The organism is Neisseria sp. P0017.S009 (assembly GCF_051957375.1).
Lineage (GTDB): Bacteria > Pseudomonadota > Gammaproteobacteria > Burkholderiales > Neisseriaceae > Neisseria > Neisseria perflava.
Genome location: NZ_JBQCWL010000002.1, coordinates 287,169 through 344,227, shown reverse-complemented (window position 1 = coordinate 344,227; position 57,059 = coordinate 287,169). Strand labels below are relative to the sequence as shown.

At 50.0% G+C, this 57,059-nt stretch carries 56 protein-coding genes (1 of these 56 only partly in view); 24 read left to right on the top strand and 32 right to left on the bottom strand.

Going from position 1 to position 57,059, the window contains the following annotated elements; genetic code table 11:
* Window positions 1–73: 73 nt before the first annotated feature.
* The 12 genes from rfaD to lpxK form a co-directional block, all read right to left on the bottom strand.
* Complete coding sequence (gene rfaD, locus ACTHTG_RS03875; RefSeq protein WP_039862484.1) at window positions 74–1,078, bottom strand: ADP-glyceromanno-heptose 6-epimerase; 1,005 nt, start codon at window positions 1,076–1,078, stop codon at window positions 74–76.
* A gap of 139 nt (window positions 1,079–1,217) precedes the next feature.
* Window positions 1,218–2,180: a D-glycero-beta-D-manno-heptose-7-phosphate kinase gene (rfaE1, locus tag ACTHTG_RS03870; protein WP_004520810.1), complete on the bottom strand. Its 963-nt coding sequence runs from the start codon at window positions 2,178–2,180 to the stop codon at window positions 1,218–1,220.
* A 41-nt stretch (window positions 2,181–2,221) separates the two neighbouring features.
* Window positions 2,222–2,686, bottom strand: a complete 465-nt coding sequence (locus tag ACTHTG_RS03865) for a hypothetical protein (RefSeq protein ID WP_004520811.1) — start codon at window positions 2,684–2,686, stop codon at window positions 2,222–2,224.
* Complete coding sequence (locus tag ACTHTG_RS03860; protein ID WP_004520812.1) at window positions 2,671–2,889, bottom strand: NADH dehydrogenase; 219 nt, start codon at window positions 2,887–2,889, stop codon at window positions 2,671–2,673. The genes ACTHTG_RS03865 and ACTHTG_RS03860 overlap by 16 nt, the downstream gene beginning before the upstream one ends.
* A gap of 13 nt (window positions 2,890–2,902) precedes the next feature.
* Window positions 2,903–3,634: an orotidine-5'-phosphate decarboxylase gene (pyrF, locus tag ACTHTG_RS03855; protein ID WP_049335590.1), complete on the bottom strand. Its 732-nt coding sequence runs from the start codon at window positions 3,632–3,634 to the stop codon at window positions 2,903–2,905.
* A gap of 108 nt (window positions 3,635–3,742) precedes the next feature.
* The gene (gene adk / locus ACTHTG_RS03850) at window positions 3,743–4,390 is read right to left on the bottom strand and encodes an adenylate kinase (RefSeq protein ID WP_003746105.1); all 648 of its coding nucleotides are present in this window, start codon (window positions 4,388–4,390) and stop codon (window positions 3,743–3,745) included.
* A gap of 72 nt (window positions 4,391–4,462) precedes the next feature.
* A complete protein-coding gene (locus ACTHTG_RS03845) occupies window positions 4,463–4,981 on the bottom strand; it encodes a hypothetical protein (protein ID WP_004520816.1) in 519 nt (172 codons plus the stop codon).
* An 11-nt stretch (window positions 4,982–4,992) separates the two neighbouring features.
* Window positions 4,993–5,754: a 3-deoxy-manno-octulosonate cytidylyltransferase gene (gene kdsB, locus ACTHTG_RS03840; RefSeq protein WP_004520817.1), complete on the bottom strand. Its 762-nt coding sequence runs from the start codon at window positions 5,752–5,754 to the stop codon at window positions 4,993–4,995.
* Window positions 5,751–5,933 (bottom strand): Trm112 family protein, encoded by a 183-nt coding sequence (locus tag ACTHTG_RS03835; RefSeq protein WP_003679524.1) that lies wholly within the window; start codon window positions 5,931–5,933, stop codon window positions 5,751–5,753. Before ACTHTG_RS03835 ends, kdsB begins: the two co-directional genes overlap by 4 nt.
* Before the next feature lie 94 nt (window positions 5,934–6,027).
* Window positions 6,028–6,603, bottom strand: coding sequence for a DUF2059 domain-containing protein (locus ACTHTG_RS03830; protein WP_049335588.1), 576 nt, complete (start codon window positions 6,601–6,603; stop codon window positions 6,028–6,030).
* A 49-nt stretch (window positions 6,604–6,652) separates the two neighbouring features.
* Entirely contained in the window at window positions 6,653–7,318 is a 666-nt protein-coding gene (locus tag ACTHTG_RS03825) for a hypothetical protein (protein ID WP_049344150.1), read from the bottom strand.
* A 64-nt stretch (window positions 7,319–7,382) separates the two neighbouring features.
* Window positions 7,383–8,393 (bottom strand): tetraacyldisaccharide 4'-kinase, encoded by a 1,011-nt coding sequence (lpxK, locus tag ACTHTG_RS03820; RefSeq protein ID WP_049335618.1) that lies wholly within the window; start codon window positions 8,391–8,393, stop codon window positions 7,383–7,385.
* 181 nt (window positions 8,394–8,574) lie between these two features.
* Here lpxK and xseA point away from each other — a divergent pair, with 181 nt between their 5' ends.
* The 3 genes from xseA to ACTHTG_RS03805 all read left to right on the top strand — a co-directional run bounded on the left by xseA (window position 8,575) and on the right by ACTHTG_RS03805 (window position 11,638).
* Window positions 8,575–9,924: an exodeoxyribonuclease VII large subunit gene (gene xseA / locus ACTHTG_RS03815; protein ID WP_049344148.1), complete on the top strand. Its 1,350-nt coding sequence runs from the start codon at window positions 8,575–8,577 to the stop codon at window positions 9,922–9,924.
* 123 nt (window positions 9,925–10,047) lie between these two features.
* Window positions 10,048–10,827 carry a CDP-diacylglycerol--serine O-phosphatidyltransferase gene (gene pssA / locus ACTHTG_RS03810; protein ID WP_004520826.1) on the top strand — a complete coding sequence of 260 codons (780 nt, stop codon included), beginning with the start codon at window positions 10,048–10,050 and terminating at the stop codon, window positions 10,825–10,827.
* 1 nt (window position 10,828) lies between these two features.
* Window positions 10,829–11,638 carry a sulfite exporter TauE/SafE family protein gene (locus ACTHTG_RS03805; protein ID WP_004520827.1) on the top strand — a complete coding sequence of 270 codons (810 nt, stop codon included), beginning with the start codon at window positions 10,829–10,831 and terminating at the stop codon, window positions 11,636–11,638.
* An 86-nt stretch (window positions 11,639–11,724) separates the two neighbouring features.
* On the opposite strand, the gene ACTHTG_RS03800 is transcribed toward ACTHTG_RS03805, so the two are convergent.
* The 6 genes from ACTHTG_RS03800 to ACTHTG_RS03775 all read right to left on the bottom strand — a co-directional run bounded on the left by ACTHTG_RS03800 (window position 11,725) and on the right by ACTHTG_RS03775 (window position 17,074).
* Entirely contained in the window at window positions 11,725–12,405 is a 681-nt protein-coding gene (locus tag ACTHTG_RS03800; protein WP_003680951.1) for a sulfite exporter TauE/SafE family protein, read from the bottom strand.
* A gap of 110 nt (window positions 12,406–12,515) precedes the next feature.
* Window positions 12,516–13,556 (bottom strand): ABC transporter permease, encoded by a 1,041-nt coding sequence (locus tag ACTHTG_RS03795; RefSeq protein WP_004520828.1) that lies wholly within the window; start codon window positions 13,554–13,556, stop codon window positions 12,516–12,518.
* A 36-nt stretch (window positions 13,557–13,592) separates the two neighbouring features.
* On the bottom strand, window positions 13,593–14,648 hold the full coding sequence (locus ACTHTG_RS03790; protein WP_039862485.1) for an ABC transporter permease subunit: 1,056 nt from the start codon (window positions 14,646–14,648) through the stop codon (window positions 13,593–13,595).
* Window positions 14,649–14,745: 97 nt separating this feature from the next.
* Entirely contained in the window at window positions 14,746–15,675 is a 930-nt protein-coding gene (locus tag ACTHTG_RS03785; protein ID WP_003682934.1) for a CobW family GTP-binding protein, read from the bottom strand.
* Window positions 15,663–16,136, bottom strand: coding sequence for a Fur family transcriptional regulator (locus tag ACTHTG_RS03780; protein ID WP_004520830.1), 474 nt, complete (start codon window positions 16,134–16,136; stop codon window positions 15,663–15,665). The genes ACTHTG_RS03785 and ACTHTG_RS03780 overlap by 13 nt, the downstream gene beginning before the upstream one ends.
* A 113-nt stretch (window positions 16,137–16,249) precedes the next feature.
* Window positions 16,250–17,074 (bottom strand): SDR family oxidoreductase, encoded by an 825-nt coding sequence (locus tag ACTHTG_RS03775; protein WP_049335582.1) that lies wholly within the window; start codon window positions 17,072–17,074, stop codon window positions 16,250–16,252.
* A gap of 132 nt (window positions 17,075–17,206) precedes the next feature.
* On the opposite strand from ACTHTG_RS03775, the gene ACTHTG_RS03770 reads away from it, so the two are divergent.
* Together ACTHTG_RS03770 and ACTHTG_RS03765 are read left to right on the top strand one after the other, a co-directional pair.
* Window positions 17,207–17,668, top strand: a complete 462-nt coding sequence (locus ACTHTG_RS03770; protein WP_004520832.1) for a c-type cytochrome — start codon at window positions 17,207–17,209, stop codon at window positions 17,666–17,668.
* 385 nt (window positions 17,669–18,053) lie between these two features.
* On the top strand, window positions 18,054–20,816 hold the full coding sequence (locus ACTHTG_RS03765; RefSeq protein WP_004520833.1) for a TonB-dependent receptor domain-containing protein: 2,763 nt from the start codon (window positions 18,054–18,056) through the stop codon (window positions 20,814–20,816).
* A 152-nt stretch (window positions 20,817–20,968) separates the two neighbouring features.
* On the opposite strand, the gene ACTHTG_RS03760 is transcribed toward ACTHTG_RS03765, so the two are convergent.
* Window positions 20,969–22,165, bottom strand: coding sequence for an acetate kinase (locus tag ACTHTG_RS03760; protein ID WP_049344146.1), 1,197 nt, complete (start codon window positions 22,163–22,165; stop codon window positions 20,969–20,971).
* A gap of 235 nt (window positions 22,166–22,400) precedes the next feature.
* Between ACTHTG_RS03760 and ACTHTG_RS03755 the strand changes: the two genes are divergently transcribed.
* The 10 genes from ACTHTG_RS03755 (at window position 22,401) to trxA (ending at window position 30,633) form a co-directional block, all read left to right on the top strand.
* Window positions 22,401–22,706, top strand: a complete 306-nt coding sequence (locus ACTHTG_RS03755; RefSeq protein WP_049344144.1) for an HLGFF motif protein — start codon at window positions 22,401–22,403, stop codon at window positions 22,704–22,706.
* On the top strand, window positions 22,706–22,894 hold the full coding sequence (gene ccoS / locus ACTHTG_RS03750) for a cbb3-type cytochrome oxidase assembly protein CcoS (protein ID WP_003681462.1): 189 nt from the start codon (window positions 22,706–22,708) through the stop codon (window positions 22,892–22,894). Before ACTHTG_RS03755 ends, ccoS begins: the two co-directional genes overlap by 1 nt.
* Entirely contained in the window at window positions 22,891–24,207 is a 1,317-nt protein-coding gene (locus tag ACTHTG_RS03745; protein ID WP_070695371.1) for an MFS transporter, read from the top strand. Before ccoS ends, ACTHTG_RS03745 begins: the two co-directional genes overlap by 4 nt.
* A 322-nt stretch (window positions 24,208–24,529) precedes the next feature.
* On the top strand, window positions 24,530–25,510 hold the full coding sequence (locus ACTHTG_RS03740) for a DNA polymerase III subunit delta' (RefSeq protein ID WP_070588368.1): 981 nt from the start codon (window positions 24,530–24,532) through the stop codon (window positions 25,508–25,510).
* Window positions 25,511–25,520: 10 nt separating this feature from the next.
* On the top strand, window positions 25,521–25,874 hold the full coding sequence (locus ACTHTG_RS03735; protein ID WP_003682949.1) for a PilZ domain-containing protein: 354 nt from the start codon (window positions 25,521–25,523) through the stop codon (window positions 25,872–25,874).
* A 4-nt stretch (window positions 25,875–25,878) separates the two neighbouring features.
* Window positions 25,879–26,664 carry a TatD family hydrolase gene (locus tag ACTHTG_RS03730; RefSeq protein WP_070588367.1) on the top strand — a complete coding sequence of 262 codons (786 nt, stop codon included), beginning with the start codon at window positions 25,879–25,881 and terminating at the stop codon, window positions 26,662–26,664.
* A 52-nt stretch (window positions 26,665–26,716) separates the two neighbouring features.
* On the top strand, window positions 26,717–26,815 hold the full coding sequence (locus ACTHTG_RS03725) for a hypothetical protein (RefSeq protein WP_083300566.1): 99 nt from the start codon (window positions 26,717–26,719) through the stop codon (window positions 26,813–26,815).
* 154 nt (window positions 26,816–26,969) lie between these two features.
* Entirely contained in the window at window positions 26,970–28,523 is a 1,554-nt protein-coding gene (locus ACTHTG_RS03720; RefSeq protein ID WP_070588366.1) for a fatty acid--CoA ligase, read from the top strand.
* Between the two features lie 85 nt (window positions 28,524–28,608).
* Window positions 28,609–30,174 carry an ABC transporter ATP-binding protein gene (locus ACTHTG_RS03715; RefSeq protein WP_049335567.1) on the top strand — a complete coding sequence of 522 codons (1,566 nt, stop codon included), beginning with the start codon at window positions 28,609–28,611 and terminating at the stop codon, window positions 30,172–30,174.
* Window positions 30,175–30,300: 126 nt separating this feature from the next.
* Window positions 30,301–30,633: a thioredoxin TrxA gene (trxA, locus tag ACTHTG_RS03710; RefSeq protein WP_003681479.1), complete on the top strand. Its 333-nt coding sequence runs from the start codon at window positions 30,301–30,303 to the stop codon at window positions 30,631–30,633.
* 61 nt (window positions 30,634–30,694) lie between these two features.
* On the opposite strand, the gene ACTHTG_RS03705 is transcribed toward trxA, so the two are convergent.
* The 6 genes from ACTHTG_RS03705 to ACTHTG_RS03680 form a co-directional block, all read right to left on the bottom strand.
* Window positions 30,695–31,012: a DUF2322 family protein gene (locus ACTHTG_RS03705; RefSeq protein WP_049335566.1), complete on the bottom strand. Its 318-nt coding sequence runs from the start codon at window positions 31,010–31,012 to the stop codon at window positions 30,695–30,697.
* 97 nt (window positions 31,013–31,109) lie between these two features.
* Window positions 31,110–31,736, bottom strand: coding sequence for a uracil phosphoribosyltransferase (gene upp / locus ACTHTG_RS03700; protein ID WP_004519527.1), 627 nt, complete (start codon window positions 31,734–31,736; stop codon window positions 31,110–31,112).
* Between the two features lie 146 nt (window positions 31,737–31,882).
* The gene (gene grxD / locus ACTHTG_RS03695; protein ID WP_003681608.1) at window positions 31,883–32,194 is read right to left on the bottom strand and encodes a Grx4 family monothiol glutaredoxin; all 312 of its coding nucleotides are present in this window, start codon (window positions 32,192–32,194) and stop codon (window positions 31,883–31,885) included.
* 88 nt (window positions 32,195–32,282) lie between these two features.
* Window positions 32,283–33,533: a glutamate-5-semialdehyde dehydrogenase gene (locus ACTHTG_RS03690; RefSeq protein ID WP_049335564.1), complete on the bottom strand. Its 1,251-nt coding sequence runs from the start codon at window positions 33,531–33,533 to the stop codon at window positions 32,283–32,285.
* Window positions 33,534–33,542: 9 nt separating this feature from the next.
* Window positions 33,543–34,346, bottom strand: coding sequence for a glutamate 5-kinase (gene proB, locus ACTHTG_RS03685; protein ID WP_049335562.1), 804 nt, complete (start codon window positions 34,344–34,346; stop codon window positions 33,543–33,545).
* Between the two features lie 263 nt (window positions 34,347–34,609).
* Window positions 34,610–35,395, bottom strand: a complete 786-nt coding sequence (locus ACTHTG_RS03680) for an inositol monophosphatase family protein (protein WP_004519521.1) — start codon at window positions 35,393–35,395, stop codon at window positions 34,610–34,612.
* A gap of 174 nt (window positions 35,396–35,569) precedes the next feature.
* On the opposite strand from ACTHTG_RS03680, the gene ACTHTG_RS03675 reads away from it, so the two are divergent.
* The 6 genes from ACTHTG_RS03675 to ACTHTG_RS03650 all read left to right on the top strand — a co-directional run bounded on the left by ACTHTG_RS03675 (window position 35,570) and on the right by ACTHTG_RS03650 (window position 43,700).
* Window positions 35,570–36,385: an RNA methyltransferase gene (locus ACTHTG_RS03675; RefSeq protein WP_049335615.1), complete on the top strand. Its 816-nt coding sequence runs from the start codon at window positions 35,570–35,572 to the stop codon at window positions 36,383–36,385.
* 41 nt (window positions 36,386–36,426) lie between these two features.
* The gene (locus ACTHTG_RS03670) at window positions 36,427–37,296 is read left to right on the top strand and encodes a DUF1853 family protein (RefSeq protein ID WP_049335560.1); all 870 of its coding nucleotides are present in this window, start codon (window positions 36,427–36,429) and stop codon (window positions 37,294–37,296) included.
* 35 nt (window positions 37,297–37,331) lie between these two features.
* Window positions 37,332–38,591 carry an RsmB/NOP family class I SAM-dependent RNA methyltransferase gene (locus ACTHTG_RS03665; protein ID WP_049335559.1) on the top strand — a complete coding sequence of 420 codons (1,260 nt, stop codon included), beginning with the start codon at window positions 37,332–37,334 and terminating at the stop codon, window positions 38,589–38,591.
* 264 nt (window positions 38,592–38,855) lie between these two features.
* Window positions 38,856–40,124 carry a TolC family protein gene (locus ACTHTG_RS03660; RefSeq protein ID WP_371440887.1) on the top strand — a complete coding sequence of 423 codons (1,269 nt, stop codon included), beginning with the start codon at window positions 38,856–38,858 and terminating at the stop codon, window positions 40,122–40,124.
* A 43-nt stretch (window positions 40,125–40,167) separates the two neighbouring features.
* Window positions 40,168–42,381, top strand: coding sequence for a type I secretion system permease/ATPase (locus ACTHTG_RS03655; protein ID WP_004519516.1), 2,214 nt, complete (start codon window positions 40,168–40,170; stop codon window positions 42,379–42,381).
* Window positions 42,382–42,470: 89 nt separating this feature from the next.
* Window positions 42,471–43,700, top strand: coding sequence for an HlyD family type I secretion periplasmic adaptor subunit (locus ACTHTG_RS03650; protein ID WP_004519515.1), 1,230 nt, complete (start codon window positions 42,471–42,473; stop codon window positions 43,698–43,700).
* Between the two features lie 86 nt (window positions 43,701–43,786).
* Here ACTHTG_RS03650 and prfH read toward each other — a convergent pair whose 3' ends face one another.
* From prfH to pheA, 3 genes are all read right to left on the bottom strand, one after another.
* Window positions 43,787–44,425: a peptide chain release factor H gene (gene prfH / locus ACTHTG_RS03645; RefSeq protein ID WP_070588363.1), complete on the bottom strand. Its 639-nt coding sequence runs from the start codon at window positions 44,423–44,425 to the stop codon at window positions 43,787–43,789.
* 2 nt (window positions 44,426–44,427) lie between these two features.
* The gene (locus tag ACTHTG_RS03640; protein ID WP_070588362.1) at window positions 44,428–45,561 is read right to left on the bottom strand and encodes an RNA ligase RtcB family protein; all 1,134 of its coding nucleotides are present in this window, start codon (window positions 45,559–45,561) and stop codon (window positions 44,428–44,430) included.
* A gap of 397 nt (window positions 45,562–45,958) precedes the next feature.
* Window positions 45,959–47,047 (bottom strand): prephenate dehydratase, encoded by a 1,089-nt coding sequence (gene pheA, locus ACTHTG_RS03635; protein ID WP_004519511.1) that lies wholly within the window; start codon window positions 47,045–47,047, stop codon window positions 45,959–45,961.
* Between the two features lie 171 nt (window positions 47,048–47,218).
* Here pheA and tsaE point away from each other — a divergent pair, with 171 nt between their 5' ends.
* Both tsaE and ACTHTG_RS03625 read left to right on the top strand, forming a co-directional pair.
* Window positions 47,219–47,689: a tRNA (adenosine(37)-N6)-threonylcarbamoyltransferase complex ATPase subunit type 1 TsaE gene (gene tsaE / locus ACTHTG_RS03630; RefSeq protein WP_004519510.1), complete on the top strand. Its 471-nt coding sequence runs from the start codon at window positions 47,219–47,221 to the stop codon at window positions 47,687–47,689.
* Entirely contained in the window at window positions 47,677–48,924 is a 1,248-nt protein-coding gene (locus ACTHTG_RS03625; protein WP_049335552.1) for an N-acetylmuramoyl-L-alanine amidase, read from the top strand. Before tsaE ends, ACTHTG_RS03625 begins: the two co-directional genes overlap by 13 nt.
* Before the next feature lie 65 nt (window positions 48,925–48,989).
* Here the strand turns inward: ACTHTG_RS03625 and ACTHTG_RS03620 are convergent, their stop codons facing one another.
* Window positions 48,990–49,601: a DUF4230 domain-containing protein gene (locus ACTHTG_RS03620; RefSeq protein WP_079453678.1), complete on the bottom strand. Its 612-nt coding sequence runs from the start codon at window positions 49,599–49,601 to the stop codon at window positions 48,990–48,992.
* 188 nt (window positions 49,602–49,789) lie between these two features.
* On the opposite strand from ACTHTG_RS03620, the gene ribBA reads away from it, so the two are divergent.
* Window positions 49,790–51,130, top strand: coding sequence for a bifunctional 3,4-dihydroxy-2-butanone-4-phosphate synthase/GTP cyclohydrolase II (gene ribBA, locus ACTHTG_RS03615; RefSeq protein WP_049335550.1), 1,341 nt, complete (start codon window positions 49,790–49,792; stop codon window positions 51,128–51,130).
* A 154-nt stretch (window positions 51,131–51,284) separates the two neighbouring features.
* Here the strand turns inward: ribBA and ACTHTG_RS03610 are convergent, their stop codons facing one another.
* From ACTHTG_RS03610 to glgB, 3 genes are all read right to left on the bottom strand, one after another.
* Window positions 51,285–53,765, bottom strand: coding sequence for a glycogen/starch/alpha-glucan phosphorylase (locus tag ACTHTG_RS03610; RefSeq protein WP_049335548.1), 2,481 nt, complete (start codon window positions 53,763–53,765; stop codon window positions 51,285–51,287).
* A gap of 314 nt (window positions 53,766–54,079) precedes the next feature.
* Window positions 54,080–56,065 (bottom strand): glycogen debranching protein GlgX, encoded by a 1,986-nt coding sequence (glgX, locus tag ACTHTG_RS03605; protein WP_440360527.1) that lies wholly within the window; start codon window positions 56,063–56,065, stop codon window positions 54,080–54,082.
* 145 nt (window positions 56,066–56,210) lie between these two features.
* Window positions 56,211–57,059: the 3' portion of a 1,4-alpha-glucan branching protein GlgB gene (glgB, locus tag ACTHTG_RS03600; protein ID WP_049335546.1), read on the bottom strand. 3,438 nt of this gene lie beyond the right edge of the window; only the last 849 of its 4,287 coding nucleotides appear in the window; its start codon lies beyond the right edge, outside the window — the gene reads right to left on this strand; the stop codon is at window positions 56,211–56,213.

Genomic DNA, 57,059 nt, shown 5'->3' with positions numbered 1-57,059 from the left:
TAAAATTTCCCAAAATGATAAGGCCATCTGAAAATCCTTTTTCAGACGACCTTATCATTCAAATCAGAAGGACTTAAACCAATTTCTCCAGCATCCATTTAACGTAACGGCTGACGCCTTGTTTTACATCCAAGAATTCTTCTTTATACCCAGCTTCGCGCAGCTTGGTAATATCCGCTTGAGTAAAGCTCTGATATTTGCCTTTGAGTGCATCTGGGAATGGAATATAACGGATAAGTTCTTCTTCAACCAACTCTTTCAAACTCATTTCAGGCTTGCCTTCGGCCGCACGACAAGCGTTGACGGTTGCGGCGGCAAGTTCGTTAAACTGTTGGCTACGACCTGTACCGAGGTTAAAGATACCTGAAAGCTCAGGATGATCGAAGAAGTAAAGGTTAACTTTGGCAACATCTTCTACGCTGACAAAATCGCGTGTTTGCTCACCATTACCGTAGCCGTCATTGGCGCCAAACAGATTAACATAACCATGCTCGCGGTATTGGTGGAAATGATGGAAGGCGACGGATGCCATACGGCCTTTGTGTTGCTCCTGCTGTCCATATACGTTGAAGTAGCGGAAGCCAACGACTTGGGCGGTCAGGCCTTCTTTCATGCGGCGGCGCAATACTTGGTCAAACAAGAATTTAGAGTAGCCATATACATTGAGCGGTTTTTCCAGTTCGCGCTCTTCGCGGAAGATTTCGCCCTTGCCGTACACTGCGGCGCTGGAAGCATAAAGGAACGGAATGCGTTCATCCTGACACCAGTCCAAGAGATCAAGTGTGTACTGGTAGTTGTTGTCCATCATGTAAAGGCCGTCATGATTCATGGTATCAGAACATGCGCCTTGGTGGAAAACGGCTTCGATATCGTCGTAAGGCAGAAGATGGCCGCGCACTTGACGGATAAATTCGTGTTTATCGAGATAATGGGCAATTTCACACTCGGCAAGGTTTTTAAATTTTTCGCCTTTGCTCAAATTGTCGACGGCAACAATGTCGGTAATACCGCGCTGGTTAAGTGCTTTGACGATGTTGCTGCCAATAAAGCCGGCCGCGCCTGTTACGATAATGGTCATAATGAATTTCCTTTATTTTGATTTTTCAGACGGCCTTGAAGAAATCATGCTGTCTAAAAATAAAAACTTGTCTGTCTGGATTATTTTCCAACTCTATTTTCAGACGGCCTTTAGATTTTAAGGCCGTCTGAAACCGCAATTATTGCTCTTCCAATGCCTTAGTCAATTCGGCAAACGAGCAAACCGCTGTACCAAGTTTTGCCACGACAACACCTGCCGCAGTATTGGCAAGGTGCATCGCTTCGGGCATGGTATAACCAGCGGCCAAACCCAAGCCCACTCCGGCAATAACGGTATCGCCTGCACCCGATACATCATAGACTTCTTGGGCCCGTGTAGGCTGATAAATCGGCTCGCCCTCATTGAACAGGGTCATACCCTCTTCACTTCGGGTCAGCAAAATCGCGGTCAAATCAAGATGACGGCGCAGGTTTTGGGCTTTTTCAGTCAAATCATTTTCGTTTTTCCAGCTACCCACCACTTCTTTCAACTCTGCACGGTTAGGCGTAATCAGCGTAGCGCCGGCATATTTTTCGTAATCATCGCCTTTGGGGTCGATTAAAACAGGTTTACCGGCCTGTTTCGCCCAATCGATCATATCGGAAATATGCGACAGGCCGCCCTTGCCGTAATCTGAAAAAATAATGGCATCGTATTCAGGCAACACTTCGCAATATTGATGCTTGATTTGTTCCAACACTTCACGATGAGGCGATTCTTCAAAATCAAGTCGGATAAGCTGCTGATTACGGGCAACAACGCGCAATTTGACAGTAGTCGCAATTTGCTTGTCGCGCATCAGATAGGAAGCAACGCCGTCTTGCATCATCAATGCGTCCAACGCATCTGCAGCTTCATCATCGCCAGTCACGGACAACAGCCCTACTTTGCCGCCCAATGAAGCGATATTGCGCGCAACGTTTGCCGCCCCGCCCGCCCGCTGGTCGATACGGGCGATTTTCGCCACCGGCACAGGGGCTTCAGGAGAAATGCGGGACACATCGCCAAACCAATAACGGTCGAGCATCACATCGCCGACAACAAGGACTTTGGCTTGTGCAAAACGGGATTTGAGGGTTTCTTGTTGGAACTTGGTTACCATACTGGCTCCATTAAAATCTCTGTGTAAGGCTTGTTATCGGTTTATTGATCTAACAGCCTAAAAATATCTTGAGGCTCATATACCTGCATATGGTTTTTCGAGTACGACGCCTGTTCATGAGATGACAACAACGCTGCTTTCAGCATGGCTTGCGCCAATTTTTCGACAGCAAGTGGACGTTGGTTTTTCAGCATGCCGATGCGGTTGAGTACGCGAAAAATCCGTTCTGCTATTTTTTCGCCCAAGCGGTCGCTGTTCGGACGAATCAGCAATGGCGGGCGGAAAATAATAAGGTGAGGAAAATTCAAAGCGATAATTGCTTGCTCCAATTCGCCCTTCATCCGTTGATAAAACAGGCGCGAAGCAGAATTTGCACCGGAAGCGGAAATCAAAACCAAAGTATTGACGCCGTTTTCTCGTGCGGCTTTGGCAAATTCAAGATTTGCCTCATAATCAATTGCCCATTGCGCTTCTTTACTTCCTGCTGCTTTCAGGGTTGTTCCCAAGCAGGCAAACAATCATCCTGTACTTCATCGCGCCAATCATCAGGCTGAGAAAAATCAATCTGATGGCTATTTAGCTTTTGGTGGGTAAAATCAGGATGTCTGCGACCGAAGCAGTCGATAGACTCAACCTCTGAACTGGTTGCAAGTAAAGGCAACAAGGATTTTCCTGTTGCGCCTGTCGCACCAATCACAATCGTCTTCATACTTCAGACGGCCTTAAGCGTTGGCTACTCGATTGACTTCACGCAATACGGCTACCGGATCGGCAGCTTTGGTTACCGGACGGCCCATTACCAAATAGGTTGAACCGGCAGCCAATGCTTCGGCCGGTGTCATAATACGGCGTTGGTCGTCATTATTGCCTGCAACGTCCAAGCGGATACCTGGTGTGACCAAGACAAAATCCTGTCCCAATTCACGACGCAATGGTGCGGCTTCTTGAGCGGAACATACCACGCCGTCCAAGCCTGAACTTTGCGCCAGTTTCGCCAAGCGGATGACTTGTTCTTCAGGGGCGATGTTCAAACCGATTTCGGACAAGTCGCTTTGTTCCATGCTAGTCAACACGGTTACGCCGATTAGGAGCGGCTTGGTTTGATATCCGGCAACGGCTTCTGCTGCAGCTTCCATCATGCGGCGGCCACCGGAGGCGTGCATATCGACCATCCAAACGCCCATATCGGCAGCAACTTTACAGGCCTGAGCAACTGTGTGGGGAATATCGTGGTATTTCAAATCGAGGAAAAGTTTGAAACCTTGATTGATTAAGCTTTCTGCCAAATTACGGCCGGTTGCGGTAAACAGCTCTTTGCCGATTTTGATTTGACACAATGCCGGGTCAAGATTGCGGACAAATCCGAGCGTATCTTTTTCGTTGGCAAAATCAAGGGCGACGATAACGGGAGTACGTTGTTGCTGAGTTTGGAAGTCGGAGATCAAGGGATTCATAAGATGCCTGCGGAAACGGTTATAGCTTCGATTTTAACAGCTTTTGTACACAAAAGGCCGTCTGAAAATATTTTTTCAGACGGCCTCATGATTTTACTTCAGCAAAACTTATTTGCCCAAACCTTTCAATACTTCGGCTTTCACGGCTTCTACTGCTTGGGTGCCGTCGACTTTGATGTATTTAGGCGCGTGTTCGCCTTCCAGTTTGCTGTAGAAATCAACCAGAACTTCGGTTTGCTCGTGGTAAACGGCAAGGCGTTTTTTCACGGTTTCTTCTTTGTCGTCGTCGCGTTGAATCAAATCTTCGCCGGTTACGTCGTCTTTGCCTTCAACTTTAGGCGGATTGTAGGTAACGTGGTAAGTACGGCCGGAAGCCAAATGCACGCGGCGGCCGCTCATGCGGTCGACAATCACGCTGTCGGGTACGTCGATTTCAACAACCGCGTCCAAATCCACACCAGCTTCAACCATCGCTTCGGCTTGTGCCAATGTGCGTGGGAAACCGTCAAACAGGAAACCGTTTTTGCAGTCGTCTTGGGCAATACGCTCTTTGACCATGCCGATAATGATGTCGTCGCGTACCAAACCGCCTTCATCAATGATTTTTTTTGCTTCCAAACCCAGCGGAGTGCCTGCTTTGATGGCAGCACGGAGCATATCGCCGGTAGAGATTTGAGGAATGCCGAATGCAGCAGTGATGAATTGAGCCTGTGTGCCTTTGCCGGCGCCTGGTGCGCCCAACAATAATACTTTCATGATGAGTCCTTCTTGGTTTATGGATTTGATGTTTGTTTAATTCTACACGCCTTGCGTTTATCGTTCAAAACTTCAGACGGCCTGCTCTGAGCCAAAGTGCTGCCACGCATCATCGCGCATTTCGATAAACCAGCTGTCTTCGGGGAAGCGTTCCAATGCGTCTTTCAACGTGGAAAGTAGGTTTTGGGACAAGGCTTTTGCCAAATATTCTTCCTCGTTGGCTTCTGCCGCTTTATCCGGCTGTTGCGCTAAACCGAGGGCGCGTGTCCGATGGCCGTGTGCCAGATAGTTGAGCGCAATCACTTTTTGTGCCCAAAGCTGGGGAATATCGGGGCTTTCCTGCAACAACACCGATAAAATCGATACGGCGACCGCCAACCGTCCGCCGGTCATGCGCAAATCTAAGGATTGGTTGGGCGGCAGGGTGCTGAGCATTTCTGCCATGCGAAACCAAAATTCGCCGCTGGCCTCGTCGGGCGCGGCCACTTTCAACATTTCGTAGTTGAACTCTTGATCGTCGTCTTTGACCAGCAAAGCGACATCGGCAAGCAGTTTTTGTTCGTCACGGCTCAAATGGCGTAAATCATTCATGTTTTTTCCTTTCAGACGGCCTCGAACACAGCCCTTACCCTGTCCAAATCTTCCTGTGTATCCACGCCGGCGGCTGGCGCTTCTTGGGCAATTTCAACAGCAATCGGATAACCGTGCCACAGGACGCGCAATTGTTCCAGAGATTCAATGGTTTCCAAAGGAGAAACTTCCATTTCGGAATAGCGTTGCAGGAAACCTGCACGATAGGCATAAATGCCGATGTGGCGCAAGACAGCTGTTTCTGAAGGCAATTCACGTTTTTCAGAGCGCATCACATCGCGTGGATAAGGAATCGGGGCGCGGCTGAAATAGATGGCGTTGCGGTTTTTGTCGAGGACGGCTTTGACAACGTTAGGATTCATAAACTCGTCAAAATCGTGCAATTCGTGGGCGGCGGTCGCCATTTGCACATTGTTTTCAACCAAAACTTCAGCCGTACGGTTGATGAGTTCGGGATCGATTAAAGGCTCGTCGCCTTGTACGTTCACAACAATCAGATGCTGCGGCAGTTTCAGCGTATTGGCCGCTTCGGCAAGACGCGTTGTACCGCTTTCGTGTTGATTAGAAGTCATGACCACTTCGACACCGTGCGCCTGACAGGCCGTCTGAATATCAGGATGGTCGGTGGCAACGACAACATGCGCGGCCTTGCTTTTCGCTGCTTGTTCGGCAACACGTACAACCATCGGTTTACCGTGAATATCGGCCAAAGCCTTGCCCGGCAGACGTGAAGAATCCAACCGCGCCGGAATCAATACGACAAATTCGGTCATGCTTTCAGTTCCTCTTCGCTCAACGCTCGTGCTTCGTTTTCCAGCATATAAGGGATGCCGTCACGAATCGGATAAGCCAGCTTTGCCTGACGGCTCCACAATTCCTGTTTGTCTTGATGGTATTCGAGTTTGCCTTTGGTAACAGGACAAACAAGGATGTCTAAGAATTTTTTTTCCATGGGGTTACTTTCTGGTTTGGTGGTTTTAGCGAAAATCACTTTGCTCGTTTTGGCGAAACTTGCTGCACTCGTTTTCAGACGGCCTCAAGCGGCATTATTTTTTCCGTGCCGTTTTCTTCGTTTGCTGTGTACAAGCTTGGTCAGGATTTTTGCCATTGCACATGATCTGACGGATTTCACGGGCTAAGTTTGCGTTTTGACTGGATTTTTCGTATTTTTCGGTGATGATACTCAATATTGGGGTCATTGTTGCTTCAAGATAGCGTGGAGTTTTAGCGAGTATTGATTGACCCACTGCAGTGCCGTAAAAGTCAATCAATGCGTTGACTTCTTCCTGAGTATAAACCGTCTTTATGCCTTCCAAAGCCGCTTTATGCAACTGGGCACGCACTTGCGGTGTATTGATTTCAGCAATCAATTGAGTTGTATATTTTTTCAAGACTGCTTCCAACTGAGGACGTTTGTCTTCCGGCGCATCTTTCCAAAGATTCTGTACATTCGGATCAGAAAGCACAATACCTCCAACGCTTTGGAGAGACTGGTCTAACAGAGCATCCATCTTCTGCACCTCAAACAAACGCTCCAGCGACGCATCACTGGGCGGCGCGGCAAACGCATTGGCACACAATGCCAGCGCAGCGAAGGGTAATAATAAGGTTTTCAGCTTCATCTTTTTCTACCTTTCAACAAAAAATAAATATTTTCAGATAGTCGGAAAATTATTTGGCACACTTCGGCAAATGTTTGTTGCCTTCGCATAAAATACCATGTGTTTGCTCCTCAAAAGCAGGCGTATATTTATCGCTTGCATTGAGGTAGTTTTGACTCATGGTTTTGTGGATAATCTCATCACTCAGCTTATCGAAATGCTTAATTTTCTCGAGCGCAGACTTACCGGCACCATGCCCAAATGCTTCAGTCATCTTTTCTATATCCGATTGGCTCAACATATCCTCAAGATTTCCACCATGCTGTTGGAAACTTCTTATCTTTTTCAAAATATTTTTTCCCTGAGCCGAAGAGAAAAAACGGTTGGTTACATCCACTTCTTCTTGTGTGAATACTTTCTGTACGGCACGCTTTTCTTCATCCAACCATTGTTTTTTCAACTCAGGGCGGCTCAAATCGTCTTGCATGTTTTTCATATAACGGCTGATGACCGCCTTCATCTGCGCTTTTTGAGCTTTGGGCGTCATCGTTAACAAGCGTTCATTGTCCTCTTTATTCACCATCTCTAAAGAACGTTGTACTTTCTCGCTATAATTACTGCTTATCCCTTGAATTTCCAACCATTTCATTGCAGATTCATCACTTGGTTTAGCAGCTAAGCTTTGAGTGGATACAAATAAAGCTGCGCAAGCGACCAACAAATATTTTAACTTCATGATTTACTCCTATTGCGTAGTTTGAAGATCATCTTTAAAACATCTGTGAAACATCTATAAGCATTTAGATTGAAACATTCGCGGATACAAACGCCGCCAAGTCCGGCTCAATTATCGCATAAACAGGCAAGACCCACACATGATTCAAACCGTGGCCGTCTGAAAATTTGACTGCATCCTTTTCCGTGATAATCACCACATCTGCGTCCGGTAAATCCGCGGCCGTAATATCTGCATGATCAGGCAAGGCAACGGTTTGTTTCAAAGCGATATTCATGCTTTGCAACGTATTGAAAAAACGTTCCGGCTTGGCGATACCGGCGACGGCAGCGACGGTTTGATTTCCCAAGCCTTCCAAATCCAATTTCTCAAACGGCCTGTTCAACCGGTAAATCCGCCCTGTTTCAATATGGCTGACAAACATATTTTCAGACGGCTTAAATGCCGCATCTGCCTTTCCGCCACTGACGACGACCGCATCAACGGAAGCCAATCGCGACAAAGGTTCGCGCAAGCTGCCGTTGGGCAGTAAATCCAAATCCGTCCGCCCCGTATCCGCCGCCGGGAATACGGCAATTTCCATATCGCGCTGCAAGGCATAATGTTGCAAGCCGTCGTCGGTCACAATCAATTCAAGCTCCGGATGCGCTGCAAGCAATGCCCTGCCTGCTTCTGCACGGCTGCTGCCTACCGCCGTCGGCGCACCGGTTTGGCGAAACAGCAATAAAGGCTCGTCGCCTGCATCTGCCGCACTGCTGGCTGTATTCAATACATGAACCGCCTTACTCTTGCGCCCATAACCTCGGCTGATGATACCGACCTTAACGCCCTTTTCCTGCAAACCCGACACCAGCGCAGCGACTATCGGCGTTTTCCCTGTTCCGCCTGCATGGATATTGCCGACTACCACCACAGGCACAGGCAATTTTTCGCTTTTCAGACGGCCTGAAACAAAATCATCGCGCCGTTTCGCCGCAATTTTGGCAAACAGCTTGGACAATGGTTTTAACAGCAAAGACAAAAACGGATTGGGGGATTGCCAATGGCGTTCGATAATTTGGTGGAGTTTGGGCATACGCACGGCTTTTGAAGCGAAAATCAAACGATAATATAACACAAGCCCGCCCAGGCAAGGCCGTCTGAACATGCGCCTTTGATAATATTAAAACAAAGGGCGCAAGTTTCATAAAAACGAATACAACGAATCGCTCTAAAACCCTTATAATTCAACTTTCCCAAATTTTTCCTGTTTCGCAATGTCCGAACTCTTCGCGCCCTCCTCCATTTCCGTATCCGAACTCAACGCCCTCGCCAAAGCCTTGTTGGAAGACCATCTCGCAGGCTTGTGGATTGCCGGCGAAGTATCCAACCTGACCCGTGCTGCCAGCGGACATTATTATTTCTCGCTCAAAGACAGCCGCGCTCAGGTGCGTTGCGCGATGTTTAAGGGTGCGGCCATGCGCTTGGCGAAGCCTTTGAAAGAAGGCGACCATATCGAGGTATCAGGAAGAATCAGTATTTATGAAGCGCGGGGTGAATTTCAGATTACGGTGAACGAGGTGCGGCTCAAAGGCTTGGGGCAGCTTTACGAAGCCTATGAGCGATTGAAGGCGCAGTTGCAGGCGGAAGGCGCGTTTTCAGCGGAACGCAAGAAACCTCTGCCCGCCCGTCCGCAATGTATCGGCATCGTCACCAGCCTGGCGGCGGCAGCTTTGCGCGATGTCGTGACCACCTTAAACCGCCGCGCACCCGAAATCCCCGTTATCGTTTATCCGACGCCCGTACAAGGCACAGGCAGCGAGTTGCAAATTGCTCAAGCGATTAAAACCGCTTCGCAACGCGCCGAATGTGACGTGCTGATTGTCTGTCGCGGCGGCGGCAGCATTGAAGACTTGTGGGCGTTTAATGAAGAACCGGTTGTGCGCGCCATCGAAGCCTGCGCAATTCCCGTTGTCAGCGGCGTAGGCCACGAAACCGATTTCACACTCGCCGATTTCGTCGCCGACGTACGCGCACCCACGCCGACCGGCGCGGCAGAACTGGTCAGCCCCAACCGCCAAGAATCGTTACATCGTCTAGCCCAAGCGCAAGGCCGTCTGAAAACCGTTTTGGAGCAACGTTATTTCGATGCCAGCCAAAAACTCGACTGGTTGGCGCGGCAAATCCGTCACCCGCGCCAAAAACTTGACGATCAGCGCGCTTCAATCAGCAAGCTGGCGCAAACGCTGTCTTACTCGATGACGCAAAACCTCCGTGCCCATACCGCCCGTTTTGAACGCCAAACCCAAACCCTGAAACATTGCCGTCCTGATGTTTCCATTTACAAACACAACATCGACCGCTTTCAGACGGCCTTGTCGCATTCCTTCCGCCAGCTGCTTGTCCAACGCTGTCAAAGCCTGATCGCCCAAGCCGCATTGCTCGAAGCCGTATCGCCGCAGCATATTCTGGAGCGAGGTTTCTCCGTCGTCAAAAACACACGCGGACAAGTCATCCGCAATGCCGATACATTGAAACAAGGGCAGAAACTGCACATCACTTTTGCCGACGGCGAAACCGACGTACGCGTGACCAAAGAGCAGGCTCAGGGCGAGTTGTTTGACTGACAAAATAAAGGCCGTCTGAAACTTTATGCGATTGAAGTGAAACTATGTCTGCCTTTTAAAAATCCTTAACCTGCCAATGCGGTATAATGCCTCATCTGCACCCGCAGCATATACGGAAACATTATGGACAACTCACAAAATACAGAAAATCCGATTCCACCACGCAATTCCATCCGCAAAAACAGCATTTACCTGCTGCCCAATTCCTTTACCATCGCCGCACTGTTTTGCGCCTTCTTCGCCATTACACAGTCCATGCACGGACGTTATGAAACGGCGGCGATTGCAGTTTTCCTTTCCATGCTGCTCGACGGCATGGACGGACGCGTTGCACGTTTGACCAACAGCCAGAGCGCATTCGGTGAACAGCTCGACAGCCTCGCCGATATGGTCAGTTTCGGCGTCGCGCCTGCCCTGATTGCCTACAAATGGCAACTTTGGCAGTTTGGCAAAATCGGCTATTCCGTCGCCTTTATCTACTGCGCCTGCGCCGCTCTGCGTTTGGCACTGTTCAACACGCTTATCGGCAAAGTCGACAAACGCTGGTTTATCGGCGTTCCAAGCCCGACCGCCGCTGCGTTGATTGTCGGCCTGATTTGGGTCAACCACAGCATCGAACGCTTCCCCGGCGTGCATTGGTGGGCATTGGGCATTACCCTGTTTGCCGGCATTTCCATGATTGTGCAGATTCCGTTTTGGAGCTTCAAAGAAATCAACATCCGCCGCCAAGTACCGTTTATGGGCATGGTGTTGGCCGTGTTGGTATTGCTGCTCATCAACTGGGAGCCTTCTCTCGTCCTCTTCCTATTTTTCCTCGGTTACAGCCTGTCCGGTTATGTGATGGCAGTCATCCGTTGGTTTAAAAAACGCCATAAAGCACACAAACACGACAAGGCCGTCTGAAATGTGGTCTTGGGACATCATCCTTGCCCTGCTCGCCGTCGGCAGCGCAGCGGGCTTTATTGCCGGACTATTCGGCGTAGGCGGTGGCACGTTGATTGTTCCCGTTGTCTTATGGGCGTTGCAGCTGCAAGGCATAGGCAGCCACCCCTATGCCCAGCATCTTGCCATCGGCACTTCCTTTGCCGTCATGGTGTTTACTACCTTCTCCAGTATGTACGCCCAACATAAAAAGCACGCCATTGATTGGGCGACCGTCCGCCGAATGACGCCGGGCATGATACTTGGCGTACTCCTCGGCGCGGTAACGGCAAAATATATGCCGACGCTGGCTTTGCAAGTTTTCTTTATTGCATTTCTTGCCTTTATCGCAGTCAAAACCCTACGCGATTCCAAACCCAAACCTTCACGCACCCTGCCTGCCCTCCACGGCCTGACAGCCGTGGGTACGCTTTTTGGGGCGGCTTCAAGTTGGGTCGGTATCGGCGGCGGTTCGCTATCCGTTCCATTTCTACTATATTGCAACTTTCCGGCACACCGCGCCATCGGCACATCTTCAGGTCTGGCATGGCCGATTGCGATTGCCGGCACCATCGGCTATTTTGCCAACGGTTTACATGTTGCCCACCTGCCTGAAGGCGCGGCAGGCTTTATCTATCTTCCGGCCGTAGCCATTTTGAGCGTTGCCACCATCCTCTTCGCTCCACTCGGCGTAAAAACGGCGCACAAGCTGCCCGCCCGAAAACTCAAAATCGCCTTCGGCATCATGTTGCTGCTGATTGCCGCCAAGATGGCTTGGAATTTGATACATTAAATCTTTCTTGTGAAAAAGGCCGTCTGAAATTCTTTCAGACGGCCTTTTTAATTGCAAAACAACAGACTAAATAAAACCTTTTTACCTTACCCGATTTGCCCCATCGCAAATACAGCCAAGCGCCATATCGCCCATCCTGCCACCAACAATCCGGCGCACAAACGAACCATGCGTTTTTGCAGAAAGGTTTTCAACTGCGCTGCAAATATGCCCATCGCGAGCAGGTTCGGCAAGGTCCCCAATGCAAACGCCAGCATATACAGCCCGCCGTGCAAGGCATTGCCGCTGCCCAAAGCATACAAAGACGCGCTGTACACCAAACCGCAAGGCAGCCAGCCCCAAAGCACGCCGACGCCGAAACAGGCAGGCACTGATTTAATCGGCAGCAATTTGTTCAGCAAAGGATTCAGGCGTTTCCATATCGGTTTACCGATGCCTTCGATTTTGGTTGCGGCAGTCGAAATACCGGCAAGATACAGACCGAGCAAAAGCAGCAAAACATTGGCGGCAATATACAAACCGTTTTGAACCGCGCGCGTATCGTCCAAGGAAATGCCGACCTGCCCGACCAAACCGACCAACAGGCCGATGACGACATAGCTGCTGATACGCCCCAAGTTCAACAATACAATCAGCCCGATTCGGTTTAAATGTGGCGGCAGCTGTAAAGCAAATGCGCTGCTCAATCCGCCGCACATGCCTACACAATGCGTTCCGCCAAAAAAGCCGAGCAGAAAAAGAGTAAGAAATGTGATTTCTTGATTCATGGTTTTTAATGATTCAAACGAATGGATGAGGCCGTCTGAAACTTTTCAGACGGCCCTAAGAGTGCAGGATAAGCTTTTCCGCCCACCCTCTTCACGCTTTAGAAAAGCAATTAACTGCGTGCGCGTACGTCAAATGCCTGACGCAAACCTTCGCCGATCATGACCAGCAAAAGCAGCATTACCGTCAGCGTAGCAACGGCAGACAGACCGATCCACCACGCGTCCAAGTTGTCTTTGCCTTGCGCCAGCAACTCGCCCAAGCTTGCCTGTGAGGCAGGTACGCCCAAGCCCAAGAAGTCCAAACTGGTCAGGGCAAGTACGGCACCGGAAATACGGAAAGGCAGGAAAGCCAATACCGGCGTCAAGCTGTTGGGCAGGATATGGCGCCACATGATTTCACGGTTGCCCACACCCATCGCGCGCGCCGCCAAAACATAATCGGTCTGACGGTTTTTCAAAAACTCGGCACGGACATAGTCGGACAAGCCCATCCAGCCGAAAAGCGACAGCAACACCAGCAAAATCAACAGCCCCGGATTAAAAAACGAAGACAGGATAATCAAGAGGTACAGCTCCGGCATACCGCCCCAAACCTCGATAAAACGCTGCATCAGAAGGTCGGTTTTACCGCCGAAATAACCCTGTACCGCGCCTGCAACCACGCCGATTACGGTAGTCACCACAGTCAACACCAAGGCAAACAACAGCGAATCGCGGAAACCGTAAACCAAGCGCGCCAACAGGTCACGGCCGCGGTCGTCCGTTCCCAAGATATGCCGTTCGGACGGTTTGGCCGGATCGGGTGCCGTATCAAAATCGTTTAAAGTATCGGCATCGTAAGGATTGGGCAGATAAAGGGCAAAATTGCCGTCTGAAGTAATGTTGTGGCGGATAAGCGGATCCAGATAATCCGCAGGCGTATCGAAATCGCCGCCAAATGTGGTTTCGTTGTATTCGTTTACCAAGGGGAAGAAATACTCGCCCTGATAGCGTATCCACAAAGGTTTATCGTTGCTCCACAAAGGAGCAAGCAAAGTGACGACAAACAAAACGGCCAAAATCCGCAAAGCCAACCAACCGCGCTTATGCTGCTTAAAGGCTTGCCAAGTAGGGTTTGAAGTAGATTTTTTCTTTTTCATGGTTCGAAACATTCTTTAATAATGGATTGAAGATATTTTCAGACGGCCTTATTTCTGTCCGCCAAAGTGAATACGCGGATCGACCCATGAATAAGAAATATCCGACACCAGTTTAGCCAACAACCCCATCAGCGTGAATACATACAGCGTACCCATTACGACAGGATAATCACGTTTCATCACTGCCTCGTAAGACAGCAAACCCAAACCATCCAGCGAGAACAGCGTTTCAATCAACAGGCTTCCGGTAAAGAATGCGCCGATAAATGCAGCCGGGAAACCGGTAATCAGAGGAATCATGGCGTTGCGGAAAATATGCTTCCACAAAATCTGTTTCTCAGGCAAGCCCTTGGCTCGCGCGGTATAAACATATTGACGGCGGATTTCTTCAAGGAACACGTTTTTCGTCAATACGGTCATCACCGCCAAGTTGCCTGCCACCGAAGCGGTAATCGGCAAGGCCATATGCCATAAATAATCTTTGACTTTACCTGCCCAAGAGAGCGTATCAAAATCATCACCAACCAAGCCACCCTGCGGGAACCAGGCAAAAAAGCTGCCGCCGCCAAATAACACCAGCAACACCAAGCCCAAGACAAACGGCGGTACGGTATAGCCGACCAAAATGATCATCCCCGTAATCGTATCGAATCGGCTGCCATCCCTGACCGCCTTGGCAATACCCAACGGAATACATATCAAATAAGTCAGGAAGAACGTCCACAAACCCAAACTCATCGATACCGGCATTTTCTCTTTTACCAACTCAAATACGGTTTGGTGGTGGAAAAAGCTCTCGCCCAAATCGAAACGGGCAAATTTCCATACCATATCCACAAAACGCGTCACAGGTGGCTTGTCGAAACCGTACAAAGCATTCAGCGCGGCCAAATCTTCCGCACTGATGCGGTTGCCGTTTTTGGCCAAAGTTCCAGGCATACTGTGTCCCGCCGTCTCGCCGCCAACCGCGCCCTGCGTCAGCTGCTGAACCATCTGCTCCACCGGACCGCCGGGAACAAACTGAATCACAGCGAAGGTAATCGCCAAAATCCCCAACAACGTGGGAATCAAAAGGAGCAAACGATGAAAGATATAACGCCACATGGTTAAGTGTTCCTCTATTTTTTGATTTGAAGGCCGTCTGAAACCGCTGACTTCAGACGGCATATAGTAACGGATTAATAAGCGTTTGGCCGATGATTTACTTCTCCAACGCCTCCTGCAATTTCTTCTCAATCAAATCCGCGTCAAACGATTTGGCAATCAGCTCAAAGCGGGAATCACGGCGCCATGAAACTTGGTTTGCGCCCCATTGACCGTCCACCCAGTTCAGCCATACCCATGTACCGAGCACTTGGAACACGCCTTTGGCACGCACGAGACCGTCTGTAAATTTAGGCAGGTCGTTGAAGAAATCAGTCAGTTTTTCGCCATCGAAATCACGTCCGGCAGGGAAAGTAAAGCCTTGCGACTGGAAGCCCATGGTGTTGTCCGGCAGGGCTTTGAGGCGGTAGCGCGATTTTTCGACAACGGGAATATCAAGCCATTGGATGTCAAGTTGCGCATTTTGTACTTCAACCACTTTGGCTTTAGGCGGGAACAGCTTGGCCGCTTTATCATGAAATTCGGCCAGTTGCTCCGGCGTACACAAGTCGGTTTTGCTGGCGACCAATACGTCGCAAATGCCGATTTGGTCTTTATACAAGGCTTGTTGCGCGTAATCGGGATTAATGAATTGGCGCGGATCGACAACAGTAAAGACGGCGCCGATTTCTAGCATACTGTCGAGCGGTTTGGCTTTCAATTCGTCGATAACGCTGGCAGCGTGTGCCAAACCGCTGGCTTCAATCATCAAGCGGTCAGGTTGGGCATCGCGCAGCATTTTTTGTACGGTCGTACCCATTTGCGCGCCGGCAGTACAGCACAAACAGCCGCCGGCGATTTCTGCCACGGGAATGCCGTTGTCGCTCAAGACGGCGCCGTCAATGCCGATTTCGCCAAATTCGTTGACAATGATGACCCATTTTTCATTCGGGTCTTTTTGTGCCATCAGACTTTTAAGGGCGGTGGTTTTGCCTGTTCCGAGGAAGCCTGAAATCAGGTGGACTTTAGTCTTTTTTACTTCTGACATTTTTTACAAATTCCTGTTAAAACAACATGTTCTTCTTTTAATGAGAAACCAGTTTCCGCCACGCCTGCACGCAATGCCGCCCATTCTTGGCTCAAGGTCTGCTCATCTGCCGTACCGCATTCGGTACAAACCAAAATAAACGCGCTGTGGTGCGCTTCGGCTTCTTCGTGGTCATGGCAATGGTCATTGCACTCGTGCTGCGCGTGGCTGCACAGAATATAGCCGTTGACCGCCGCCACTTTGTGCAAAACGCCCTGCTCCGCCCAAAAATCAAGGGCGCGGTAGGCCGTCGGCGGCGCAACCACGCCCTCGCTTTGCTGCTGCATCTGCGACAGAACGTTGTAGGCTTTAATCACGCCGCTTTGTTTCAAAACAATATCAAGCACTTGCTCGCGCAAAGCGGTTACCTGCACACCATCGCGCTGCGCTTGTTCTAAGATTTTTTGTTTGATTACGTTCATAACTGAAACAGCCTTTCAGACGGCCTTGTTAATAAAAAATTACATTATAACGTGTTTGTTCAATTTCAGATAACAAAGAGGCCGTCTGAAACGTTCAGACGGCCTGATGCCGATTACTTAAACCAAGATTTAATTTTTCCAAACAAAGACATACTTTGTTTTTCAAACGTTTCTTCCTTCACCGGAGCAGGCTCATCGCGGTAAACTTTCATGCCTGCAAAGGTCTGGGCAACCGGCATGATTTCGATGGAATTGACGTTCATCCGCGCCGGACGCTGATAGAGCCATAAAGCGGTATCAGCAATATCTTGCGGCTGGATAAACTCGACATTCTCATAAACCTCGGCCGCACGCTGATCGTCGCCTTTGAAACGGACATTGGAAAACTCGGTATCGCCGCACAAACCCGGTTCGATATTGGTAATGCGGATATTTTTATCTGCCAATTCGGCGCGCAGATTCATACTGAATTGGCGCACAAAAGCCTTAGTTGCACCATAGACATTACTGCCGGAATAAGCATAACTGCCGGCAATCGAACCTAAATTGATGATGTAGCCCTGTTTGCGCGCTACCATTTGCGGCAAAATCTGGCGGGTTAGAAAAATCAGGCCGATGATATTGGTTTGAATCATGGTTTCCCAATCGCCAAAATCGGCTTTATCAGCGGAATCCAGACCTAAAGCCAAACCGGCGTTGTTGATCAGGCAATCGATTTCAGCTAAATGCTCAGGCAGGCTGTTTAAAGCGTTTTGAATTGACTCCGTACGAGAAACATCCATTTCCAAAGGGTAAAACTGCTCGCCCAATTCCTCTGCCAACTGCTGCAATTTGTCTTCGCGCCGTGCCGCGCCAATGACATGATAGCCTGCCGCAACAAAAGTACGGCACATTGCCGCGCCGAATCCTGCCGATGCCCCGGTAATCAAAATTGCCATATCGTTTCCTTTCTGTACTCGTTTCAGACTTGGGTTTAAGGTATGATAACGCCTTATCAGACGGCCTGAGAGTTTGGCCGGCTGATTTTAAATTTAACGATAATCATATCATTACAATAGGACACACTCCATATGAAAACCCGTTTTCTCCCTGTTGCTTTGGCAGCAGTGGCGCTTACCCTTTCCGCCTGCGGCGGCAGCAGCGCGCCTTCCCAGCCTAAAGGCCCTATTTCCGAAGACCGTACGGCCGCGTTCAAATCCATGATGCCTGAGTTTACCCGCATGGGCAAAATGGTCAAAGACGAAGAGCCTTACGACGTAGAAAAATTCAAACAAGCCGCCGCAACCTTCGCCGAAAACAGCAAAAAACCGTTCACCCTGTTTGAATCCGACCCTCAAGGCAACGGCCGCGCCCTGCCTGCCATCTGGACAGACACGGCAACCTTCAAAGCCGAAGAAGAAAAATTTGCCGCTGCAGTTGAGAAACTCAACGCCGCCGCACAAACCGGCAAATTGGAAGAAATCAAAGCCGCTTACGGCGAAACCGGTGCAACCTGCAAATCCTGCCACGACACATTCCGCGGTCCGGAATAAGGCTTAAAACAATAAAGGCCGTCTGAAATATCATTTTCAGACGGCCTTTTCTTCAACTGACTTCAAATCTTTCTATATTAACTTTATATTTTGCATTTCATGTTTTTTACCGGTTTCATTTGAAACTAACGGCCCAGTTCACATATCGCAATCAAATTTTCTTCTTCCGGCTGTTTAAATTCAATTAAATCTCCCTTCTTCTCAACCAATCAAATTCAAATTCAGACCTGCTTTATCTTTTCAGCCAGATTAATCATATGCGCTTGGATTATCTCCTGAAACAAGAATCTGCTTTATTTTTTAATAAATAAAAACCATTATCTAAATATTTGTAAAGTTTAATAATATGTTATAAAGTATCTACTTCGTTTCTGAGGTAACTATCATGAATCCGAATTTCAAATTAAATCTACTAACATTATCTTTACTGGCTATAACCAGTATCGCACACGCAGAAGACGAGGTTTCAACTCAAGAGCTTGATGAAATTCAAGTCAAAGGTAAACACATTGCCAAAGAGAAAAAAGTTTTTACCGAAGGCCAAGCCAAAAGTTCGCGTGAACGCGTTTATCAATCCAGCGAAAACATCGATACCATCGTGCGGAGCATGCCCGGCGTTTTCACCCAACAAGACAAAGGATCAGGCGTATTGGCGGTCAATATCCGTGGCGATAGCGGTTTGGGACGTGTCAATACGATGGTTGACGGCGTAACCCAAACCTTCTATTCCACTTCTGCCGATGCCGGACGCAGCGGCAGCTCCTCACAATTCGGTACGGCACTGGATCCCAATTTTATTGCCGGCGTGGATGTAACCAAAGGCAGTTTCTCGGGTGCCAACGGCATCAATACCTTATCCGGTACAGCCAATTTCCGTACTTTACGGGTAGACGATGTAGTACACGGAAACAATACCTTCGGCCTCTTGACCAAAGGATTGACCGGCACAAACAGCACCAAAAGCAACTTTATGGCAACCGGAGCGGTACAAAAATGGTTTGACAGCGGAGCGCGCCTTGGTGCGTTATATGGTTACAGCCACCGTAATGTCGAGCAAAACTATAAAGTAGGCGGTGGCGGTCAGCGTATCGGCAATTTTGGCGAGGAATATCTGGATCGTAAAAAACAAGAATATTTTGAGAGCAATTTATTGAAATTCGACCACGAACAAAATCTCTGGGTCCGTGACTTTTCCAAGCGCAATGCGGTCGGTAAAAGCTATTGGGACTACCCTTTCTCCAAAAAATATAACGATCCTGAGGTTTTGCAAAGAGATTATGTCGATGACTTGGAAAGAAGCTGGAAAGAGAATTTGGCACCGCAATGGGATCTGACCCCAATCGATCCTACCAGCCTGCAACAACGCTCAAACAGCCATTTGGTCAAAGTGGAATACGAAAACGACAACAACAAGCTGGACCTTCAGCTTCGTACCATGAACAACCGTATCGGCAGCCGCAAAGTAGAAAACCGCAACTACCAAGCCAATTACAACTTAAACATTGGCGATTATGTCGATTTAAACGTGTTGGCCGCCCATAATTTGGGAAAACAAAAATATCCGAAAAACTCACGTTTTTCAGGATGGGGGCTGCTTGATTATTTGGAAACCAAAAACACAGCCAATCTTTTGGATATCAACAACAGCTTTTCTTTCAAACTTCCCCAAAAAACAGATTTAAAAGCTACCGTCGGTTTCAATTTCTTTAAAAACCAATACAGTAAAAACCGCTTTCCGGAAGAGCTGAGCCTGTTTTACGACGGCCCGGATCAAGATGCCGGCCTGTACAGCTTTTTAGGCCGTTTCAAAGGAGACAAAGGAATATTTCCTCAAAAATCAACCATATTGCAACCTTCAGGCCAGCAAAAATTCAATACGTTCTATTTTGATACTTCCTTGAAAAAAGGCATTTATCAATTGAATTACAGCGCCAATATGGTCAACTACCGCTACAAGGGCGAATATACCGACTACTTCAATACCCAAGAAGACTTTAAAAAAGCATTTGGAGAAGATTCTGAAATTTATAAACAGCATTGCACGCCAAGCTGCGACCTTTACGAACCGGTTTATACCAAATCCGGTAAAAAGCATGCGGTAAACCATTCGGTGGCATTAAACATCAATGTCAACGACTACTTTATGCCGTTTATCAGCTATTCGCGTACGCATAGAATGCCGAATATTCAAGAAATGTATTTTTCACAAATCGGCGACTCAGGCGTCAATACCGCCCTCAAGCCGGAACAGGCCAATACTTACCAAATAGGCTTCAATACCTTCAAAAAAGGGATTTTCAAGCCGGACGATGTATTGGGTTTCAAACTGGTCGCCTATCGCAGCAGGATAAACAACTATATCCACAATGTTTATGGCAAATGGTGGGATTTGGATAAAGCACCCAGCTGGGTAACCAGTACCGGCCTGCAATACTCTATCCAGCATCGAAACTACGCCAAACCTGTCCATAAAAATGGTTTGGAAGTGGAAATGAACTATGATTTCGGCCGCTTTTTTACAACCCTGTCTTACGCATATCAAAAAACCAACCAGCCGACCAATTATAGCGATGCCAGCGAATCGCCCCGCAACTCTTCTAAAGAAGACCAAATCAAACAAGGCTACGGCTTAAGCAAAATTTCCCGCTTACCCCGAGATTACGGTCGGTTTGAATTAGGGTCCCGATGGTTGGGCAATAAATTGACTATCGGCGGCATTATGCGCTATTACGGCAAAAGTACACGGGCGACGACTGAGGAGGAATTTGTTGACGGGACAACCGGTGCCAATACCTACTCTTCACACCAAATGGGCAGAAGGGTGATCAAAAAAACAGAAAGCATCAACAGACAGCCGCTGATTTTTGATTTCTATGCCAATTATGAACCGAAGAAAAACCTTATCCTTCGTTTCGACATTCAAAATGCGTTCAATAAGCGCTATATCGATCCTCTGGATTCCGCAAACGATGCCGCAACCCAGCGCTATTTCAGCGTATTTGAAAGAAAAGGTGGTTTAGATGATGAGGAAGTCGAATGCGATGCCAACGGTTTATGCAATGGCAAATATGGCGGCACGACACGCTCCGTCTTGAATAACTATGCGCGCGGCAGGACTTTGCTGTTTACCATCAGTTATAAGTTCTAAACCTATCCATCAGCATTCTTCATATTGCACTGATTAAAAAGCCGGTAAACGCAATGTTTTCCGGCTTTTTTCGATATATCCTCAAAATTTTCTTCATCTATACACAACAAAAAAACCTGCCCTTGCGGGCAGGTTTTCAATAATGACGGAGATTACAGGCCGCTCAGACGGGCAGTATCGTGTGCAATCATCAATTCTTCGTTGGTAGGAATCACAACGGCAACAGCTTTGCTGTCGGCAGTGGTAATCACACCAGCATTACCGAAACGGGCTTTTAGGTTGGCTTCTTGGTCGATGTACAGACCGAGGAAGCCCAAGTAGCCCAATACGCGTTCGCGGATGATGTCGGAGTTTTCACCGATACCGCCGGTGAAGACCAATGCGTCCAAACCGCCTGCCGCGACTGTCATGCTGCCGATGTATTTAGCCAAGCGGTAGATGAACATTTCCAAAGCCAGTTTGGCGCCTGGATGACCTTTTGCAGCTTCTTCTTCGATGGTACGGCAGTCATTGGACAAACCTGAAATACCGAGCAGACCTGATTTTTTGTTCAGCATGTCGGTGATTTGGGCGATGGTCATGTTGGCATTTTCAGCCAAGAAGCTGAAAACTGAAGGGTCGATATCGCCGCTGCGGGTACCCATGACCAAACCTTCTAGCGGAGTCAGACCCATGCTGGTATCGCGTGATTCGCCGTTGGCGACGGCGGTAATAGATGCGCCGTTACCCAAGTGGGCAATCACCATGCGCAGGTCTTTTTTGTCTTTACCGAGGAAACGGGCGGTTTCATCAGAAACGTAGCGGTAGCTGGTACCGTGCGCGCCGTAGCGACGCAAGCCGTATTTTTCATACAATTCATGTGGAACAGCGTAGGTGTAGGCATGTTCCGGCATGGTTTGGTGGAAGGCGGTGTCGAATACGACAACGTTAGGCAAACCTTTGAAAATGCTTTGTGCGGCACGCAGACCCAAAAGGTGGGCCGGGTTGTGCAGGGGAGCGAGCGGGATACATTTTTCGATGCCAGCGATAACTTCGTCGTCAACGAGGATGGATTCGCTGTACAGTTCGCCGCCGCTGACGACGCGGTGACCGATGGCGCCGATGCGGCTGTCGAGGCCGTGGGCTTTGAGTTCTTCCATCAGGGCTTCAACTGCGCCGGTGTGGTCGGGCTTGGCAGACAGGTCAACTTTGTGTTTTTCACCGTTGAATTTAAAGGTAATGTAGGCATCAGGCAGATTGAGCTTTTCTGCCAGGCAGCTCAGCAATACTTCGCCGCTGTCGTTATCCAATACGGCACCTTTGAGGGAAGAGCTACCGCAGTTCAAAACCAAGATTAATTTTTGTGACATTTTTATGCTCCTTGAGGTTTCAGACGGCATTTTTGTCGGGACCTTACTGCGGCTCCGGCTATGTTGCACCCCTTGTGGGACGTAGTGGGTAGCGGTCTGAACAGATTAACAAAGTAAACGTCGTATTCTAACAAAAAATGTAATCGGCTGCTTGACTTAATATTTGATGTAAAATGGACGGAATTTTATTTTAGGCCGTCTGAAAAAATGACGACGGTTTTGAAAATTTACCGATATGCATTATTTCAGTATCCACACTCAAGACGGCGAACACGCCGGATTTTTCATTATGCTGGCAGACGATGAATCGCAAAATCCGCCGCAAAGCGGACGCTTTGTAATCAAGCTGCAAAGTGAAGACGCAGCCGAAGCGGCGGTATTGTCGCCTTTTGAGCAAACCGATATCCCGCAATACTGGCGCGTGGTTAAAGACCGTATCGAACTGTTTTTTGACGATAAAAATATCGGTTCGTTGCGCAACGAATACCTGACCATTAGCGGTAAAACCTTTATCCTGACCGATTTGACCGGAGCGATGTAATGGAAAGTATGTTTATCCTTGTCCCCATCAGCATTATTTTGGCCTTCATCATCGGCTGGTTTTTCTGGTGGTCGGGTAAAAACGGACAGTTTGACGACCTTGAAGGACCTGCGCACCGCATTTTGATGGATGACGACTCCACTGAAAAACTGATCGAAAAAGACGAAGACAAAGAATCCAAACAATGAGCCTTAAAAAAGACAATCTGAATTTCCACACGACCCGCCGTTTTGCGCCGCTCTTTGGGACGCAGTTTTTGGGCGCGTTGAACGATAATATGTTCAAAACCGCATTATTCGTGATGATCAGTTTTTACGGTTTGGGTAAAAACGACTTTCTGCCGCCCAGCCAAATGCTGAATTTGGGCGCAATGCTGTTTATTCTGCCCTACTTCCTGTTTTCCGCACTGTCAGGACAGCTGAGCAACAAATTCGATAAAGCCGTTTTAGCGCGCTGGATCAAGCTGTTGGAAATCATCATTATGGCAGTGGCAGCATATGGCTTCTATATTCAATCCGCGCCTTTGCTTTTAATCTGCCTGTTTTGCATGGGTACGCAATCGACTTTGTTCGGCCCTCTGAAATATGCCATTTTGCCCGATTACCTCAACGACAAAGAGCTGATTATGGGCAACAGCCTGATTGAATCGGGTACGTTTATCTCCATTTTGCTCGGCCAAATTTTGGGCACCGCAGTCGCAGGTGTTCCGCCGTATATTGTTGGTGGTTTGGTGTTATTGGTCGCTATCGGCGGCTCGATGACCAGCCTGTTTATGCCGTCTGTACCCGCTAAAATGTCGGACACAAAAATCGAATGGAACATCATTAAAGGCACGAATTCACTGATTCGTGAAGCGGCGGCCAATCGTCCCGTATTCACTTCCATCATTGGTATTTCATGGTTTTGGTTTATCGGCTCGGTTTATACCACCCAACTGCCAACGTTCACGCAAATCCATTTGGGCGGCAACGATAATGTGTTCAACCTGATGTTGGCGCTGTTCTCCATCGGTATCGCCATCGGCTCGGTGTTATGCGCCAAACTCAGCCACGAACGCCTGATTTTGGGCTTGGTTACCATCGGCACTCTGGGACTGACGGTCTGTGGATTATTGCTGGTGTGGCTGACCCAAGGCCAACGTTTTACCGAATTAAACGGCATTATTTGGTTTTTATCGCAAGCCCAAACGTATCCGATTATGCTCGTGATGTCGGCCATCGGCTTTTTCGGCGGCTTCTTCTCCGTACCGCTCTACACTTGGCTGCAAACTGCCAGCAGCGAAACCTTCCGCGCCCATGCTGTTGCCGCCAACAACATCATCAACGGCGTGTTTATGGTGTCGGCTGCCATTTTGAGCGCGGTTTTGCTGATGTTGTTCAACAGCATCACGCTGCTGTATTTGATTGTTGCCGTAGGTAATATTCCGTTGATTGTTTACCTCATCAAACGGGAATCGAAATTTATCGGGGATTTGACCGCTTTGTTGAAAAGCAGCAAATAAGGCCGTCTGAAATGTCTCCCCACCATGCACATTTTCACTATTCAATCGCGTGGACAGCTTGTGCATAAATCAGATTACTGTCTGATTTAACATTAAAAAACAGGACTGACTAAATTTTAAGTACAACTTTACTACCAAACAAAATGCACATTTTCCCCAAACAAGCGTGTGCAAAGGCTGTGAATAAGTAAGCTTAATAATTGATATTTCAAAGCAAAAAGATACTTGATTAATTTTTAAGCAGTTTATTAAAGGCCGTCTGAAACCTTTTTCAGACGGCCTGAGAGTATAATAACCACCTACCTTATAGTTCCCAAACGATATGATTTACCCATGGCATGAAACCCAATGGCAACAGCTCGCCGCCCATTGGCAAAACCGACCCAACGCTTGGCTGTTTACCGGCAAAGAAAATACCGGCAAAACCGAGTTTGCCCGCTTTGTCGCGCAGGCATTGCTGTGCGAATCGCCCAAGTCCGGCCATGAACCCTGCGGCGAGTGTGCTTCGTGCCATTTGTTCAGCCAAAACACCCATCCCGACTTTTACGAACTCACGCCGGAAATGCCCGAAGGCGAGGCAACAGGACGCAAACTCCTGCAAATCAAAATCGATGCCGTGCGCGATATTGTGGAAAACATTTACCTGACCGCTGTCCGCGGCGGACTGCGCGTGGTATTGGTGCATCCGGCTGAAAGCATGAACACACAGGCGGCAAACGGTTTGTTGAAAGCTCTGGAAGAGCCGCCGCAACACGTCGTTTTCCTGCTCGTTACCCATGCGCGCGACAAACTCCTGCCTACCATCAAAAGCCGTTGCCGCCAGATGGTGCTGCCCTCGCCTACCCATGAGCAGGCTGCGGCATACCTGCGCCAACAGGGTGTGGGAAATGCTGAAGCCTTGTTGGCATTTCACAGCGGCGCACCTTTATTCACGCCGACTCCCGAATTGGACGCATTACGCGAAGAGTTGCTGACTCTGCTGGCCGCACCGCGCCTGTTAGCCATACTCGACTACGCCGCCGCGTTCGACAAACAAAAACAACCGCTGGCCGTTTTCATCGACTGGTTGCAAAAGTGGCTGATGGATGTCGGCTTGGCACAACAAAGCATGGCGCCGCTTTATTATCCGCACCATGCCCAAGCCCTGCTTCAGACGGCCTCTAAAACCGATTCACGCAAACTGTTTGCCCTATTGGGCCGTCTGAACGCGCTCAACCCTTACGGATACCATACCTTGAGTGTTAAAATGCAGCTTGAGTATCTGCTTATCGAATATTTAGATTTTTGGCAAAACAAACCCTAACAGGTAATCAATGATGAATAAAAAAGACATTCCGGCGAAGATGTTGGCCTTGCAACTCAAAGACCCCAATCTGTTGTACAACTGCTATATGCCGTTTTTAGAACACGGCGGCCTGTTCGTACCGACCGATGACGTATTCTCACTAGGCGAAGACATCCTCTTGGCCGTCGAAATCGCCGACTATCCCAAACGCTTCCTGCCAACTAAAGTCGTTTGGATCAATCCGGCGCGCACCTCGGCCCATCGCCCCAAAGGCGTAGGCCTTGCATTCTCCGAACACGAAAGCTGCCTGCAGGCAAAAAACCTGATCGAAGCCGAGCTTGGCCCGCGCCTGCGCAGCGACCGCACTACTTTTACCCTGTAATACCATGTATTTAATCGATTCACATTGCCATCTCAACTTTGACGGCTTAAAAGACCGCCTGCCCGAAGTCTTTGCCAATATGGAAGCGCAAAGCGTCAAACAGGCGCTTGCCATCAGCGTCAGCAAACAAAGTTTTGCCGAAGTCTTCGACATTGCTCAGGCAAATGACCACATCTACTGCACCATCGGCATACATCCCGACAGCCAAGAAGCAGAAGAATTTACCATTGCCGAAATGGTAGAGGCCGCCAAACATCCGAAAATCGTCGGTATCGGCGAAACCGGTTTGGACTATTACTGGTGCAAAGGCGATTTGTCATGGCAACATCAACGCTTTGCCGACCATATCCAAGCAGCCAACGAAAGCGGCCTGCCCGTTATCGTCCACACGCGCGATGCAGCCGAAGACACGTTGCGGATTTTGAAAGAATGCCACACTAATTCCGGCGTGATTCATTGCTTCTCTGAAGACGTCGCCTTTGCCAAAGCCACTTTGGATTTAGGGTTATACATCTCCTTCTCCGGCATTGTGACGTTTAAAAACGCACCGCTGATTCAGGAAGCCGCCAAATACGTCCCAGCCGATAGAATCTTGGTAGAAACCGATGCACCCTTCCTCGCGCCGGTTCCCAAACGCGGCAAACAAAACGAGCCGTCCTACGTCCGCTATACAGCCGAATTCGTAGCCAATCTGCGCGGCGAGAGCTTGGAAACATTGGCACAAAACACCAGCGACAATTTCTACCGCCTGTTTAAGAAAGTACCTGACAGCCGTCTGAACAACGGCTAGTTCTAAGGCTTTCTACCACCGGTTCTGCCTCAAACGCAGCGGCAAACTCAAAATGGCTCAAGACAGAAACGACAACAAAATCGGCTTGCGCTATCTTCCGAACGGCCGGACCTTTAAAGAATGGGAATATTTCCATCAACACAATAAATGAATTTAAATTCAAAATATTGCTTTCCTAAGCCCAGCAAAGCTCAAGGCCGTCTGAAAGTATTTTCAGACGGCCTCTTGCTTATTTTACCGATAGGATGTAAAACCTATCCTTCGAAATAAACGGTTCATCGAAACCGTACACCCATCGACACAATATGGACACGAACTCCGAAATGCACACCCACTCTAATTTTTACGCCATGTTGACAGCCGCCTGCCAAAAAAACGGTAAAGGCACGGTCATTTTCAACGACAAAGAAAAAATCAGCTATTCCTCCCTCAAACACGAAGTAGAAACCGTCGCCGCCTATCTGCAACACGAAGGCGTACAATATGGCGACAAGGTCGCCCTTGTCGTTTCCAACTCTCCCGAATTTATTGCCGCCTATTTCGCCATTACTTCCATCGGCGCAGTAGCCGTCCCACTCAACGTCTTTTTGAAAAGCGAAGAATTTTCCTACATCCTCAATGACTGCGACGCACACTTTATGTTCGCCTCCGCGCCGTTGGCCAAAGAACTCAAAAACATCAAAGCCAAAACCAAAGTCCGTAAAATCATCTGGATTGGCGAAACCCAAGCCGCCAGTGGCGAAGACAGCTATTTCGATGCCGCACGCACATTCCCCGGCAAGCCGAATCTGAGCCGTCAGCCGTCTGTCAACGATTTGGCGCACATTATCTACACCTCCGGTACAACCGGCCATCCCAAAGGCGCATTAATCAGTTACAGCAACCTGTTTTCCAACCTTTCGGGCATCGAACAAATTTTCCAAATTTCAAGCAAAGACCGCTTCGTCGTCTTCTTGCCGATGTTCCACAGCTTTACGCTGACTGCCATGGTTTTGCTGCCGATATATCAAGCCTGCTCGATTATTTTGGTCAAATCCGTCTTCCCGTTCTCCAACGTGTTGAAACAGGTTTTGCTCAAACGCGCTACCATTTTCCTCGGCGTACCGGCTATTTACACCGCCATGAGCAAGGCCAAAATTCCTTGGTATTTCAGATGGTTCAACCGCGTCCGCCTGTTTATCAGCGGCGGCGCGCCTTTGGCCGGACAAACCATTGACGACTTCAAAGCCAAATTCCCGCGTGCCAAATTGCTGGAAGGCTACGGCTTGAGCGAATGCTCGCCCGTCGTGGCCGTCAATACGCCCGAACGCCAAAAAACCGCCAGCGTCGGCGTCGCCCTGCCCGGCCTGACCGTGAAAGCCGTCGATGACGAATTGGTCGAAGTGCCGCGCGGCGAAGTGGGCGAACTGATCATCAAAGGCGGCTCGGTCATGCAAGGCTACCTCAATATGCCTGACGCCACAGATGAAACCATCGTCAACGGTTGGCTGAAAACCGGCGACTTTGTCACCATAGACGAAGACGGCTTCATCTTCATCGTCGACCGCAAAAAAGACCTAATTATCTCCAAAGGCCAAAACGTCTATCCGCGCGAAATCGAAGAAGCCATCTACAAACTCGAAGCCGTGGAAGCCGCCGCCGTCATTGGCGTGAAAGACCAATACGCCGATGAAGAAATCATTGCCTTTATCCAACTCAAAGAAGGCATGAAGCTGGAAGAAGCCGAAGTCCGCAGCCACCTGCGCGGCCTGTTGGCAAACTTTAAAATCCCCAAACAAATCATCTTCCAAGACGAGCTGCCGCGCAATGCCACCGGCAAAGTGTTAAAACGCAAACTCAAAGAACAGTTTCAAGACTAAACCGCTGTTTCAGACGGCCTCTTGATTCATGCAGGCCGTCTGAAAACAACCTGTATTCCACAAACCTTTTCAGACGGCCACAACCATGACGACACCTATACTCGAAATCGAAAACCTAAACGGCTCCTTTCCGAGCAAGCAAGTCCTGCACAATATCAACCTGACCTTGCAACCCGGCCGCAAGCTGGCATTGGTTGGTGAGAGCGGCAGCGGCAAAACCGTATTGTCGCAAGGCATTATGCGCCTCAACCCGATGGTTAGCTTTGAAGGCCGTCTGAAATATTGCGGAACCGACCTGCTGACCCAGTCCGAACGCGCCCTGCAAAAGCTGCGCGGCTGCGAAATCGGCATGGTGTTTCAAGAACCCATGACCGCCCTCAACCCCGTGATGCGCGTCGGCGAACAAATCGCCGAAGTCCTGACCCTGCATTTGGGTTTGGATAAAAAACAGGCATGGGCGCGCGCCATCGAACTCCTAGACGAAACCGGCATCCACCAGCCCGAGCAAAAAGCCCAGGCTTATCCGTTCCAACTTTCCGGCGGCCAACGCCAGCGCGCCATGATTGCCATGGCCGTATCCGCCCAACCCAAGCTCCTGATTGCCGACGAACCGACCACTGCTTTGGACGTTGCCGTTCAAGCCCAAATCCTCGACCTGCTCTCACGCCTGCAGGAAGAACACGGCATGACCATGCTCTACATTACGCACGACTTAAACCTCGTGCGCCGTTTTGCCGACGATGTCGCCGTTATGCGTAACGGCCGCATCCTTGAAACCGGCAAAGCAGCCGAAGTCTTCGCCAATCCGCAGCACGAATACACCAAAATGCTGCTCAACGCCGGCACAACGCGCCGAGTGGCCCCCTTGCCTGAAAACCCGGCCACCGTACTTAAGGCCGAGCACGTCGCCTTTTCCGTCAAAGAATCGGACGGTTGGTTTAAAAAACGCGACAAAACCATTCTCAACCCCATTTCTTTCGACCTCAAATCCGGCGAAACCTTAGGCATCATCGGCGAAAGCGGCAGCGGCAAAACCACACTGGCCAAAGCCGTTATGCACCTTATCGATTCCGAAGGCAGCCTGATTGTCAACGGCGAACCATGGAAACACGAATTGAGACGCGAAATCCAAATGGTGTTCCAAGACCCGTTCGGCGCATTCAATCCGCGCATGAACGTCTTCGATACCGTTTCCGAAGCCTTACGCGTGCACGAACCTGAAATGCCGCGCGAAGAAATGCGCCGCCGCGTCGAAGAAGTCCTCAAACAAGTCGGCCTGCCCGAAGACGCACTCGAACGCTATCCGCACGCATTTTCCGGCGGCCAACGCCAACGCCTCGCCATCGCCCGCGCCATCATTGTCCGCCCGAAAATCCTCGTATTGGACGAACCAACCAGTGCGCTCGATGTCCAATGGCAACAACAAATCCTTGAATTACTCAGCGGCCTGCAAAAAGAATACGGCCTCGCCTTCATCATCATCAGCCACGACCTCGCCGTCATCCGCGCCATTTCCCACCGCGTGATGGTGTTGAAAGACGGTCAAGTCGTTGAAGAAGGCGAATGCGAAAGCGTATTTGCCAATCCGGCCAGCGACTACACACGTCATTTGATTGCCCACTCCGGCCACATGGTCCAAGAGGCCGTCTGAATCTTTAAGGATTACGATAGACGCATTTCAAAAAAACTATTACCGAGTGGCGGCACTTGAAATTTTCCCAGTCTGCCACTATCCTGAACAACATATTTATCGATCCCCATTCAAAAGGAAACAAACATGAGCAGCGAATTGATTATCCACGCCAGCGATGCCAGCTTCGAACAAGACGTTTTGAAATCCGACGTACCTGTATTGCTGGACTTCTGGGCACCATGGTGCGGCCCTTGCAAAATGATCGCCCCAATCTTGGACGACATTGCCTCCGAATTCCAAGGCCGTCTGAAAGTCGTTAAAATCAACATCGACGACAATGAAGCCACTCCTGCCAAATTCGGCGTTCGCGGCATCCCTACCCTGATGGTGTTCAAAAACGGCGAAAACGTTGCCACTAAAGTTGGCGCATTGGCTAAAGGTCAACTGACTGCATTCGTTGAAGCCTCTATCGCTTGAGGCTTTAAGCATATAAAAAGGCCGTCTGAAAATTGTTTTCAGACGGCCTTTTTTGTATTCATTAAGCAGCCAATGGTTTCAAAGTCAGGCTGGCATTTTCAGCTTTCACTTTAAACAGCAAATCAATATTCGGATGTTTGCCCGGATTGGCTTCGGCATCGGCAACATGTTCGGCAAACCATGCCAGGCCGCGTTCTGCCGCCGCTGCGTCAAGTTTACCGCCAAACTCTTGCGCCAAAGCATGGTAAAGCTTGAGCGAGCCTTGTTTGCCGGGTGCATTGGGAATGTGATGAACCACATTGCCCTCTTTGTCGAGAATATCTAAGCCGCTCAAATGATCGATGGCAGGCATGGCGGCAAGATTATCTTGGAAGCTCATGATTGTCCTTTCTGATGTGGGTTTTAAAGCAAACCATATAACAAGGCCGTCTGAAAGTTTAGGTTTGACACTTTTCAGACGGCCTTAAACATTTCAATTAACGTGTACCGAAAATCTTATCGCCGGCATCGCCCAAACCGGGAATGATGTAGCCGTGTTCGTTCAAGTGGCTGTCGAGCGCGGCAGTGTAGATGGTTACATCAGGATGCGCGTCATTGACGGCTTTTACGCCTTCCGGAGCGGCAACCAATACCAATGCTTTGATGTTACGGCAACCTTTGGCTTTTAAAAGGTCGATGGTGGCAACCATAGAGCCGCCGGTCGCCAACATTGGGTCAATAATCAGTGCGGGACGTTCGTCCATGCTGTCGACAAATTTTTCAAAATAAGAAACCGGTTTCAAAGTTTCTTCATCGCGCTGCAAGCCGACAACGCTGATTTTGGCAGTCGGAATCAGGTCGAGTACGCCGTCAAGCATACCCAAACCGGCACGCAAAATCGGGACAACGGTCAGCGTTTTGCCTTTGATGCGGTCGCCTTCAATAGAGCCGCACCAGCCGTCAATAATATATTTTTCAATTTCAAAATCACGGCTGGCCTCATATGCCATCAGACGTGCCAACTCGGTGGTAAGCGTGCGGAATTTGTAAGTGCTGCAATCCGCTTCACGCATCAGCGTGAGTTTGTGGCGGACTAAAGGGTGGTTGATAACGGTAACGTTCATGTTGATTTTCCGAATTGCGTTGATGGAGGGGGATTATACTTTTTTTCGCATGGCGCGCAAAGTGCGTATTCATGCGAAAGGCCGTCTGAATCAGGGTTTCAGACGGCCTTTGTCAACAATTTTACATTACGGAATATTGTGGATAATTAAGCTTTCAGCAATTCTTGCAGTTCGCCTGCTTCATACATTTCCATCAAAATGTCGGAGCCGCCGACAAATTCGCCGTTAACGTACAGTTGAGGAATGGTCGGCCAGTCGCTGTATTCTTTAATGCCTTGGCGTACGGCATCGTTTTCCAATACGTTGACAGTCACATAGTCGGTGCAACCTGCCGCATTGAGGATTTGTACGGCACGGGAAGAGAAGCCGCATTGCGGAAATTGCTTCGTGCCTTTCATGAACAATACGACGCGGTGTGTGGTAACGACTTCTTTGATTTGATCGTGGATAGAGGACATGGTGTGTTCCTTTTTACTAAATCGGTTGTTCGGGAAAAATCAAATTTCCCGCCATTATACGCAAATTGATGAAGTTGAGGGGCGTTTATCAACGTCGGATCTGACCGTTGCCGTTGATGTAGAACTTGGTCGAAGTCAGCGCTTCCAAACCCATCGGGCCGCGGGCGTGCATTTTTTGGGTGGAAATACCAATTTCCGCGCCCAATCCGAAAACAAAGCCGTCGGTGAACCGAGTGGACGCATTGACATAAACCGCCGCCGCATCAATGCTTTCTTGGAAAAACTCGGCATGGGCAATGCTTTGGGTCACAATCGCTTCCGAGTGATGCGTCGTATGGCCGTTAATCCAATCGACGGCTTCTTCCACTGATTTTACCGTTTTGACCGACATAATATAGTCAAGAAACTCGGTACTGTAATCTTCCTCGGTTGCCAAAACAGCATTTTTAAAAATACGCAGCGCTTCCTGATCGGCTCTAAATTCGATCGGATGCACTTTGGCAACGGCTTCTTCCAGTTTTGGCAAAAACGCTTCCGCTATCTTTTCATGAACAACCAAAGACTCCGCGGCATTGCACACGCTCGGACGCTGCGTTTTCGCGTTCACGACGATATTGACCGCCATCTCCAAATCGGCACTGTCATCCACATAAATATGGCAATTACCGACTCCGGTTTCAATGACGGGAACTTTCGATTTCTCTTTCACCGTCTGAATCAAGCGCGCGCCGCCGCGCGGAATCAGTACATCAATATAATCAACCGCCTGCATCAATTCCTCAGCGGCAGCATGACTGGTATCTTCAACCAGCTGCACCACATCGGCATCCATCCCCGCTTTTACCAAAGTCTGCCTGATGACGGCAATCAATGCGGTATTGGAATGGATGGCATCGCGACCGCCGCGCAAAATAATGGCATTGCCGGTTTTAAAGGCCAGAGAAAACGCATCGACCGAAACATTCGGGCGGCTTTCAAAAATCATGGCAACCACGCCCAAAGGCACGCGTTTTTGAACTATTTTCAAACCGTCCAAATTGATATAGCCGCGGACAACCTGCCCAATTGGGTCCTGCAAATCGGCAACCTGCCCAACGCCTTCCGCAATGCCTTTGATGCGTTCGTGATTCAAACGCAGCCTGTCGAGCATAATGTCCGAAATGCCGTTTTCTTTTGCAGCGGCCAAATCGCGGGCATTTTCTGCCAAAATCATCTCAGCCTGTTCAACCAACGCCGTTGCAACCTGACGCAGCAGATTGTTTTTTTCCAAGCTTCCCAAGCTGATTAACGTTTTACTGGCTTTTTGGGCATTCTTGCCCAACTGTTCGATATAGCTCATCAAACCTCCCTATTTCTCTTGTGCAAACCACGTTCCAATAGGCGCGCCATCTAAAACCTGAAGAATATCGCGCGGATTGGCGCTGTTCATCAACACCATCTGGCCGTGATGTTCAAACATCATCTGCGCACTCTTAATCTTACTGAACATGCCGCCCGTACCAAACTTACTGCCCGATCCGCCGGCAGAAGCAATAATTTCTTCGGTAATATCGGCAACATGGCTGCGCAGCTTGGCATCGGCGTGAACAGCCGGATTTTTATCAAACAAACCGTCAATATCGGACAACATAATCAGCAAATCGGCTTTAACGATTTTCGCCACGACTGCCGACAAACGGTCGTTATCGCCAAACTTGGTGGCATGGTCCATCTCATCCACGCTGACCGCGTCGTTCTCATTGACAATAGGGATGACGCCGATGGAAAGCAGGGATTCAAAAGCATTGGTAACGTTTGCCAAACTTTCCGGATATTCGACCACATCACGCGTCAGCAGGATTTGCGATACCGTCATCCGATAATGGGAAAAAATCTGCGAGTAAAGGCTCATCATGGCCACTTGGCCGACGCTGGAAACAGCCTGCTGCTGCGCCATTTCCGCCGGACGTTTTTCCATGTTGAGGACATTCAGCCCAAAGCCCATCGCGCCGGAAGACACCAGCACAATTTCTTTGTCCTTACTGACCAAGCTGGAAATGACAAAGGCCAGTTGGTCGATTTTTGCCAAATTGATTTTGCCGTTTGGCAACACCAACGAACTGGTTCCAATCTTAATAACAATGCGTTTTACTGCTTCAAAATCTCGTTTCATTATTCTCCTCTGCTTTCTATTTTTATGATTGCATGCGGCATTATTTCAGCCAAACGTATCCATATCATAACTGCGAAGCAATAGAAAATACAGACAAAATTAAAAACGCTTCCTTTAAAAGCCGTATTTTCAGCTCTTATCCGAATCCGTTAATAACAAAATAAAAGGCCGTCTGAAACCCTATTTCAGGTTTCAGACGGCCTTTTACCGATTGTTTAAACTCTAGCCTGTCACGATAAATACAGACCGTTCCCTACAAAAGCTTATTGGTGTTCAGAAATAATTTTCAGCATTTGTGCCAATACTTTAGGATTGGCCGCAACGATGTCGCCGCTTTCCAACCAGCCTTCATCGCCGGACATATCGGTAACGATGCCGCCTGCTTCTTGGACAATCAATGCACCGGCGGCAATATCCCAAGGTTTGAGGTTGAACTCAAAGAAACCGTCCAAACGGCCGGCCGCAACGGCACACAAATCCAAAGAAGCCGCGCCTTCACGACGGCCGCCGGCGGTTTTTGACAAGAAATCTTTCAAAATCGCCAGATACTTGTCCATCATGCTTTGATCGACAACAGGGAAGCCGGTACCAATCAGGCAGCGGTTCAATTCGATGCGGTTGGAAACGCGGATACGGCGGTCGTTGAGCAACGCGCCTTTGCCGCGGGAAGCCATGTATACGTCGTTGCGCTCAGGTGCGTACACCAAAGCTTCTTGCAACACGCCTTTGTGCAGGAGTGCCATAGAGATGGCGTATTGGGGATGGCCGTGGAGGAAGTTGGTTGTGCCGTCGAGCGGGTCGATAATCCATTCGTACTCGGCGGTGGCTTTACCGTGGGAGCCGCCTTCTTCGCAAGTGATTTTATGATGCGGATAGGCTTCTTTGAGCGCTTCCACCAAAATCATCTCGGAGCTGCGGTCAACATCGGAAACGAAGTCGTTGAATGCTTTGCTGTCTACTTTGACGGCATCCAGATTGCCGGCGGCGCGAATCATCATTTGCCCTGCTTTACGGGCGGCTTTGAAAGCGGTATTTAAAAACGGATTCATGGTTTTCTTCCTAATTCAGGTAAAATACGCCCTAATGCGCCGAACAGGCACACAAGAGGCTGTTAATCGTTTCCGATGCTGTTAAAGAACATTTCAGACGGCATGGAAAAAGGCCGTCTGAAAACAAAAAGATGGCGCATTATACCTGATTCCCGTACAAACAGAAAACAAAACATGACTTCCGAAAAACCCGCCCTGCCCGCCTATCTGGACAATATCCGCATCATCCTCACGCGTACCAGCCATCCCGCCAATATCGGCTCCGCCGCCCGCGCCATGAAAACAATGGGCCTGCACAAACTGACCATCGTTGCCCCCAATCTGATGGCAACGCCGATGACGGAAAATCCGCCCGTATTCGATCCGGAGCATCCGCAATCGTTTAAATTACCGGAAGAAAGTTTCATCCTCGCTTCCGGTGCGGCAGACGTTTTGGAAAATGCCACCATTGCTGCCTCTTTGGACGAAGCCCTTGCCGACACCACCATCGCCTGCGCCCTGACCAGTCGCCGCCGCGAAATCACCGCGCCGCTGCAAACCCCGCGCGATTTGGTGCCCGAATTACTGCAGGCCGCCAACCGAGGCGAAAAAGTGGCACTGGTTTTCGGCAACGAGACTTTCGGCTTGAGCATCGAAGAAGTCCAAGCCTGCAACCGACTGATGACCATCAACGGCAATCCCGACTATTTCTCGCTCAACCTCGCCCAAGCCGTGCAGGTCGTGTGCTACGAAATCTTCAGCCAAACCGATTCGCCCATGACCCATCTTCAACAGGAAGACCACGCTGCGACCCATGAGCAAATCAAAGGCATGGTCGCCCACATGGAAAGCGTGATGAACGACATCGGCTTTTTCAACCGCCGCAACGGCGAGCGCCTGATGCGCCGTATGCAGAGCCTGTTCGGACGCGCCAACACGCAAACCGAAGACATCGACATCCTGCGCGGTTTTTTCAATACCGTCAGCCACCGTATCCATAAAAAAGACTGATTTAAGGCCGTCTGAAAACATTACAAGCTTTTTCAGACAGCATGACTGATATTCGGATAAGCATGAATTACGCCCTAGACGCATTATGGTGGAAACTCACCAGCCAACCCGTCCGCGACCTCGCCTCGCTGCTGACTGCGCCCCCTTTGTGGCAAAGCGGTTGCGAATTGAGCGTGCGCGAACTATTGGGGGAGCACGGTTTCCGCTACCTTTTGGCATTGGACGCCGATCCCGCGCCGCTGATGGATCACCTTGCCCAACGTTCCCCATTCGGCCACCGTCTCGGCATTTATGCCGAAGAGTTGTTGACGTTTTGGTTTGCCAACGCGCCGCACGCCAAACTGCACGCATACAACCTGCCCGTTTTTTCAGACGGCCAAACTTTAGGTGCCGCGGATTTTGTCGTTTCCCTCAACCAACAGCCCTACCATATCGAGCTGGCGTGTAAATACTACGGCGGAGACCAAGTGCAAAACCTGCACGGTCTCAACCCTAAAGACACGCTGACGGACAAGGCCGCCAAATTGGTGCAGCAATCCCAGCTGCTACATACACTGCAAGGCAAAGCAGCCTTAACCGCACAAGGCCTGCCGGAAAATCCGCTTCCTGCTTCCATCGTGCGCGGCATCGGATTTTTTCCACAAGGTTTCCATGCTTTTGAGCCGCCACTTAACTCATACGGCTGGCGCGGCATCTATATTCAAGATTGGGCGGAATACTGGTTTGAACACCAAGAAGTCCGCTACCACCTGCTCGACCGTATGGCCTATCTCGCGCCTGCTCGTGTCGCCGAAACCGAAACATTGAACGAAACCGAAATCCGCCGTATCGACCAAGGCTTGATTGCCGTTTTGGAATTACGGCCGGACGGCTTTTGGCACGAAATCGAACGCATCATGAAGGCCGTCTGAAACCCTTTACCAACTTTAAGAGAACCCATTACATTATGAACGCCGCACAACTCGACCATACCGCCAAAGTTTTGGCTGAAATGCTGACTTTCAAACAGCCTTCCGATGCCGTCCTCTCCGCCTATTTCCGCGAACACAAAAAGCTCGGCCGCCAAGACCGCCACGAAATCGCCGAAACAGCCTTTGCCGCATTGCGCCACTATCAAAAAATCAGTACCGCCCTGCGCCGTCCGCACGCGCAGCCGCGCAAAGCAGCACTCGCCGCACTGGTTCTCGGCAGAAGCACCAACATCAGCCAAATCAAAGACCTGCTTGATGAAGAAGAAACAGAGTTCCTCGGCAATTTGAAAGCCCGCAAAACCGAGTTTTCAGACGGCCTGAATACCGCCGCAGAATTGCCGCAATGGCTGGTAGAACAACTGCAACGGCATTGGAGCGAAGAAGAAATCCTCGCCTTCGGCCGCAGCATCAACCAACCTGCCCCGCTCGACATCCGCGTCAATACCTTGAAAGGCAAACGCGATAAAGTGCTGCCATTGTTGCAAGCCGAAAGTGCCGATGCAGAAGCCACGCCTTATTCGCCTTGGGGCATCCGCCTGAAAAACAAAATCGCGCTTAACAAACACGAGCTATTTTTAGACGGTACACTGGAAGTCCAAGACGAAGGCAGCCAGCTGCTTGCCTTATTGGTGGGCGCAAAACGCGGCGAAATCATTGTCGATTTCTGTGCCGGTGCCGGCGGTAAAACTTTGGCTGTCGGCGCGCAAATGGCCAACAAAGGCAGAATCTACGCATTCGACATCGCCGAAAAACGCCTTGCCAACCTCAAACCGCGCATGACCCGTGCCGGACTGACCAATATCCACCCCGAACGCATCAGCAGCGAACACGATACCCGTATCGCCCGACTGGCAGGCAAAGCCGACCGCGTGTTGGTGGACGCGCCCTGCTCCGGTTTGGGTACTTTACGCCGCAATCCCGACCTCAAATACCGCCAATCCGCCGAGACCGTGGCCAACCTTTTGGAACAGCAACACAGTATCCTCGATGCCGCCTCCAAACTGGTGAAACCGCAAGGCCGTTTGGTTTACGCCACCTGCAGCGTGTTGCCGGAAGAAAACGAGTTGCAAGTCGAACGTTTCCTGTCCGAACATCCCGAGTTTGAACTCGTCAACTGCGCCGAACTGCTGCAAAGCCTGAAGGTTGATTTGGATACCGGAAAATACCTGCGCCTCAACTCTGGAGAACACCAAACCGACGGTTTCTTTGCCGCTGTATTGCAACGTAAGGATTAAGGTTGAAAAAGGCCGTCTGAAATCCTTTCAGACGGCCTTTTTAATAGATTTTTTACATTAAAATCATTAGAAACGATAGTCGCGCTCTGCAATAATATACTTTAAGGCATGTATCTTGACCTTTCATCAGAATATTGTGAAAAGCTGGAAAAAATGCTTTATGCTTTGTAAATGTATGTGTTCTCGTTCAAAATTCGCCCGGTCATGCCTCAGGCGATACCCGATACGGACAACGATAATATATAAATCATTTGGTTAGAAATCATGCCGCATATTTATTCTTCCCCCACAAAGCTCCGTTTATTGTCATCGGCCGTTGCCGTCGCCTGCTGTCTGATGCCGTTTCAGACGGCCTCTGCATACAGCCTGCAAGACATCCTCAGGGATGCTTTAATCAGCGACCCGATTGTGCGTGAAGCAAAAGCCACTCAAGAAGCAGCGCAAAGCACGACCAAAGCTACGCGTGCGCGCCATTATCCTGTCGTTACCCTGACCGGCACGAAAGTGCTGGCGCAACACAATAAATATAACAGCAACGACATGGATGACGGTATCGGCGTGCGCGGCAGCGTGAACATCTACTCATGGGGTGCGATTGAAGCCGCCGTCCGCCGCGACCGCAGCCGCGAAGAATACTATCAACACAAATACACCGAAAGCCAAGAGCAGCTCGGCAGCGATATCGGCCGCCTCTACCTGAGCGCATTGCGTGCAAAAGAAACCCTGATCCTCAACGAGCAGACTTTAGCGCGCCACAACAACCTCTTAAAAGACTTGGACACCATCGTCAAATATGATGCCGGCCGTCGTTCCGAGCTGATTGAAGCGCGCGCGCGCCAACTACAAGTGGCAAACATCATTGCCCAACAACGCCGCACCATGGATTTGGCCCTGAGCCGCCTGTCCCGCTATACCTCGCGCCAGCTGACTGCCAACGACTTGGAAGATCCGTTTAAAAACGACACGGCGAAATCCATCACTGAACGCTTCAACAATCCCAACCGCAACAACAATCCGTCCTATCAGGCGCAATTGGCCGAGCGCGACAGCGTCCGTGCCGATTTGGACGCCTCCAAAGCCGAACGCCTGCCTGCCCTCAATTTGGAAGGCAGTGCAACGCGCAACACCAGACAGCTTTATTTAAACGTTGCATGGAATGTGTTGGATATTGCCGCACGACACAATGTGGAACGCAATGCCAAATCATTGATTGCCGCAGAAGCCAAGTCCGAACAAATCCTGCGCGACATGAACGAACGCGTTCAAACGTCGGCCATCGATATGCAGGAAAGCGAACAGCGTACCGCGCTGACGGCGCAACACATCGCCGCCCAAAAAGAAGTCATCAAAGTGTATGAATTGCAATTTAAAATCGCCCGACGTACGCTGACCGACGTTTTGAGCGCATACAGCGAGTTATCCTCCATCGAGCAGGATTATGTTGCCGCCCGCAACGATTTCCGCGATGCGGCGCTTGACTATTTAAATACCCAAGCCAAAATCTCCGCTTGGGTCGGTTTGGCACAAAAATAAAGCCATATCCGCCGGTTAAACCAAAAACATTACGCGAAAAAATATGAAAGCCATCATTGAACACATCGTTTTAGTGACCCGCCTTTTGGGTGCGCCCGTATCCGAAGCCGCTTTGTCCGCCGAAGTCGTGCGCGACAAAAAGCTCAAGGTCAACTATCACTCACTGGTCGAAGTCCTGCGCAGTCACGGCTTTGAAAACACCTTATCCAAACGCAATCTGGAAGACATCCCCTCGCTCGCTGTGCCGGTTATGATTATCCTGCACAACGAAGAAGCAGCGGTCATCACCCAAATCGAAGGCTCCGGCCAAGAACGCAAATACCATATCCGCCAGGTTGACGGTTTGGAACAGGAACTCAGCCACGAGCAGCTCTCCGGCCTGTATTTGGGCTACTGCTGGTTTATCAAACCCAAAATGGCTACCGATATGCGCTCGGAGCTGCCTGAATACCATTTGCCCAAAGCATGGTTTTGGAAAGTCATTTGGCGTTTCCGCAGCTACTACTACCAAGTCATCTTGGCCACCATCATCATCAACTTCCTTGCGCTCGTCAGCTCCCTGTATGTGATGAACGTGTACGACCGCGTGATTCCCAACCAAGCCTATGAGACCTTGTGGGTATTGAGCATCGGCGTGGTCTTGGCGATTTTGTTTGAGTTTGCCGCCAAGATGATTCGCGGCCACTTGACCGATATTGCCGGCAAAAAAGCCGACCTGATCATCAGCTCCGCCCTGTTCCGCCGCGTGATGGCATTGCGTCTGGCAGACCGTCCTGCTTCTTCCGGTTCATACGCCAGCAACCTGCGCGAATTTGAAGCCGTGCGCGAGTTCATGACCAGTGCCAGCTTGTTGACCATCGTCGACTTGCCTTTCCTGTTGCTGTTTATCTTCGTGATTTCCATGGTCGGTGGCAAACTGGCACTCGTTCCCCTGACCATCATTCCGATTGTCGTGATTGTCGGTTTTGTCGTACAACGACCGCTCTCGCGCCACATTAACGAATCGATGAAAGAAGGTTCGCAACGCTCCGGCCTTGCCGTTGAAGCCATCGAAGGCATCGAAACCCTGAAAACCAACAACGCCACATCTTGGGCGCAACAACGTTGGGACGAATACACCGCCAAAACTTCCGCCTCTTCCATCAAAGTCAAAGACACCAGCAACTTCATGGTCAACTTTGCCGTTGCCATGCAGCAGCTCAATACCGTCTTTTTGGTCGTCGTCGGTACCTATCTGATTCATGCCGACAACCATGCGGAACGCATCACCATGGGTGCATTGATTGCCTCCGTGATTCTGTCCGGCCGTGCTTTGGCGCCATTGGCACAAATTGCCGGTTTGGCCACCCGCTTCCAACAGGCCAAACTTGCCCTCAAAGGCGTAAACGACATCGTTACCCGCCCTATCGAGCGCAATCCGGAACGCAAATATATTACTTTGGACAATGTTCAAGGCAATATTACCTTTGAAAACGTATCGTTCAAATATCAAGCCGACAACAACAGCGCGGTCGAAGATTTGCGCCTGACCATCAAACCGGGCGAAAAAGTCGGTATTTTGGGCCGTATCGGCAGCGGTAAAAGCACCATGCTCAAACTGGCCAGCGGTCTGTACGACACTGAAAAAGGCAACGTTACCCTTGACGGCGTCGATATGCGCCAGCTTGACCCCAACTTCCTGCGCGATCAAGTCCTGCTGTTGAGCCAATCGCCACGCCTGTTCCTCGGCACATTGCGTGAAAACATGGACTTGGCGCGTACCGGCAGCTACTCTACCGACCAAGACTTACTGACTGCACTCAACCGCTTCGGCCTCGACAAAATCATCCGCAACCATCCACGCGGTTTGGATATGCCTCTGGGTGAAGACGGCTTGGGCTTGTCCGGCGGTCAAAAACAAATCATCGCCCTGGCGCGTATGACCTTGCGCAACCCGAAAGTCGTCTTGCTGGACGAGCCGACCACCAGCCTGGACCAAGCCACTGAGCGTATGGCGCTCAATGCCATTGCCCAATGGGGTCGTAACCGCACTATGCTTTTGGTGACGCACCGTCCGCAAGTGCTGCAAATCGTCAACCGCATCATTGTGATGGACAATGGTAAAGTCGTGATGGACGGCCCACGTGACTTGGTATTGCAAAAACTCATGCAAAACGAACAAGCCAAAGCAGCCAACGTCAAACAACAGCAACAAGCTGCTGCAGTCAAACAGCAGCAACAACAAGCTGCCTCAGCCCCTCAATCGGCAGCACAATAAAGCAAAAGGCCGTCTAAAAATCTACTTACCCTTTCAGACGGCCTGCCCTAATGGTTAAAATCCACCAAACACAATAAAGATACACGATTATGAGCCGCGAAAACAACGTCAAATCCAAAGACCTACACCTCATCAACGACCTCAATGCCGCCCTTCAAAAAGAAAAACACAGCGGCCAATTTTGGGTCATCATCCTATTCTTCCTTTTCCTGATTGTCTTCGTCGTCTGGGCATACAACAGCCCTGTCGAAGAAGTGACCCGTGGCAACGGCAATATCATTCCCAGCAGCCGTGAGCAAGTAATCCAAAGCCTAGATCCCGGCATCGTCACCGAAATCATGGTTAAAGAAGGCGACATGGTCGAGAAAGATCAGATTCTGATGAAACTCGACGACACGCGTAGCTCCGCCGTTTTGCGTGAAAGCGAAGCCAAAGTCGAAAACCTCGAAGCTACTGTTGCCCGCCTTAAAGCCGAAGCCTACGGCACCAAGCTCTCCTTCCCTGATAGCGTGGGTCCCGAGCTTCGCCGTCGCGAAATCGCCGCCTACAAAGCACGCCGTCAAGCCATGACCGATGCCGTCAGCGGCCTTTCCCAAAGCAAGGCCGCACTTGACCGCGAAATCGCCATTACCGCACCTATGGTTGCCGAAGGCGTGGTTTCCGAAGTCGAACTCTTAAGAATGCGCCGTGAGTCTGCCGACTTGGCCACCCAAATTTCCGAACGCCGCAACCGCTACAAAGCCGATGCCAACAACGAACTTTTGCAAGCCGAATCCGAGCTGGCGCAATCCAAAGAAAACGTTGCCATGCGCGCAGACCCGGTTGAACGCTCGCAAATCCGCGCTCCTATGCGCGGCATCGTCAAAGGCATAAAAGTTACCACCATCGGCGGCGTTGTGAACGCAGGCGAAGACATCATGCAAATTGTCCCCGTTGACGACAAACTGCTGGTCGAAGCCTATATCCGCCCGCAAGACATCGCCTTTATCCGCGCAGGCCAACCTGCATTGGTTAAAGTCAGCGCATACGACTACTCCATCTACGGCGGTTTGGAAGGCAAGGTTACCCTCGTCGGCGCCGATACCGTCAGCAATTCCATGCAAAACCGTGCCAACGACTTAAAACTTGATCCGAACCAAGTTTATTACCGTGTTCTCGTCCAAACCGAAAACAACTCCCTGAAAGATAAAAACGGCAAACCCATGCCGATTATTCCGGGCATGGTTGCAACGGTAGACATCAAAACCGGTGAAAAAACCATCTTCCAATACCTGATCAAACCGATTACGCGTATGAAACAAGCGTTAAGCGAACGCTAATCGATAAAACGATAAAAGGCCGTCTGAACGTTTTCAGACGGCCTTTGATTTCTGTTTTCACTATGCCCGTTTATCCGGCAGGCAAATTACTTCTCCTTAAAAGCAGTACCGACAAACGTTCTTTTCGGATTGCCGCGCTCAACTTGATAGAGTTGCGCGTGCTGCTCCTGTGCAAAACTTCCAGCTTGTCCGGCATGATGCTCCGCCAGCTTTTGCGCCAATAACATGACCGCCAATTTTTTATTGGCGTGCTGGCTGCGTTCGCTCTCGACCCGCACGGAAATGCCGCTTTCTTTATGGGTGGCGCGGACGGCGCTTTCGGTTTTATTGACATGCTGCCCGCCTTTACCGCCAGAACGGCAGGTTTGAAACTCGATTCCGTTTTCAGACGGCATTTCATACATCTGCGGCATATCGGGCAAGCGGAAAACGCCTATATACCAATTTTTGCGCGGATGTTTCGAGCGGACAGGGCTGGGGCATACCCATTGGAGCGTCCCCTGCCAAGTTTGTGCCAAGCTTTCGGCTTTCTGCCCTTCCAATTTGAGCATTGCCGACAAAATGCCGTGCTTATCGGCGGTTTCGGTAACAAGTTCGGCATCAATGCCTTTGGCTTGGGCTTCGGCAAGCAGCTTGCCTAAGACGAAACGGGCAAATATACGGCACTCCGCCGGCCCTTGCGCGGTGGAAATTTGCAGATAAACCGCTGGTGTATTCTGTTTCATCTTTACGCTCCACACTCGCCGCCGGTTTTATAAGTCAAAACAGGTTTAAACCTCGCGACCAATTCAATCAAACCAGCATTTTTCATGGCGGCAATAACGCTGTCGATGCTTTTATAAGCCTGCGGCGCTTCTTCAAAAATCAAAGCTTTATCCTGACAAACGACTACGCTGCCAAATTCGGTCTGGCGCAGGCTGTCGGCAGTATATTTGTGCGACAGCCTGCCTTTGCATTCGCCGCGCTGCCACTTCCGACCTGCGCCGTGAGCCAAGGTGTTCAACGAAATTTGGCAATCTTCGGCAGGTCGGACCAGATAGCTGTAATCGCCGCGCGAGCCGGGTATCATGACCAAGCCTTTATCGGTGGGCGTTGCGCCTTTTCGGTGCAGCCAACCGGTTGTGCCGTCAATCTCGGTTTGTTCCAAAAAATTATGATGGACATCGAGCAGGCATATTCCTTCTGCGCGCCAACGGTCGAGCATTCTGGCCGCAATCAGACGACGGTTAAGGCTGGCAAATTCAAGGGCTGTTTGGTGTTCGGCAAGGTAGGCTGCTGCCGCTTCGCCCCCTTCTGCCAAACCTTGATGCCCAAAGGCGGCAATATGGCGTTGCAAAATCTGCTGGCCTAATCCGCGCGAACCGCTATGTACTAACAGTTGCAGATGGTTTTCATCAAAATCTATTGGGAGCAGATCGGCGCGATAAACAGTATCAACGGTTTGCAACTCGGCAAAATGGTTACCGCCGCCAATCGTACCTACGGCAAGACCGTCTGAAAATGGGAACATATCGACAGCGTCGCCTAATAATTCGACCTGTTCGTCTTTGTCTAGCGGCGTATCGATATTACCCAGCTGTTTGGCGAGTTTGGCCGGTTTGAGTTTGGCTGCACGTAAATCGGTCTGCCAAAACGCCATACCGCAACCGATATCATTCCCAATCAGGGCAGGATAAAAATGACGGTCGCTGAAAAATGCCGCGCCAACCGGATAACCGCGCCCTACGTGTAAATCCGGCATTCCGGCAACGCGTAACATATGCGGTAATCGGGCGGTGGTTTCGAGCTGTGCGACAGCGTTGCCTTCAATCCATGTATTTGAATCGGCAATAATTTGAATATGATGGGGATAATTGCCCATGTGTTTATGCTTTCTTTAAAACGGATAGAAACCGTCAACAGATGACAATAAGCATCCACCGTCTGCGAAATGTTCAGACGGCCTGGTTTCTAGCCGATAATCGTAGGGAAAGCAGCCCGAAGCGGGCGACATGGAATGCGAAAAGCGTTATCCGAAAATCAGACCGACGCTTGGGCTGCAAAGAATGTGATTGAGCGGATTGAAGTATTACGTGTCATGGCTTGCTCCTTTCTTTGCATAAAAATATTAAAAACTTTCGGATTATAGAGTGTTCATTTCCAATCATGCAAACTTACTGGCATCAATCTGCCAATGATGTTGCATAAATGGCAACTATTGAGAACATAATTTAGGCCGTCTGAAAACTTTTCAGACGGCCTTTAATACCCAATAATCCTTACAAAACAACGGTCGGATAAGAACCGACAACTTTCACGAAGGAAGCGCGTTCGCCCAAAAGCTGCAAGGCTTTTTGGACATTTTCATCGCTTTGGTGGCCTTCGATATCGATGAAGAACAGGTATTCCCACAAAACCGATTTGCTTGGGCGGCTTTCAAATTTGGTCATAGAAATGCCCAACTCGGTGAAGGGTTGCAACAAGGAAGTAACGGCACCGGCACGGTTGGGCGCGGATACGACCAAAGAGGTTTTATCATTGTCGCTGTGGCCGGTTTCTTGATGGCCCATCACCAAGAAGCGCGTGGTGTTGTTCGGTTCGTCTTCGATACACTCAGCGGCAAAACTCAACTGATAAATTTCCGCGGCGATACGTCCGGCAATGGCGGCCACATTCGGGCTGTCAGACTCGGCAACCAGACGCGCTGCTTCGGCATTGCTGGCTACGGCGATACGCTCAGCATTGGGCAGGTTGCGGCCGAGCCAGTCGTTGCATTGCGCCAAGGCTTGGGCATGAGCGAAAACTTTGGTAATGCCACCGATTTCGTGGCTGTCTTTACGCAGCAGGTTGTGATGAATGCGGACAACCACTTCGCCGCAGGCTTTTAACGCGGTTACTGCTAACAAATCCAAAGTGCGCCCCACCGAGCCTTCGGTCGAGTTTTCTACCGGCGCCACCAAATAATCGGCTTGGCGCGTTTCAACTTGTTTGAAGCAATTGTCGATGGTGGTACACGCCATGGTGTGTGCGGCGTGGCCGAAATGTTTGATGGCGGCTTGCTGGGTAAATGTTCCCTTCGGGCCCAAATAGGCAATCGTCAGCGGACGCTCCACCGCCAAACATTCGCTCATAATCTCGCGAAACAGCCGGGTGACCGATTCATCCGGCAAAGGGCCGCGGTTCAAATCCTGAATCCGGCGCAAAACGGCCACTTCCCGTTCAGGACGGTACACCGCGCCTGTCCCTTTCAATTCACCGATAGCATGCGCATGACCGGCGCGCTCGTTGAGCAAACGGAGGATTTCCGCATCGATGCTGTCGATGGCATTGCGGTGCGGCAATAATTGTTCGTCTATGGATAAAGGCATAAGCTGTCTCGCAATTTTGTGAGGGATATTTTCATTTTAACATTAAAGACCGTCTGAATTCTGTTTTCAGACGGCCTCAACACTATCTTTATCTAACTTTATCGTCTATCAGGTTTGCAAACGCCGCCAATTCCATCATAATTAAGCCTTTTGAACGACAAGGCCTATTCCATGCACTCAAACGGACTTTACACCCGTTTTCTGCCCGATGAAGAAGCAACCCTGCAACTGGGTGAAGAATGGAGCAAGCAACTCTCCGCTCCGCTGACCATCTATCTTGAAGGCGGGCTGGGTGCAGGCAAAACCACGCTGACACGCGGAATTTTGCGCGGACTGGGACATACGGGCGCAGTCAAAAGCCCGACTTACACCATTGTCGAATCTTATCCGCTGGATACATTCACCCTCCACCATTTCGACCTCTACCGCTTTACCATGCCCGAGGAATGGGAAGATGCCGGTTTGGACGAATTGTTTGCGCCCGACAGCATCTGCCTCATCGAATGGCCGCAGCAAGGTGGAGAATTCACGCCTCTGGCAGACATTACCATTACATTGACGTACACCGATAAGGGCAGAACCTGCACCTTTTCCGCCCACACAAACCAAGGCCGAAAAAGTTTAGAATCATGGTCAAATTAACTAGAAGACACATTCTCCGTCAAGGCACAGGACTATTTCTCACCCTCACGCCCGTTGGTGCCGCATTGGCCAAACCGGCCTCTCCTGCGCAATTCCTTGCCGTCCGCATTTGGCCGGCGAACGCCTACACACGCGTTACCCTTGAGAGCAACCACTCGATGAAATACCAACATTTTATGTTGGACAACCCCAGCAGGTTGGTCGTGGATATTCAAGGTGCGGAAATCAACAGCGTCCTGCAAGGCATTTCCAGCAAAGTGCTGTCTAACGACCCTTTTATCCGCAGCATTCGTGCCGGTCAAAATACGCCCAATACCGTGCGTATCGTCATCGACCTCAAACAAAGCACCCATCCGCAAGTCTTTGCGCTCGCCCCCGTCGGCAACTTCAGAAACCGCTTGGTTATCGACCTCTATCCGCACGGCGCAGATGCCAACGACCCGATGATGGCCTTGCTCAACGGCAATGTTCCCAAACAACGTCAAAATACCAATATCGCATACGACACCCCTGCCCCTAAAAACAATCGCGGCAGCGGCGGCAACCGCCGTCCCGTGATTATGATCGACCCCGGTCACGGTGGCGAAGATCCTGGCGCAATCGGCCCGAGCGGCCTCAAAGAGAAAAACGTCGTACTCTCCATTGCACGCGAAACCAAAAAACGCCTCGAGGCCTTGGGTTACAACGTATTCATGACGCGCAACGAAGACATCTTTATCCCATTGGGCGTACGCGTTGCCAAAGGCCGTGCGCGCAATGCCGACGTATTCGTATCCATCCACGCCGATGCCTTTACCAGCCCGTCCGCTCGCGGTACCGGCGTATATATGCTCAATACCAAAGGCGCGACCAGCTCGGCGGCAAAATTCCTTGCCCAAACCCAAAACAACGCCGACGCCATCGGCGGTGTACAATCCAGCGGCAACCGCAACGTCGACAACACGATTTTGGACATGACCCAAACCGCAACCCTGCGCGACAGCCGCAAGCTCGGCCATTCCGTCTTGACCGAATTGGGCAAACTCAACCAACTGCACAAAGGCCGCGTTGACGAGGCCAACTTTGCCGTCCTCCGCGCGCCGGACGTTCCGTCCATTTTGGTGGAAACCGCCTTCCTCTCCAACCCTACCGAAGAGCGGCTGCTCGGCAGCGAATCCTTCCGCCAACAATGCGCCCAAGCCATTGCCACCGGTATTCAAAAATACATCAATACCGCCGTTTTACGACGCGGTTAATGGCTTGATGAAACAAAGGCCGTCTGAAAATTTTTCAGACGGCCTTATCTTTTCAAGCAATCTATTTAACCGCACTTCCCTACCGCAGCCGGATAGACGGATACCTTCGTCTGCGTCAATGCAAACAGGTTTTCCAACTGCATTTGCGCCTGACGGTTGGCATGTTCCAAAATCTCAGCCCTACATGCGCTTTGCAATACCTGCCGTTTCGCCTCTTCCTGCACCGTCTTAAATACCGACTTATCCATAGGCAGCAAATTAAACGAGCCGGTCTGAATATCGTACACTTCGATATTTTCCAAATCCACGCTCAAAATTTCCACCGCCGGCAGGCTGATTAAGACCTTGTCGTCCACAATATTGACATTGTCCGCGCCTAACTTGTCCAAATCCAAACCAGCCAACACCTTACCGCGCACAATAAAAATACCGCTTTGTGAATCCTGCCACAGCCTGCGCCAATCCCCTTTTTTCTCCGTACGGATAATCGTATCGATATAAAATGCCGTACTTTCCAAGCGGTTCATCTGCTTAATCTGCATCAAAACCCCCTCACGGGACAAAACCTGATGTTCTTCGTTCTGACCATGCAGGGCATAAAACCAGCCGCCCGCAGCCGTCAGCGCACACAACACCAGCACGACCAATCCGCGTCCAAGCATTTTCATTTCAAACATCCCCCATTAAAATAATCATCAAAACATTCCCCATATTCTCCCAAAACCGTCAATTTCAAGCCATACCCAGGCCGTCTGAAACAATAAATTTCATTACCAAAAAGTAATAAAAATCTCAACAAACAAAGTTTGCCTTTTGGTAAATACAAGACTACAATCCATTACACACAATTCAATTTCATCTCATCATGAATACCACCGACCTGCGCCGCCACAACCTGCGGCAATGGATAACACAACACCACAACGGCCAGCAGACCAAGTTTGCCCAAGCCATTTCTATCAACCAAGGCGAGCTGTCCGCCCTACTGAAAAACAAATCTTTCGGCGAGAAAAAAGCCCGAAAAATCGAGCAGGCAGCAAATATGCCTGACATGTGGTTGGATCAAGACCACCAAGACCGCCACGCCCCTACCATCAGCCAAGAAAGAAATACCATGTCCCACATCTCCACCATCCCTGAAATCCTAGCAGACATCAAAGCCGGCAAAATGGTCATCATCACTGATGCCGAAGACCGAGAAAACGAAGGCGACTTGCTGATGGCCGCCCAATTCGTTACCCCCGAAGCCATCAACTTCATGATCAAAAACGCACGTGGCCTGGTCTGCCTGCCGATGGACGGCGAAATGGTCGAAAAACTCGGCCTGCCCATGATGACCCAAAAAAATGGCGCACAATACGGCACCAACTTTACCGTCTCCATCGAAGCCGCCCACGGCATTACCACCGGCATTTCCGCCGCCGACCGCGCCCTGACCATTCAAACTGCCGTTTCCCCATCCGCCAAACCTGAAGACATCGTCCAACCCGGCCACATCTTCCCTCTCCGCGCCCAAAAAGGCGGCGTACTCGTCCGCGCCGGACACACAGAAGCCGGCGTCGATCTGGCACAAATGAACGGTCTGATTCCCGCCGCCGTCATCTGCGAAATCATCAACGACGACGGCACCATGGCACGTATGCCCGAACTGATGAAGTTTGCCGAAGAGCACAACCTCAAAATCGGCACCATTACCGACCTCATCGAATACCGCAGCCGTACCGAAAGCCTGCTCGAAGACATGGGCAACGCACCCGTACAAACCCCGTGGGGCGAGTTCCAACAACACGTTTACGTCGACAAACTCTCCGGCGAAACCCACCTCGCCCTTGTCAAAGGCACACCCTCCGCCGAAGAAGAAACCCTCGTCCGCGTCCATGAACCCTTCAGCGTCATGGACTTCATCCAAGCCAACCCGCGCCATTCATGGTCGCTGCCCAAAGCCCTTGAGCGCATCCAACAAGCCGAAAGCGGCGTAGTCATCCTCCTGCACCGTACCGAAGACGGCGCCACCCTGCTCGACCGCACCCTGCCCAAAGGCGCCAACCAAGCCTACAAATGGGACAGCAAAAGCTACGGCATAGGCGCACAAATCCTCGCCGGCCTCAACGTCAAAAAACTGCGCGTCCTCGGCCAGCCGTCATCCTTCACCGGCCTCACCGGCTTCGGCCTCGAAGTCGTCGGCTTTGAAGAAGCTGAAAAATAATCTTGCTTGATTGATGCTCAAAGCAAATGAAACAAAAGGCCGTCTGAAAGTTTTCAGACGGCCTTTTAAGTTTATTATCCAATTCAAAAACAGCGAATATAAAAAAAGCCGACACACCTTTCCGATGTATCGGCTTTCGTTATCTGCTTAACGCTTAATTTCTGCCGGGCAATTCTTTTTCGCTCAATGGTTTGATGTACCAAATATCGCGGCAGTAGTCGGCGATGGAGCGGTCGGATGAGAAGAAGCCCATGTTGGCGATATTGATCAAGGCTGATTTGCGCCATGCGGATACGTTGCGGTAGTGTTCGTCCGCTTTGTATTGCGTGTCGATGTAACTGCGGAAATCGGCCATCAGTTGATAGAAGTCGCCGTATGGTTGCAACACGTCGTTGTAGCGGTTTGGCTCTTCCGGAGAGAAAGTGCCTTGGCTGATTTGGTTGACGACGCGGCGCAGGTCGCTGTCTCGCTCGATATAGCTCAACGGGTCGTAACCGTTGCGGCGGATTTCTTCGACTTGTTCTACGGTGTTACCGAAGATATAGCAGTTGTCCGCACCGACTTTTTCCAAAATCTCAACGTTCGCGCCGTCCAGTGTACCCATACAGATTGCGCCGTTGAGGGCAAATTTCATGTTGCTGGTACCGGATGCTTCTGTACCTGCCAGTGAGATTTGTTCGTGCAAATCGGCGGCAGGAATGATGATTTGGGCGAGGCTGACGCTGTAATTCGGGATGTAAACGACTTTAATCAGGTCACGGATACGGGTGTCGTTGTTGATGACTTTGGCAACGTCGTTAATCAGTCGGATGATTTTCTTCGCCATGTAATAGGCGGAAGCGGCTTTACCGGCAAAGATGAACACACGCGGCTGCCAATCGAAATCCGGGTTTTCCAGGATTTTGTTGTAACGGTCGACGATGTGCATCACGTTCAATGCTTGACGTTTGTACTCGTGGATACGTTTGATTTGGATGTCGAAAAGTGCATCGGTATTAACTTTGATACCCAGCTCGGTTTCGATGTATTTGGCAAGACGCTCTTTGGCGGCTTTTTTCACTTCGCCGAATTCTGCCTGTACGGAGGCATCGTCCACTTTGTCGTTGAGCTTGGTCAGGTTGTCCAAATGCAGACGCCAGTCTTCGTCGCCCAGATGTTTGTCCAAGAATTTGGTCAGGCCCGGGTTGGCGATGTTGATCCAGCGGCGCGGGGTGACGCCGTTGGTTACGTTGGTAAAGCGTTCTGGGAACACTTTGGCAAAGTCGGCAAAGATGGATGTGGTCATCAAATCGGAGTGGATTTTTGCCACGCCGTTGACTTTGTGCGAACCGATCACGGCAAGCCATGCCATGCGAACGCGACGGCCGTGGGTTTCGTCAATGATGGATACGCGGCGGACAAAGTCGTCGTCGAAGTTACCGATGGCACGCAAGGCATTGAGGAAGTAGGCGTTGATTTCAAAGATGATATCCAAGTGGCGCGGCAGCAGACGGCCCATCAGGTCAACCTGCCAAGTTTCCAAGGCTTCGCTCATCAATGTGTGGTTGGTGTAAGAGAAAATCTTACAGCACATATTCCATGCTTCAGTCCATGCAATGCCCTCTTCGTCAATCAGGATACGCATCAATTCTGGAATAGCGAGTACCGGATGGGTGTCGTTCAAGTGGATGGCGACTTCGTCCGCCAAAGTGCGGATACTTGGGAAACGGCATTTGTGGCGGGCAACGATGTCTTGAACGGAAGCAGAAACCAAGAAGTATTCTTGTTTCAAGCGCAATTCGCGGCCGGAATCGGTAGAGTCGTTCGGATACAGAACGCGTGAGATGTTTTCGTCGCTGTTTTGTGCGCGAACGGCAGAGGCATAGTCGCCTCGGTTGAAGTCGGCAAGGTCGAACAGGTTGCCTGCGTGTGCAGTCCACAAACGCAATGGGTTGGCACATTCGCCGCCATAGCCCGGAATGATTTCATCGTATGCCCAAGCAGAAATTTCTTCGCTTGGCTGCCATTCTTTTTTGTCGCCCAAGTTCAACACTTGACCACCGAAACGGACGGAATATTGTTTGTTCGGACGGGCAAACTGCCATGCCAAATCTTGGTCGAGCCACAAATCAGGTTTTTCAACTTGTTGGCCATCCACGATTTCTTGTTTGAACATACCGTATTGGTAACGGATGCCGTAGCCCATGGCCGGAATGCGCAGGGTTGCCAAAGAGTCGAGGAAGCAGGCGGCCAGACGGCCCAAACCGCCGTTACCCAAACCCGGATCTTCTTCTTGTTCGCAGACATCGGCAAATTCTTTGCCCAGTTGCTTAAAGGCTTCTTCAAATTCGGCGTAAACGCCTTCGTTAATCAGCGCGTTGACAAACGAACGGCCGAGCAGGAATTCCATAGACAGGTAATAAACCATGCGTTTACTGTTATCAATGTGGGCGCGGCGTGTTTTGAGGAAATCTTCCGCAATCAGGTCACGCGCGGCAAGCATGGCGGCGTTGAGCCATTGGTGTGAAGTTGCCTCCTTCGGATCTACGCCCAAGATGAAAATCAGCTTGTAAACGATGGATTTACGGATGGTTTCGGCGTCCGGTTTAGGCATTACATAATCGTAACCGGAGATGGGGAGTTTTTTCTTAGCCATGGAAGCCTTTCTCTAGCGTGAGGCACTGGACAACGCGCCTGATGGTTTTATTAAAAACAACGAAACTCGGTTTTCAGACGGCCTGACAACGGCAACAGGCCGTCTGAAAGGAATGGTGCGTAGATTTGTTACAAACCAAGGAGATTATAGCGGAAAGATTCAAAAAAAGGATATATTTTTCTTTATAAAACATTTAATTAACAATTAAACCATTCATCATCTTATTGGCATTTTCAATTTATACCACTAAGCTACAAATCAGAAAATACTGACAAAATATCAAAGAGTTAATCAACCAATAGTTTAATTCTCATTTAATTTGTTTTATGTAAAATCCAAATCCCCATATGCTCAACAACACATTTCCCAGCCTCTTCGTAATTAAATTTCTCAGATGGTACGCAAGAAATTTCCCAATTGCCTTGAGGCAGGTTAAATAACTGACGACTACGTTTGGCATTGACCAACAGCAGCCATTCATCGTCCAAAACAACCTGAATCGCCTTACTGCCCCTGTTGTGCCAACAATATTCGGTCATCGGGCTGCTATCGGCATTGAGCCATTGCACACGCTCTTTTTCCCACCAGCAATCATCTGTCAGCAGCTTGATTTGGCTGCGTACGCGTATTAGCGCTTGAGTGTAATTTTGTAACTCATGAGGCTCATTTTGCCAATCCAACCATGTAATCGGATTATCTTGGCAGTAGCTGTTGTTGTTGCCTTGCTGACTGTTGCCGAACTCATCGCCCGCCAAAAGCATGGGCGTACCGTTGGATAAAAACAAGGAGGCAAGCAGCGCTTTGGAGGTGTATTCGCGGTTGAGCAAAACCTCTTCATCATCGGTTTCGCCTTCTACGCCGTGGTTGTAGCTGATGTTTTCATTATGCCCGTCGCGGTTGTTTTCGCCGTTGGCTTCGTTGTGTTTTTCGTTATAGCTGACCAAATCGCGCAGAGTGAAGCCGTCGTGTGCAGTGATGAAGTTAATGCTGGCGGACGGGTGGCGGCCGCTGTGGTTGAAAATATCGGACGACCCGGCCAAGCGTTCGGCAAATGCGCCCAAATTGCCGCTTTCCCATGACCAAAACGCGCGCATGTCATCGCGGAAACGGCCGTTCCATTCGGCAAAAGGTTGCGGGAAATTGCCCAAGTGATAGCCGCCCTCGCCGATGTCCCATGCTTCGACAATCAGCTTCAAACCGGCCAACACAGGATCTTGATACAGGACTTGGAAAAAACGGCCGTACGATTGGAAATCGGGTTCACGTCCCAATACGGTTCCTAAATCGAAACGAAAGCCGTCGATATGAAACTCTTCAGCCCAATAGCGCAGGCTGTCTGCCGCCCAACGGGTAACGTCGCGCCGGACAATATTGAGCGTATTGCCGCAACCCGACCAGTTTTCATAATTGCCGTAAGGGGTGTGCCAATACCATAAGGTGTTGTCGATACCGCGCTGACACAGCATCGGGCCTTTGTCGTCCTGCTCGGCCGTGTGGTTGTACACAACATCTAAAATCACTTCCAAACCTGCCTGATGCAGGGCTTTGACCGCTTGTTTAAATTCTGCCGCCGCACGTTCGGGATTGTCGGCATAAGACGGCTCAACGGCAAAATGGGAATAAGTGTTGTAGCCCCAATAATTGCTCAAGCCCATCTGCTGAAGATGGTATTCATCCAGATGAAAATGAATCGGCAGCAGCTCGACCGTCGTTACCCCCAATTCTTGCAAATAGGCCAAAACCCGTTTATCGCACAAGGCTTTATAAGTGCCTGCATACTTCAAATCAGGGAATTGCTTGGTCAACCCTTTGACATGGGCTTCATAAATAACGGTTTTACCCCACGGTATTTCCGGACGGCAATCTTTGGCCCAATTAAATCGGCTGCGTCCGACCACGACGCTTTTGGGTGCAACGGTGGCATTGTCGCGTTCATCTTCCGGCCTGAACCATGCCATTTCTTCGGCGTTACGGTAGCTTGGTTTGCCGTCAATTTTTTTGGAATACGGGTCAATCAGCAATTTGTTGGGATTAAAACATGAGCCGTATTCTGCGTTTTCACGTCCATACACGCGAAAACCGTATCGCTGCCCCGCCTTAACGTCCGGCACAAATCCGTAAAATACCGAACCGCGCCGCGAAGGCATCTCCAAACGGGTTTCTTTATCCTTATCAAACAGACACAATTCGACCTTTTCGGCATTGATGGAAAACAAAGTAAAATTTGCACCCTTACTTGTCAGGGTCGTGCCCATAGGATAAGGCTTGCCTTCCTCGATATGCCATGATTTGGCAGACATAGAATGATTCCTTGGTATGTATTTGGTTTCGTGTCCAATATAAGGCCGTCTGAAAATCTTTCAGACGGCCTTGAGTCATATTGATATCACTATCTTTTAATTTTCAGCTGATTGGGCAGGCATAATGCCCACCCTCAAAGTTGATTTACGCTTCTTCTTTGACTGCCGCCTGATACAGGTACACGGTTGCCAACGGCGGTACGGTAACAGACAAGGAATTTGGTTTGCCATGTGACCAAACTTCTTCTGTCTCCACCGTTGCGCCGGCAGAAACGCCGCTACCTTTGTAATGCAGGTCGTCTGAATTGAGGATTTCGCGGTATTCGCCGGCAGAGTTCACGCCGAAACGGTAGCCTTCGCGTACTACTGGCGTGAAGTTGCTAATAACGATAACGCGGTTGCCTTCGCGGTCGCGTCGCTCGAAAACGAATACGGAATTGTCGCCGTCATCTGCAACCAGCCACTCAAAGCCTTCAGGCCATTGGTCTAATTGGTAAAGCGGCGCAGTGTCTTTATAGACATGGTTCAACTCGCGCACAAAGTCTTGCACGCCTTTGTGCCAGCCGCCCTCTTGCTCCAGCAGGAACCAATCCAGTCCTTCGTTGTAGTTCCACTCGCGACCTTGTGCAAACTCGCTGCCCATAAACAAAAGTTTTTTGCCGGGGAAGCCGTACATAAAGCCGTAGTAGGCGCGCAGGTTGGCAAATTGTTGCCAGCAGTCGCCGGGCATCCGTCCGAGCAGCGAGCGTTTGCCGTGCACGACTTCATCGTGTGAAAGTGGCAGGACGAAGTTTTCGCTGTACTGGTACATCATGCCGAAGGTCATTTTGTTGTGGTGATATTTGCGGTTGATGGGGTCTTCCATCATGTAACGCAAGGTATCGTTCATCCAGCCCATATTCCATTTGAAGCTGAAGTTCAAACCTTCTTGACGGGTTACATTGGCGAATGAAGTAGACTCTTCAGCAATTTCAGTCGCAGCCGGAACTTCCTC

Excerpts from the sequence above, each read along its gene's own strand:
- ACTHTG_RS03765 (WP_004520833.1), top strand. The coding sequence starts at position 18,054 with ATGAATCCGAATTTCAAATTAAATCTACTAACATTATCTTTACTGGCT.
- lpxK (WP_049335618.1), bottom strand. The coding sequence starts at position 8,393 with ATGCCCAAACTCCACCAAATTATCGAACGCCATTGGCAATCCCCCAAT.
- ACTHTG_RS03860 (WP_004520812.1), bottom strand. The coding sequence starts at position 2,889 with ATGAAGACGATTGTGATTGGTGCGACAGGCGCAACAGGAAAATCCTTG.
- ACTHTG_RS03780 (WP_004520830.1), bottom strand. The coding sequence starts at position 16,136 with ATGAACGTAATCAAACAAAAAATCTTAGAACAAGCGCAGCGCGATGGT.
- ACTHTG_RS03715 (WP_049335567.1), top strand. The coding sequence starts at position 28,609 with ATGACGACACCTATACTCGAAATCGAAAACCTAAACGGCTCCTTTCCG.
- ACTHTG_RS03690 (WP_049335564.1), bottom strand. The coding sequence starts at position 33,533 with ATGAGCTATATCGAACAGTTGGGCAAGAATGCCCAAAAAGCCAGTAAA.
- ACTHTG_RS03795 (WP_004520828.1), bottom strand. The coding sequence starts at position 13,556 with ATGTTTCGAACCATGAAAAAGAAAAAATCTACTTCAAACCCTACTTGG.
- rfaD (WP_039862484.1), bottom strand. The coding sequence starts at position 1,078 with ATGACCATTATCGTAACAGGCGCGGCCGGCTTTATTGGCAGCAACATC.
- pyrF (WP_049335590.1), bottom strand. The coding sequence starts at position 3,634 with ATGAATCCCTTGATCTCCGACTTCCAAACTCAGCAACAACGTACTCCC.
- rfaE1 (WP_004520810.1), bottom strand. The coding sequence starts at position 2,180 with ATGGTAACCAAGTTCCAACAAGAAACCCTCAAATCCCGTTTTGCACAA.
- ACTHTG_RS03845 (WP_004520816.1), bottom strand. The coding sequence starts at position 4,981 with ATGAATGATTTACGCCATTTGAGCCGTGACGAACAAAAACTGCTTGCC.
- ACTHTG_RS03675 (WP_049335615.1), top strand. The coding sequence starts at position 35,570 with ATGACTTCCGAAAAACCCGCCCTGCCCGCCTATCTGGACAATATCCGC.
- ACTHTG_RS03660 (WP_371440887.1), top strand. The coding sequence starts at position 38,856 with ATGCCGCATATTTATTCTTCCCCCACAAAGCTCCGTTTATTGTCATCG.
- kdsB (WP_004520817.1), bottom strand. The coding sequence starts at position 5,754 with ATGACCGAATTTGTCGTATTGATTCCGGCGCGGTTGGATTCTTCACGT.
- ACTHTG_RS03835 (WP_003679524.1), bottom strand. The coding sequence starts at position 5,933 with ATGGAAAAAAAATTCTTAGACATCCTTGTTTGTCCTGTTACCAAAGGC.
- ACTHTG_RS03670 (WP_049335560.1), top strand. The coding sequence starts at position 36,427 with ATGACTGATATTCGGATAAGCATGAATTACGCCCTAGACGCATTATGG.
- ACTHTG_RS03655 (WP_004519516.1), top strand. The coding sequence starts at position 40,168 with ATGAAAGCCATCATTGAACACATCGTTTTAGTGACCCGCCTTTTGGGT.
- ACTHTG_RS03775 (WP_049335582.1), bottom strand. The coding sequence starts at position 17,074 with ATGGCAATTTTGATTACCGGGGCATCGGCAGGATTCGGCGCGGCAATG.
- glgX (WP_440360527.1), bottom strand. The coding sequence starts at position 56,065 with ATGTCTGCCAAATCATGGCATATCGAGGAAGGCAAGCCTTATCCTATG.
- ACTHTG_RS03680 (WP_004519521.1), bottom strand. The coding sequence starts at position 35,395 with ATGAATCCGTTTTTAAATACCGCTTTCAAAGCCGCCCGTAAAGCAGGG.
- ccoS (WP_003681462.1), top strand. The coding sequence starts at position 22,706 with ATGGAAAGTATGTTTATCCTTGTCCCCATCAGCATTATTTTGGCCTTC.
- ACTHTG_RS03730 (WP_070588367.1), top strand. The coding sequence starts at position 25,879 with ATGTATTTAATCGATTCACATTGCCATCTCAACTTTGACGGCTTAAAA.
- ACTHTG_RS03830 (WP_049335588.1), bottom strand. The coding sequence starts at position 6,603 with ATGAAGCTGAAAACCTTATTATTACCCTTCGCTGCGCTGGCATTGTGT.
- ACTHTG_RS03705 (WP_049335566.1), bottom strand. The coding sequence starts at position 31,012 with ATGAGCTTCCAAGATAATCTTGCCGCCATGCCTGCCATCGATCATTTG.
- pheA (WP_004519511.1), bottom strand. The coding sequence starts at position 47,047 with ATGCCTTTATCCATAGACGAACAATTATTGCCGCACCGCAATGCCATC.
- grxD (WP_003681608.1), bottom strand. The coding sequence starts at position 32,194 with ATGTCCTCTATCCACGATCAAATCAAAGAAGTCGTTACCACACACCGC.
- ACTHTG_RS03740 (WP_070588368.1), top strand. The coding sequence starts at position 24,530 with ATGATTTACCCATGGCATGAAACCCAATGGCAACAGCTCGCCGCCCAT.
- ACTHTG_RS03725 (WP_083300566.1), top strand. The coding sequence starts at position 26,717 with ATGGCTCAAGACAGAAACGACAACAAAATCGGCTTGCGCTATCTTCCG.
- ACTHTG_RS03640 (WP_070588362.1), bottom strand. The coding sequence starts at position 45,561 with ATGGGCAATTATCCCCATCATATTCAAATTATTGCCGATTCAAATACA.
- ACTHTG_RS03625 (WP_049335552.1), top strand. The coding sequence starts at position 47,677 with ATGGTCAAATTAACTAGAAGACACATTCTCCGTCAAGGCACAGGACTA.
- prfH (WP_070588363.1), bottom strand. The coding sequence starts at position 44,425 with ATGAAACAGAATACACCAGCGGTTTATCTGCAAATTTCCACCGCGCAA.
- ribBA (WP_049335550.1), top strand. The coding sequence starts at position 49,790 with ATGAATACCACCGACCTGCGCCGCCACAACCTGCGGCAATGGATAACA.
- ACTHTG_RS03735 (WP_003682949.1), top strand. The coding sequence starts at position 25,521 with ATGATGAATAAAAAAGACATTCCGGCGAAGATGTTGGCCTTGCAACTC.
- ACTHTG_RS03650 (WP_004519515.1), top strand. The coding sequence starts at position 42,471 with ATGAGCCGCGAAAACAACGTCAAATCCAAAGACCTACACCTCATCAAC.
- pssA (WP_004520826.1), top strand. The coding sequence starts at position 10,048 with ATGGACAACTCACAAAATACAGAAAATCCGATTCCACCACGCAATTCC.
- adk (WP_003746105.1), bottom strand. The coding sequence starts at position 4,390 with ATGAAAGTATTATTGTTGGGCGCACCAGGCGCCGGCAAAGGCACACAG.
- ACTHTG_RS03800 (WP_003680951.1), bottom strand. The coding sequence starts at position 12,405 with ATGAATCAAGAAATCACATTTCTTACTCTTTTTCTGCTCGGCTTTTTT.
- ACTHTG_RS03745 (WP_070695371.1), top strand. The coding sequence starts at position 22,891 with ATGAGCCTTAAAAAAGACAATCTGAATTTCCACACGACCCGCCGTTTT.
- trxA (WP_003681479.1), top strand. The coding sequence starts at position 30,301 with ATGAGCAGCGAATTGATTATCCACGCCAGCGATGCCAGCTTCGAACAA.
- ACTHTG_RS03755 (WP_049344144.1), top strand. The coding sequence starts at position 22,401 with ATGCATTATTTCAGTATCCACACTCAAGACGGCGAACACGCCGGATTT.
- ACTHTG_RS03760 (WP_049344146.1), bottom strand. The coding sequence starts at position 22,165 with ATGTCACAAAAATTAATCTTGGTTTTGAACTGCGGTAGCTCTTCCCTC.
- ACTHTG_RS03790 (WP_039862485.1), bottom strand. The coding sequence starts at position 14,648 with ATGTGGCGTTATATCTTTCATCGTTTGCTCCTTTTGATTCCCACGTTG.
- proB (WP_049335562.1), bottom strand. The coding sequence starts at position 34,346 with ATGAAACGAGATTTTGAAGCAGTAAAACGCATTGTTATTAAGATTGGA.
- xseA (WP_049344148.1), top strand. The coding sequence starts at position 8,575 with ATGTCCGAACTCTTCGCGCCCTCCTCCATTTCCGTATCCGAACTCAAC.
- ACTHTG_RS03720 (WP_070588366.1), top strand. The coding sequence starts at position 26,970 with ATGGACACGAACTCCGAAATGCACACCCACTCTAATTTTTACGCCATG.
- ACTHTG_RS03620 (WP_079453678.1), bottom strand. The coding sequence starts at position 49,601 with ATGTTTGAAATGAAAATGCTTGGACGCGGATTGGTCGTGCTGGTGTTG.
- tsaE (WP_004519510.1), top strand. The coding sequence starts at position 47,219 with ATGCACTCAAACGGACTTTACACCCGTTTTCTGCCCGATGAAGAAGCA.
- ACTHTG_RS03785 (WP_003682934.1), bottom strand. The coding sequence starts at position 15,675 with ATGTCAGAAGTAAAAAAGACTAAAGTCCACCTGATTTCAGGCTTCCTC.
- ACTHTG_RS03825 (WP_049344150.1), bottom strand. The coding sequence starts at position 7,318 with ATGAAGTTAAAATATTTGTTGGTCGCTTGCGCAGCTTTATTTGTATCC.
- ACTHTG_RS03610 (WP_049335548.1), bottom strand. The coding sequence starts at position 53,765 with ATGGCTAAGAAAAAACTCCCCATCTCCGGTTACGATTATGTAATGCCT.
- ACTHTG_RS03805 (WP_004520827.1), top strand. The coding sequence starts at position 10,829 with ATGTGGTCTTGGGACATCATCCTTGCCCTGCTCGCCGTCGGCAGCGCA.
- upp (WP_004519527.1), bottom strand. The coding sequence starts at position 31,736 with ATGAACGTTACCGTTATCAACCACCCTTTAGTCCGCCACAAACTCACG.
- ACTHTG_RS03665 (WP_049335559.1), top strand. The coding sequence starts at position 37,332 with ATGAACGCCGCACAACTCGACCATACCGCCAAAGTTTTGGCTGAAATG.
- ACTHTG_RS03770 (WP_004520832.1), top strand. The coding sequence starts at position 17,207 with ATGAAAACCCGTTTTCTCCCTGTTGCTTTGGCAGCAGTGGCGCTTACC.